The following is a 56,831-nucleotide window of genomic DNA, read 5'->3' as shown; positions in this document are numbered from 1 at the left end:
TCGATGGGCGGCCTTGTCGCGCGTAGTGCCGGGTACTACGGCATGCAGTTGCATCACTGGTGGACCGCCGCGGTGCGCCACGTCGTGTGCCTCGGATCGCCGCATCTGGGCGCCGACCTGGAGAAGGGTGTCAATGTCGCGGCGTGGGCGCTGGCGCGGCTGCCCGAAACCCGCGCTGCCGCGAGCTTTCTGAACGCACGCAGCTCCGGAATCAAGGATATGCGCTTCGGTGCCTGCATCGAGGAGGACTGGCGCGACTGCGATCCGGACGAGTTCCTGCGGGACCGCTGCCACGAGGTGCCGTTTCTGCCCAGCGCCGCTTACCATTTCGTCGCCACCACCGCTGGCCCGCCGGCGCTCGGTCGAGTTCTCGGCGACCGGTTGGTCCGCTCGTACAGCGCGACCGGCGCGGGCAAGTCGCGCAAAATCCCGTTCGAACCGGACGACGGGCTGACGCTGACCGGTCTGCACCATTTCGACCTACTGAATCACCCGCAAATCTATGAGAAGTTGCGGGAGTGGATCAGCACCGCGCCGGCGCAGTTCGCGGCTGGGCGGTAATTCGACTACTCGCGGCCGGCCGACACCCAGGTCAGGTCCCCGTATCTGTTGCCGGACACCGCCGCTCCAGCCTGATCCAGCGCGTCGATCTGCTCAGCAGTCAACGTCACCGACAACGACCCCAGGTTCTCGTCGACGCGCGCAGCGCGCCGGGTGCCCGGGATCGGCACCGACGCCACGCCGAGCGCGTCGGCGCGGTACCGCAACCATGCCAGCGCCACCTGCGCGGCCGTCGCGCCCTGTTGGTCGGCCACAGACTTGACGACGTCGACGACGGCGAGGTTGGCGTCCAATGCGCCCTGGGCGAACCTCGGCATCGTGCGGCGGAAATCAGTCGGCGACGAAAGGTCCGCGGCGGTGCGCACAGTTCCGGTCAAAAAACCCCGGCCCAGCGGCGAATAGGGCACGAAACCCACGCCGAGCTCGGCCGCCGTCGGCACCACCCGGCGTTCCACGTCGCGGCTCCAGATCGACCATTCGCTCTGCACCGCGGCGATCGGATGCACCGCGACCGCGGCCCGCAGCTCGTCGGCCGTCACCTCCGACAGGCCGAGGTGGCGCACCTTGCCGGCGTTCACGAGTTCGGCCATCGCACCAACGGTTTCCTCGATCGGTACGTTGACGTCGCGACGATGCATGTAGTACAGGTCGACGACATCGGTGTTCAGCCGGTGCAGGCTTTCTTCGATGCACTGCCGCACATACGCCGCGTCGCCCCGCGCCGACGGTCTCGCGGCGGCCCGGTCTGCCGGATTGCCTGTGATGCCGAATTTGGTTGCCAGCGTTACCTCATCGCGGCGATCGGCGAGCACTTTCGCGATGAGCCGCTCGTTGCTTCCCGCGCCGTAGATGTTGGCGGTGTCGATGAACGTCACGCCGACGTCCAGGCAATGGTTCAGGGTTGCCAGCGACTCGTTGTCGTCGACGTCGCCGTACACCGGCGTCAGCGCCATCGCGCCGAATCCCATTGCGCTGACAGTCAATCCGTCGCCGAGTTGGACGGTGGGTGCTGCGGTCAAGGTGAGCTCCTTTCGTGGCGCCGAGAACACGGCCAGGATGGTCAGGTTCGGCGACTATCCGCGCGGCGCCGGCCGGCCGCGGCCCGTTCGGCCGCTTCGGCGATGCCGAGTACCGCCAATTCGACAACATCGATCGCCATGAAACCGAGGGTAGGTGCTCCGGCGCGCGCCAATGCAACCCGATCGTGCCTTTCGCGAAGGCGGCTTAAGACTTAGATTGATGTGAACCGGATCACAAGCGGCGGAGGCATCGATGCGGATCTCGGACGTCCTGCGGAACAAGGGCTCGGCGGTGGCGATTATCACCCCCGAGGCGTCGGTGAGCGAGCTACTCGCTGGGCTTGCCGAGCACAACATCGGCGCGATGGTGGTCGTCGGGCCGGACGGCGTTGAGGGCATCGTGTCCGAGCGCGACATCGTGCGCAGACTGCACGAGCGCGGTGCCGACCTGCTCGATAGGCCTGTCTCGGACATCATGACGACGGTCGTCGTGACCTGTGCGCCCGGCGACTCGGTGGACAGCCTCAGCGCGCTGATGACCAAGAACCGGGTCCGGCACGTCCCGGTCATCGAGGGTGGGCAGCTCGCCGGCATCGTCAGCATCGGCGACGTGGTCAAGCGGCGGATGGACGAGCTGGAGTCCGAGCAGGAGCAGTTGCAGGCCTACATCACGCAGGGCCGCTGACCAGCCGCCGGCTGCCGCGCCGCTGGAACCAGCGGCCATCGCAGATGGGCGAAATCGACGTGCGTCCGGTGCACAGGGCCGATGTCCGGGTGTCGTCGCGGGTGCTGGGGCGCGCCTTCTACGACGATCCGGTGATGACCTGGATGATGCCCGACTCCGCGGCGCGGGCCAAGGGCCTGCCGCGGGGGTTTGCCACGATGACCCGACACCACTTCCTGGCCCGCGGCGGCTCGGAGGTGGCAACCCGCGACGGCGCCATCGGCGGCGCCGCGCTGTGGGATCCGCCCGGCAAGCGGAAGTCGTCGCGGCTGGAAGAGCTGGTGATGATGCCGGGACTGCTCTGGGCCTTCCGCTGGCGGGTGTCGGTGATGGAACCGGTTCTCGAGTTGATGGAAGCTAACCATCCCGAGGAACCGCACTGGTATCTAATGATCATCGGCAGCGATCCGACGGTGCGAGGAGCGGGCCTCGGGCAGGCGTTGATGCGCTCGCGCCTGGATCGCTGCGACCAGGAGCACGCGCCGTCGTATCTGGAGGCGACCAAGCCGGAGTTAGTGCCCTATTACCAGCGGTTTGGCTTTGAGGTGACGGGGGAGATCAAGCTTCCCGACGGCGGACCCTCGATGTGGCCGATGTGGCGAACCCCGCGGTGAAAGGCGCGGCCTCCAGCGGCCGAGATTGGGGGTTGGGCGGGCAAGTGGCGGTCTGATTTCGGCGACGGAATTTTGGCGACTGACGAGCCTAACTCCAGGAGTATTCGGCGCGCAGCCGGGCGGCCACCACCTCGAATGTGACGCGATCGAGGATCGCGCCCTCACGGCGAATGCTTTCCTCTGGAACGTCGAGCACCCGGTCCAGCCGCACCCAGCTGGCGCGTCCGTCGTAATCCCAACTGCCCGAACCAATTCCGACCCAGTTCCGGTCGTCGCGGTGATGCTCCTGACTGGACAGCATCAATCCGAGCAGCGTACGACGGTCCCGGCCGACGACCAGGACCGGTCGGTCCTTGCCGCGGGTTGGGTCATCTTCGTAGACCACCCAGGTCCAGACGATCTCGCCGGGGTCGGCGCGACCGTCCAGGTCTGGGGCGTAAACCAGCTTCCTGGCCCGCTGCGCGGTAGGGAAACTATTTTTGGTCACCGGTCGGCCCGCCGCGATCGCCGGCGTGTCCTCGGATGAACCGGTCAGGGCGTCCAGCCCGATCTTGATGCCAGCCTGGATACCTCGTTGCAGGCCCGGCGAGTTCTGCAATTGCCGGATGAACTTGGGCGCCTCGTAGAACACCAGGTTCTCGGCGGCCTTCCCCAACCGCCGTTGCAACGTCTTCCACTGCGACGCCATGCGAACGAGCATAGGCGTTTGACCGTTCACGATTAGTTGCGCGGTCGCGCGCCCCGATACGCTGGGAGTGCTCGAGGCAACGTTCAACCAGGAGATTTCCATCAGCAGTTTCGCCGACCACACCTTCACGGCGCCGGCGCAGATTCGGAATTTCTGCATCATCGCCCACATCGATCACGGCAAGTCGACCCTGGCCGACCGGATGCTGCAGCTGACCGGTGTGGTGGACGAGCGCTCGATGCGCGCGCAGTACCTGGACCGGATGGACATCGAGCGGGAGCGCGGTATCACGATCAAGGCGCAGAACGTGCGTCTGCCGTGGCGGGTAGACGGCACTGATCATGTCTTGCACCTGATCGACACGCCTGGCCACGTCGACTTCACCTACGAAGTGTCACGGGCGTTGGAGGCGTGCGAGGGTGCGGTGCTGCTGGTGGACGCCGCGCAGGGCATCGAGGCGCAGACGCTGGCAAACCTGTACCTGGCGCTGGACCGTGACCTGGTCATCATCCCGGTGCTCAACAAGATCGACCTGCCTGCCGCCGATCCGGATCGCTACGCCGCCGAAATCGCCCACATCATCGGCTGCGAGCCCAGCGAAGTGTTGCGAGTGTCGGGCAAGACCGGCGAGGGCGTGGCGGACCTGCTCGACCACGTGGTGCGCGAGGTGCCGTCGCCGACCGGTGACCCGGACGCCCCGACCCGGGCGATGATCTTCGACTCGGTGTACGACATCTACCGCGGCGTGGTGACCTATGTCCGCGTCGTCGACGGGAAGATCTTGCCCCGTGAGCGGATCAAGATGATGTCCACCGGTGCGACCCACGAATTGCTGGAGGTGGGCATCGTTTCGCCGGAACCGAAACCGGCCGACGGCCTCGGCGTCGGTGAGGTCGGTTATCTGATCACCGGTGTGAAGGACGTCCGGCAATCGAAGGTCGGCGACACGGTCACCGCCGCGCGCCACGGCGCCACCGAGGCGCTGACGGGCTATCGCGAACCCAAGCCGATGGTCTATTCCGGCTTGTATCCGGTCGACGGCTCGGACTATCCGAATCTCCGCGACGCGCTTGACCGGCTGCGGCTCAACGACGCGGCGCTGGCCTACGAGCCGGAGACGTCGGTCGCGCTCGGGTTCGGCTTCCGCTGCGGGTTTCTCGGACTGCTGCACATGGAGATCACCCGCGAGCGACTCGAGCGCGAATTCGACTTGGACCTGATTTCCACGTCGCCGAACGTGGTCTACCGGGTGGTGCTCGACGGTCGCAATGAGGCTGGCAATGAGGCTGGCAGTGAGAAGGTCGTGACGAACCCGTCCGACTGGCCGGCGGGAAAGATCCGAACGGTGTACGAGCCGGTCGTCAAGACCACGATCATCGCGCCGAGCGAATTCATCGGCACGATCATGGAGCTTTGCCAATCGCGTCGCGGCGAGTTGGGCGGCATGGATTACCTCTCGCCGGAGCGTGTCGAACTGCGCTACACGATGCCGCTCGGCGAGATCATCTTCGACTTCTTTGACGCGCTGAAGTCGCGCACCCGCGGCTACGCGAGCCTGGATTACGAGGAGGCCGGCGAGCAGGCGGCCGATCTGGTCAAGGTCGACATCCTGCTGCAGGGCGAGGCCGTCGACGCGTTCAGCGCGATCGTGCACCGCGACGCCGCGGCCGAATACGGCCGCAAGATGACCGCCAAGCTCAAGGAGCTGATTCCGCGTCAGCAATTCGAGGTCCCGGTGCAGGCGGCGATCGGCTCGAAAATTATCGCGCGCGAGAACATTCGGGCGCTCCGCAAGGACGTGCTTTCGAAGTGCTACGGCGGTGACATCACCCGCAAGCGCAAACTGTTGGAGCGACAGAAGGAAGGCAAGAAGCGGATGAAGACCATCGGGCGTGTCGACGTGCCTCAGGAGGCCTTCGTCGCGGCGTTGTCGACCGACGCAGGCGGCGACAAGGCGAAGAAATAACGCCCCTGCAGTGGGCCACAATGGCGGGGTGCGCAATATTGCCGCGCCTGTGCGGGCGTGCGCTGTCGGAGTCGTCGCGGTCGCCGTCGTAGCCAGCGGCTGCGTGCAAACGATAAGCGGCTCGCCGGTTAAGGCGCCGGGGGGCAACAGCATTCCGAACACGGCCAACGTGCCGCCGCTGTCGGAATCACAGCTGGACCATCTGTTGCTGCCGGTGCGCAATATCAACGTGATCGTCGGCGGCACGGACGTGGAGGTGGTTGCCGCGGCCCAGAACCCGGGTGATCACTACGCCGTCATCTCCGACCTGGGCTGTCTGGGCGCGGTGTACGCGGGGGACGAGCGCGTGTACGCCGGCAGCGGCTGGACCGCTGCGCGAGACGCGGAGTTGCGCGAACCAAGCGACACGAACGAGCACTGGGTTGAACAGACAGCCGTGCTGTACCCGTCGGCCGAACAAGCCAAGAAATTCTTCGACACGTCGAGCGATCAATGGCGCAGGTGCACGAACTCGGCGGTGGCCATTGACGAAAGCGGCTACGGCGATGTCATCTTCTGGACGCTGGGCGACGTGCACAAGGCCGGCGAGTCCGTCATCACCCTGGACTCGTTCCAGGAGGAATCCGACGGCTGGACTTGTCAACATGCGATGGGCCTGGTGTCGAACCTCATCGCCGAGAGCTTCGCGTGCGGCCGCAGCATCACCGATGAGGCGGAGCAGATCGTCGACGGGATCATGGACAACGCCGCGGCGCAAAAGTGATCCGGCGCTACATCGGCGCGTTGGCCGGCTGGAACACCCCCGTGCTGTCGGCTTCCTCTTCGGCCCGGATCACGTGCACCACCGCATTGATCAGCGCCAGGTGGGTGAACGCTTGCGGGAAGTTGCCCAGATGGCGGCCGGTGCGCGGCTCGATCTCCTCGGCATAGAGATGCAACGGGCTGGCGAACGACAACAGCCGCTCACACAGGTGCTTGGCCCGGCTCACCTCGCCGATCTCCACCAGCGTCGAAACCAGCCAGAACGAGCAGATCGTGAATGTGCCCTCCTCGCCCGACAGGCCGTCGTCGGTTTCCTCGATCCGGTAGCGCAGCACCAGACCGTCCTCGGTGAGCTCGTCGGCGATCGCGAGCACAGTGGCGCGCACGCGCGGGTCGTCCGCCGGCAGGAACCGGGTCAGCACCGCCAGCAGCAGCGAGGCGTCCAGCGCGTCGGAGCCGTAGCGCTGCACCAGCACGCCGCGCTTGTCCACGCCGTTGGCCAGCACGTCGGCCTTGATCTCCTCGGCGATCGCCCGCCACTGCTGGGCATAGCTGCGCTCGCCCTGCAGCTCGGCGAGTTTGGCCCCGCGATCGAGCGCGACCCAGCACATGATCTTCGACGACGTGAAGTGCTGCGGCTCGCCGCGCACTTCCCAAATGCCACGGTCCGGCTCGCGCCAGTGCTTGATCGCCTCCTCGACCTGGTTCTTGAGCACCGGCCACAGTTGGTCGGACATCTGCTCCCGCGATTTGGCGTGCAGGTACACCGAGTCGAGCATGGTGCCCCAGATATCGTGCTGCTGTTGGTTGTACGCGCCGTTGCCGATGCGCACCGGCCGGGCGCCGTCGTAGCCGGACAGGTGATGCATCTCTTCTTCGACGAGGCTGCGTTCACCGCCGACGGCATACATCACCTGGAGGGGATGGCGTTCGCCGTTGTTGGCTCCGGAGACATCGGCGATGAACGAGAAGAAGTCGTCGGCCTCACGGTCCAAGCCGAGTGTGTAAAGACCCCACAGCGCAAATGTCGAGTCTCGCACCCAGGCATAGCGGTAATCCCAATTGCGTTCGCCCCGTGGGCTTTCCGGCAGCGACGTCGTCGGAGCGGCGAGCAGCGCGCCGGTCGGCGAGTACGTCAGCCCCTTCAGCGTCAGCGCGCTGCGCTGCAGGAACGACCGCCACGGGTGATCGGGGAAGTCGCCGATGTTGATCCACTGCCGCCAGCACTCGCTGGTCGTCCACATCTTGTCGGCTGCCTCGTCGTAGGTCTGCGGCGCCGGGTGCCTGGACCAGCTGAGCGCGACGAAAACGTTGTCACCTTCGGTCAGTCGCGTCCTGGCCCGGGCCTCGCGGCCCTCCAACCCGATGCGAAGGTTCGTGGTGAGCTTGAGTTTCGGGTGCGCATCGGCGTCGTTGCGGGCCCGCGCGATCGCCTCGCCGTAAGCGTTGGCCGAGTACTCCCAGCCCGCGCTGATCCGGTGGTAGTCGAACGACGGCTCGCAGTTCATCATCAGCTCGACGGTGCCGCTGACGCATCGCACGGTGCGCAACAGGATGTGCTCGGCATCCCAGTCCATCGGCGTTCGGCGATGAGTCCGTGACCGGGATTCGATGTCGTGCCACGGGCCCATGACGAGCGCGTCGCGGACGATCAACCAACCGGTATGCGTTTGCCAGGTCGTTTCGAGGATCAGGCTTCCGGGTAGGTACCGGCGGGCGGCCGGCACCGACACGCCGTACGGGCCGAGCCGAAAATGCCCGGCCGCACGGTCGAGGACGGCGCCGAACACGCTAGGGGAGTCCGGCCTGGGCACACACATCCATTCCACCGATCCGCTGGAGGAGATCAGACAGGTGTTTTCACAGTCGGACAAGAACGCGTAATCGGCGATCGGCGGGAAGGGGTTGCGAGTCGACCCCGGCGCGTACGGCACCGGGCTGGTCGACGCGAAGCGTGCCTCATGTGGCTCTTCATGTGCCTGTTCGGCGGCGCTCAGAACCATGAGGCAATCATCGGCTGCCGAGGCGCTTCACGTCCACTTGTGCCGCCACACGGCGCGCCGCAGCTACCCTGGGGCCGTGGCCGGGATCCTGAGCTGGTGGGATGGCGTCGAACTGTGGCTGTCCGGGCTTGGCTTCGTGGTCCAGACCATCGTGGTGATGCCGGTGGTACTGGCGCTGGCCTACGGCATCGCGGTCGCGCTCGACGCAGCGTTTGGCCAGGGCATTCGGGTGTTGCAGCGGGCACGCCGCGGGGATCAATCCCCGGTCGCTTCGCTCCTGCCCTCCGGCGACCAATCCCCGGTCGCTTCGCTCCTGCCCTCCGGCGACCAATCCCCGGTCGCTTCGCTTCTGGACTCGGGCGACGAGAAGGGACGATGAACGCACTGCCCAAGTCACGGGTGACGTTGGTGCTGGTCATCCTGGTGCTGGTGGTGATCGTGGCGTGGTTGCTGACCCGATAGGCGCAGCTCTGGCGACCAGGGAGAACTCTGTTAGGCTTCGCGCCATGCGTGCAGCCTCCGGCAGGTTGAGCTCCCGGTCGCTTCGCTTCGGCCCGTCGGCCCGCGAGTGCTACGTGTTGGCGCTCATCGCAGTGGGCGATTGCGCTGTCGCTGATATTCACTGTTGTCGCTGACTCCATGCCTACCTGCGGTTTGGTGTCGGTGTTGGCTGTTTATCGGTTCGCATACTGATCCGTCGCCTTTCCGCGGAACGGGCATTCCCCGCCAGCCCCGCCCCGCAGTGAAAGGTCAACAATGCACAACGTCTACAAATCCGTTTTCGGGTCCGTCGTCAAATCCTGGCGTACAAGTGCCGCTCTTGGTCTTACCGCGACCGTTGTCGTCGCCTGCGGCGGCGGCGCCAGCGATGTCGCGGGTGGCGGCGGCGGCCAGGCAAACGCCACCACCAAACTCACGCTGGTGGCCTACTCGGTCCCCGAACCGGGATGGAGCAAGATCGTTCCCGCGTTCAGCGCGACCGAGCAGGGCAAAGGCGTTCAGATCACCACCTCCTACGGGGCATCCGGTGATCAGTCCCGTGGTGTCGTCGACGGTAAGCCCGCCGACGTCGTCAACTTCTCGCTCGAGCCCGACGTGACCCGGCTGGTCAAGGCGGGCAAGGTAGCGGCCGATTGGAATAAGGACGCGACCAAGGGCATTCCGTTCGATTCGGTCGTCACGTTCGTGGTCCGCCAGGGCAACCCGAAGAACATCAAAGACTGGGACGATCTGCTGCGGCCCGGTATCGAGGTCGTGACCCCGAGCCCGTTGAGTTCCGGTTCGGCCAAATGGAACCTGCTTGCTCCGTACGCCGCCAAGAGCAATGGCGGACAGGACCAGCAGGCGGGCCTCGACTTCGTCCAGAAACTGGTCAGCGAGCACATCAAGGTGCGCCCAGGTTCCGGGCGCGAAGCCACCGATGTCTTCGTGCAGGGCACCGGCGACGTGCTGCTGAGTTACGAGAATGAGGCGATCAACGTCGAGCGGCAGGGCAAGCGCGTGCAACACCTCGCTCCGCCGCAGACCTTCAAGATCGAAAACCCGTTGGCGGTGGTCAGCACCAGCGCACACCTGGAAAAGGCCACCCAGTTCAAGAACTACCAGTACACGCCCGAGGCGCAGCGGCTGTGGGCACAGGCGGGTTTCCGGCCGGTCGACCCGGCGGTGGCAGCCGAATTCGCAGGCGAGTTCCCGCTGCCGCAGAAACTGTGGACGATTGCCGACCTCGGCGGATGGAGTGCGGTCGATCCGGCGTTATTCGACAAGGACAACGGCAGCATCACCAAGATCTACAAGCAGGCAACCGGATGACAGCTGCGGTCGAGCCGAATCCCGAGGCGAGCCGGCCGGAACTCGGCGAGGACTACGGCCGGCGGGCCGGCTTGCCCAGCCGTGGCGATGGTGCCTCGCTGCGGGTCGGTGTCGCGGTGCTGTGGCTGAGCGTGATCGTCCTGCTGCCCCTCGCGGCGATCCTGTGGCAGTCCGCCAAGGGCGGTTGGTCGGCGTTTTCCGCCGCGGTGAGCTCGCCGTCGGCGATCGAGTCGTTCCGGGTCACGCTGACGATCTCGGCGGCGGTCACCGTGATCAACGTGGTGTTCGGGCTGCTGGTGGCGTGGGTACTTGTTCGGGATGAGTTTCCGGGCAAGCGGGTCGTCGACGCCGTGATCGACTTGCCCTTCGCGCTGCCCACCATCGTGGCCAGCGTCGTGCTGTTGGCCCTTTACGGTCCCAACAGCCCGGTCGGCATCCACCTGCAGCACACGGCATGGGGCGTGGGAGTTGCGCTGTTGTTCGTTACATTGCCGTTGGTGGTGCGCGCAGTGCAGCCGGTGGTGCGGGAGGTCGACCGCGAGGCCGAGCAGGCGGCCGCGTCGCTGGGCGCCAACAACTGGACGATCTTCACCAGGATCGTCCTGCCGGCGCTGACGCCGGCGTTGTTGTCCGGCGCGGGGCTCGCATTCTCTCGTGCGATCGGCGAATTCGGTTCGGTGGTGCTGATCGGCGGCGCGGTCCCGGGCAAGTCCGAGGTGTCCTCGCAGTGGATCCGGACACTGATCGAGAACGACGACCGCACCGGCGCCGCCGCGATTTCGATTGTGCTATTGGCTATTTCGTTTGTCGTGTTGTTCATCCTGCGAGCGCTGGGTTCGCGCGCAGCCAAGCGACAGGAGCTGGCCGCTTGATCCTGTCGCCGCTGGCCCGTCATCTACTCCGGTACATCGCGTTGGGCTACGTTGCGGTCTTGGTGATCGTGCCGGTGGGGCTGATTCTGTGGCGATCCCTCGCGCCCGGGTTCGGTGAGTTCTTCGCGTCGATCACGACCCCGGCGGCACAGTCCGCGCTTCAGTTGTCGCTGCTCGTCGTCGCGATCGTGGTGCCGCTCAATGTGATATTCGGCGTGCCGACCGCGCTCGCCTTGGCGCGCAACCGCTTCCGGGGTAGGGGTGCGCTGCAGGCGGTCATCGACCTGCCGTTCGCGGTGTCGCCGGTGATCGTCGGTGTGGCGCTGATCCTGCTGTGGGGCTCGGCGGGCCTGTTTGGATTCGTCGAGAGGGACTTGGGATTCAAGATCATCTTCGGCCTGCCCGGCATTGTGCTGGCAAGCATCTTCGTCACGCTGCCGTTCGTCATCCGCGAGGTGGAACCGGTGTTGTACGAGATCGGCACCGATCAGGAAGAGGCGGCGGCGACACTGGGCTCTAGTTGGTGGCAGACGTTCTGGCGTATCACATTGCCGTCCATCCGGTGGGGGCTGACGTATGGCGTCGTCCTGACGGTAGCGCGGACGCTTGGCGAGTTCGGCGCTGTGATCATGGTCTCGTCGAACTTGCCGGGGTCCTCGCAGACGCTCACCCTGCTGGTCAACGACCGGCACAACCGAGGCGCCGAATACGGGTCGTACACGGTCTCAACGCTGCTGATGACTGTCGCAGTGCTGGTGCTTGTGGTGCAGGTGATTTTGGACGCGCGGCGCGCAGGCACCAAGACGTAGGCTTACCAAGGAGACTCGACATGATCGAAGCGATCACGCTGCGCGGAGTGAACAAACGCTACGGCGACTTCGCGGCGTTGGAGGACATCAACTTCACGGTGCCCTCCGGGTCGCTGACTGCTCTGCTCGGGCCCAGTGGTTCCGGGAAGTCGACGTTGCTGCGCACGATCGCCGGCCTCGATGTGCCCGACACCGGCGTGATCACCATCGAGGGTCGCGACGTGACCCACATTGCGCCCCAGAAGCGCGGAATCGGTTTCGTGTTCCAGCATTACGCGGCGTTCAAACATCTGAGTGTGCGCGACAACGTTGCATTTGGGTTGAAGATCCGCAAGCGGCCGAAGTCAGAGGTCACCGAGAAGGTCGACAATCTGCTGGAAATCGTCGGGCTGAGCGGGTTTCAGAACCGCTATCCGTCGCAGCTGTCCGGGGGTCAGCGCCAGCGCATGGCGCTGGCGCGCGCCCTCGCGGTGGACCCCCAGGTGTTGCTGCTCGACGAGCCGTTCGGTGCGCTGGACGCCAAGGTCCGCGAGGATCTGCGGGCGTGGTTGCGCCGGCTGCACGACGAGGTCCATGTCACCACCGTTCTGGTAACCCACGACCAGTCCGAGGCGCTCGACGTCGCCGATCGCATCGCGGTGCTCAACAAGGGCCGCATCGAGCAGATCGGCTCTCCCACAGACGTTTACGACCACCCGGCGAACGCGTTTGTGATGTCGTTCCTTGGCGCCGTGGCGTCGCTGAACGGCGCATTGGTGCGTCCGCACGACATCCGCGTCGGCCGCAATCCGGAACTGCCTCTCGCCGCTGATGTTTCGGTCAAGGCAACCGGCGTCGTGCGGGCGACCATCGACCGTGTCGTGATGCTCGGCTTCGAGGTGCGCGTTGAGCTGACCAACGCCGCCACCGGCGCGCCGTTCACCGCCCAGATCACCCGCGGCGACGCCGAAGCGCTCGGCCTGCGCGAGGGCGATACGGTCTACGTGCGGGCCACCCGAGTTCCGCGGATCGCCGGTGCGGCGCAATTGCCGGGCGCGGACGCCGAAAACCTGACGACAACGTCGTAGTGGGCTGGCATTCCAGGAGCATTCCAGGAGCGCCCGCTGCACTCGGTCGTGTGTCGTCGCTTAACCGGATCTTGCGATCGGGCTCAGGCGGCGGCCTCGTCCGCCAGCGCTTGATCGAACCGGTCCAACAGCGTTGCGGCCACCAAGCGGTGCGAGCCGAGCGGCTGGGCCATCGGGATGCCATGCTCGACGGCGTAGTCGGCGACGCGGTCGGTCAACAGCCCGTGCGCGAGGAACCACGGCACGATCACCAGCCGGTTGGCCCCGCGGTTGCGCAGCCGCAGCGCCGCTTCGTGCAGCGTCGGGTGTGGTCCGGTCGCGAAGGCCAGCTGCGCTCCGGCCCAACACGTGCCGGTGGCCAGTACCGGCGCCACCGCCGCGGTGCGCCGGTTGACATCATCACGCGACGAACCGACGGCGGCCACCAGCACGCCGAGCTCGTCGTCAGTCCGCGACACGCCTACAGCCGCCAGCCGATCGCGCATCACCTGCACCAACCGGTCGTCTTCGCCGAGCACATCGGCCTGAACCGCCGTACGTGCACCGGCCTCGGCGATCAGCGCTGGGACGTCAACGCGTGCGTGGTAGGCGGCGGCCAGCAGCAACGGCGCCACCACGGCCTCACCCCGCAATGCGCGCAGCACGTCCCGCAGATTTGGGGTCGACCGCTCCAGGAACGCGACTTGTACATCGAGGCCGGGCCGCATGCGGCGGACCCGTTCGGCGACCGCATGCGTGTTCGCGGGCGAGCGCGGGTCGGCGCTGCCGTGCGCGGCGACGACAAGTGTGGTCAAGAGTGCAGTCCGCATTCCGTCTTGGACCGGCCTTGCCAACGGCCGCTGCGAGGATCGGCGCCGTCAACTGGCTTGGCGGTGCAGGGAGCGCAGCCGATGGAGGGATAGCCTTCGTAGACAAGCGGATTCACCAGCACACCATGTTGGTCGATGTAGTGCTGCACGTCCTCATCGGTCCACGCCGCCAGCGGATTGATCTTCACCAAACCGAACGCCTCGTCGAAGCTGATCAGCGCTGCGTTGGCTCGCGTGGGCGCCTCGACGCGGCGCAGCCCCGTCACCCACGCCGAATACCCGCGCAGCGCCTTGCCCAATGGCTCCACCTTGCGGAGCCGGCAGCATCGGTTGGGGTCGCGGGCGAACAGGTCCTTGCCCAACAGTGCGTCCTGCTCGGCGACCGTGTGCTCGGGAGTGATGTTGAGCACGTTGACGTCATAGACGGACTCGACCGCATCTCGGGCGCCGATCGTTTCGACGAAGTGATAGCCGGTGTCGAGGAACACCACATCCACGCCCGGGCGGATCTTCGCGGCCATGTCGATCAGCACGGCGTCTTGCATGTTGGACGCGACCACATAGTCGCCGGGAAAGTTCTCGTCGGTCCAGCGCAGCAGTTCGGATGCGTCGGCGCCGTCGAGCTCGGCCGCCGCCCGCGCCGCCAGTCGCCGCAGCTCGTTCGTGTCCAATTGTTCGATCGTCACCGCAAATCCGCCTCGTCTGCTCGTAGGGCCCACGTAGCGAAACGCTCTCCCTCGTTGCGTTGTTTCACGAAGTTGCGCACCACCCGATCGATGTAGTCGCCCAGCTCGCTGCTGAGCACCTTGTGCTGGCGCAGTTTCCGGCCGAAACCGCTGTCCTGGCCGAGGCTGCCGCCAAGGTGTACCTGGAAACCTTCGGTGTGCCCGCCGTCACCGTCCTCGACGATCTGGCCCTTGAACCCGATGTCGGCCACCTGGATGCGGGCGCACGAGTTGGGGCAGCCGTTGAGGTTGATGGTGATCGGGACGTCAAGCCGGGCGTTGATGTCCTCGAGGCGACGCTCCAACTCCGGTACCAGATCCTGCGAACGACTCTTGGTCTCGGCGAACGACAACTTGCAGAACTCGATGCCGGTGCAGGCCATCAGATTGCGCCGCCAATGCGTCGGCGCGGACGGCAGCCCGAGCGCATCAAGGCCGGCAACGAGTTCGTCGACGCGGTCGTCGGGCACGTCGAGCACGATCAGCTTCTGGTATGGGGTGAACCGGATCCTGTCGGAGCCGACCCGCTGGGCCAGGTCGGCCACCGCCAACAGCGTGGCGCCCGACACCCGCCCGGCGATCGGCGCGACGCCGACCGCGTTGTGCCCGTTCTTGAGCCGCTGCACGCCGACGTGGTCGATCGGGTGCACCGGCGGCGCGGGAGCGGGTCCGTCGATCAGCCGCCGGTTGAGGTACTGCGTTTCGAGCACCTCACGGAACTTCTCGATGCCCCAGTCCTTGATCAGGAACTTCAGCCGGGCCTTCGAGCGCAGCCGGCGGTAGCCGTAGTCGCGGAACACCGACGTCACGGCCTCCCACACGTCGGGCACCTCGTCCAGCGGCACCCACGCCCCGACGCGCTGGCCCAGCATCGGGTTTGTCGAGAGCCCGCCGCCGACCCACAGGTCGAAGCCGGGGCCGTGCTCGGGATGGTCGACGCCGATGAAGGCGACGTCGTTGACCTCGTGGCAGACGTCCTGCAGACCCGAGATCGCCGTCTTGTACTTGCGCGGCAGGTTCGCGTACTCGGGTTTGCCGATGTAGCGCCGGACGATTTCCTGGATAGCCGGTGTGCCGTCGATCACCTCGTCGAGCGATTCACCCGCCAGCGGCGAGCCGAGCACGACCCGAGGGGTGTCGCCGCACGCCTCGGTTGTCTGCAGTCCGACGGCCTCGAGGCGTCGCCAGATCTCCGGAACCTTTTCCACCTCGATCCAGTGCATCTGCAGGTTTTCGCGGTCGGAGATATCGGCGGTGTCGCGGGCGAACTGTTTGGAGATCTGGCCCATCGTACGGATCTGTTCGACCGACAGGGCCCCGCCGTCGCAGCGCACCCGCATCATGAAGTAGCTGTCTTCGATGGCGTCGATGTGCTCGTCGCCGGTCCAGGTGCCGTCGTAGCCCTGCTTGCGCTGCGTGTACAGGCCCCACCAGCGGAACCGGCCGCGCAGGTCGGTCTTGTCGATGCTGTCAAAGCCATTCTTCGCGTAGATGTTTTCGATGCGGTCGCGCACGTGGAGCGGGAGATCGTCGCGTTTGGTGCGTTCGTTGGCGTTGAGGGGCTCGCGATAGCCGAGCGCCCACTGGCCTTCACCGCGGCGTTTGGCGGGCTTTGGCCGTGTCATCGGGTTGGCTCCTTCTGAAGAGCCAGCGTTCGAACCGCGCAATACACCGGTGGCTGGCCGGCGGCGCAGATCCGGCGGCCAGCTGAAAGTACTGGTGGGCAGGGTCTACGACGTCAAGGCAGACAGCAACAGCTACAGACGCGCTTGAAGTCGACATGCCGCCGCGCTACCAGCGAGACGCGGGCAGAGATGCTTCGGGCGGCGGACACGCGGCCCATTCTGCCACGAACGGCGGCCAGCGCCCTAACCGGGTGAAACTTGCGCTCATGCTGAGCAAAACTTCCCCGCGGTGTCGGGGACACTTGTAGTGACATGACGGTCTCCGCTGCACCCGTTGTTCTGCCCGCCCTGGCGACGACCCGGGGCCGGGCGTTCGGCGTTTACGTGCACGTGCCGTTCTGCGCCACCCGGTGCGGATACTGTGACTTCAACACCTACACCCCCACCGAACTGGGCGGCGCCAACCCGGACGGCTGGCTCGCGGCACTACGCACGGAGCTGGCGCTGGCCGCCGCGAGTCTTGGCTCGCCGCCGCGAGTCGACACCGTGTTCATCGGCGGCGGTACCCCGTCGGTGCTCGGCGCGCGGCGGCTGGCCGCCGTGCTGGACGCGGTCCGGGACAACTTCGGGTTGGCGCCAAGCGCCGAAGTCACCACCGAGGCAAACCCGGAGTCGACCTCACCGGAGCTGTTCGAGGGGCTGCGGGCCGCGGGATACACGCGGGTGTCGTTGGGCATGCAGTCGGCGGCGCCACACGTGCTGGCGATGCTCGACCGCGTGCACTCGCCGGGGCGGGCGCCAGCCGCTGCCGCCGAAGCGCGAGACGCCGGGTTCGAGCACGTCAATCTCGACCTGATCTACGGCACGCCGAGCGAGTCCGACGCCGACCTGCTGCGCTCGGTCGACGCGGCGCTGCAGGCGGGTGTCGACCACGTGTCGGCCTACGCCCTTGTCGTGGAGGACGGCACGGCGCTGGCCCGCCGGGTCCGCCGCGGCGAAATCGCCGCCCCCGACGACGACGTGCTGGCGCACCGCTATGAATTGCTCGACGCGCGGCTGTCGGCGGCGGGCTTCGGCTGGTACGAGGTCTCCAACTGGTGTCGTCCGGGCGGAGAATGCCGGCACAACTTCGGCTACTGGGACGGCGGCGAATGGTGGGGGGCCGGGCCCGGTGCGCACGGACACGTCGCCGGCACGCGATGGTGGAATGTCAAGCACCCCAATGCTTATGCGCAAAGGTTGGGTGACGGCCACCTGCCGGTGGCGGGTTTCGAGCGGCTAGACGTGGTTGCCCGGCACACGGAGGACGTGATGCTGTCGGTGCGGTTGCGCCCCGGACTGGCCGTCGCCGGCCTGACCGACGGTGAGCGACGCCGCGCCGACACCGCCATCGCCGACGGTTTGCTGGTCACAGACGGGGACCGCCTGGTGCTCACGGACCGGGGACGGCTGCTCGCCGACGCGGTTGTGCGCACCCTGCTGGACGACTAAACCGAACGGTACCGTTGCCCAACTTTTGAGCCCCCGTGTTGTTGCGCTTCATTGTGAGCGCAGGTCTCGGCGATCGACGGGCAGCGTTGCTGCGCGAGGTCCACGACGCACACGGTCCAGCGCTTCGGCGGTACGTGCGCTTCCTTTCCGGCGGCGACCTGCAGTTCGCCGAGGACGTGGTGCAGGAAGCGCTGCTGCGGCTCTGGCGTCACCCCGAGGTCTTGGAAGGGCCGGTGGAGTCGGCGCGGGCTTGGTTGTTCACCGTGGTGAGGAACCTGGTGATCGACGACCGGCGCAGCGCGCGCTTCGCCCGCGAGCTGAGCCTCGACGTGGTCCCCGATAGACCGTCGGGTGATGACATCTCCCGTGCGTGTGACAACGCGGTAATAACGGAGGCGTTGATGTCGCTGAGCATCGAGCACCGCAGCGCGATCGTGCGGGCCCATTACCTTCGGCAGACCGTCGCGGAGATCGCCAGGCACGAGCAGGTCGCGGAAGGCACGGTCAAGTCGCGCCTGCACTACGGCCTTCGCGCGCTACGCCAGGCGCTGCTCGAGGTGGGCTGGTGCTAGCTTTCAGCTGACGGCGCTGAGGTCCAGGCGTGCGATGCGCGGCGGATCGGCGAGCGCGTCGATCTCGGTGACCTTGCCGTCGGCCACGATGAACGCCATCACCGCGACGGGGCGGCCGCGCACGAAGATGACGGCGCCGGGGACGCCGTTGACCGTGGCGGAGCGGGCCTCGCGGTCCGGGCCGCCGTAAAGCTTGGCCTGCTTGGCCACCGCGGACGATCCGACGATCACGCGCATTTCACGCCCGCCAAAGTCGCCGCGCAGCACCACATCTGGATGCAAGAGCGCGACCAGGCGCTCGAAGTCGCCGGCGCGACCCGCCGCGAAGAATGCGTCGACGATCTCGCGCTGGGCGGCCAGGTCGCCGTCGGGTTGCGGGCGCGCCTGCTGAATGCGGCGGCGGGCGCGGCTGGCCAGCTTGCGGGCGGCCTCCGGTGACCGGTCGACAATCGGGGCGATCTGGGCGAACGGCACCGCGAAGACGTCATGCAGCACGAGCGCCAGCCGCTCGTCGGGCGGCAGCGTGTCGAGAACGACGAACAGCGCCAAGCCGACGGAGTCGGCCAGCAGCGCCTGATGTTCGGGGTCCATCTCGCCGGGCGGGTCGATGAGCGGGTCCGGCAGCCGGTCGACGAGTTCTTCCTCCCGACGCACCCGCCGCGAGCGCAACACATTCAGACAGATCCGGGCGACCACCGTCGTCAGCCACGCGTCGAGGTTGTCGACGTCGCTGTCGTCGCCGCTCAGCCGCAGCCACGCCTCCTGAACGGCGTCTTCGGCGTCGTCGACCGAACCCAGCATGCGGTAGGCAACCGCACGCAGGCGCGGTCGCGCATCCTCGAACCGCTCGGTTAGCCCGGTATCGCGCATACCATTCCTTCGCTGAATCCCGCTGACCCGATGCCCAGCGCCAGGTTGAACCGGGCGCGCAGGTTCTCGAGCGCGACGATGTGGGTCAGCTCGACCAATTGCGGCACGTCGAAATGTTCGCGCAGCGCGTCGAACAACTCGTCGCTGACCTCGACCGGCGTGCGGCTCATCGCCGTGGCGTAGTCGAGCACCAGCTTGTCGACGTCCGAAAAGCACGGGGCAGTGCGGTAATTCGGCAGCGCCAGCAATTCCTCATCGGAAAGGCCCCAGTCACGGGATATCCGCGAGCCCAAGTCGATGCAGTACTCGCAGCGGGTTGTCGTGGCCGCCTTCAACTCGGCAAGCGCGCGGTGCCGCAGATCCAGCAGGTGCACCTTGTTCACCGCCTGTTCCAACTTTCCATAGCCGGACAACAGCTTGGGGATGTGGGCATACGCCCGGATCGGGTCGAGCATGGCCTCGGCCTCGCGGCCCGTCAGCTTTTTGAAATGGCGCTTCATGAAGTAGTAGGTGATCTTGGCGCTCAGACCGGCATCGCGATCGGACACCAAAGGAAGTCGTGCCATCGCAATTCCTCCTTGTCTTTGGTCCTACAACGTCGACACCTGGGACCGACGAAACGTGACCAGAGCGTGGCCCGTGTAGTTGGCGAGTTGGTGAGTTATCGACACAATTCTCGCGGAAACCGCCTCGCGTTTTCGCGTTCACGACCCCACACTCGGCGGGTGGCGCTGATATCCGCGCAACGAGAGTTCTCGTCGTACGGCCCGTCACACTGGGCGGTGCTCGCGGTCTTCGCGATCGGGTCCGCGCTCCTGGTCTACACCGGGCGTCGGCAGACCGAATCACAAGCCCGGTGCCTCGGTCGTGTCCTCGGCGCGTTGACCGCCGCGGTATGCGGCGCTGCGGCGGTCGACACGCTCCGCCACCCGAGCATCGACGTGTCGGTTCCGCTGCACCTGACCGATCTCGCGACGATCGTGGCGGCTTATGCGTTGTGGTCGCGGCGGCACTGGGCCTACGCGCTGACCTACTACTGGGGCCTGGTCCTGAGCACGCAGGCGTTGATCTCGCCCATCCGCTTCGGGCGCGACTTCCCCAGCTTCGATTTCGTTGCCTTCTGGGGTATTCACCTGTTGGTCGTCTGGGCCGCGATTTATCTGACCTGGGGCCGCGGGATGCGGCCGTCGTGGCGCAGCTACAGAATCGCGGTCGCGGCGACCGTGGTGTGGGCGGCAGCCACCCTGACGTTTAACAGCATTGCCGGAACGGACTACGGGTTTCTCAACCGCAAACCGGCGACGCCGTCGCTACTCGACGTACTCGGCCCATGGCCCATCTACCTGCTGGCCGCGACCGTGCTGCTGCTCATCGTCTGGGCACTCATGACGTGGCCGTGGGAGCGGAGCCGCGCCCAGGAGGCGCGCGGCTAGGCCGGCTCGGTGCGAACGGCGTCCATGTCAAACATCCGCGCGTGCAGCACGATCCTGTTGCGAAGCGCGGCGCGCACCGCGCGGTGCAGGCCGTCCTCGAGGTAGAGCACGCCCCGCCACTTCACCGCGTGCGGGAACAAGTCGCCGTAGAACGTAGAGTCCTCCGACAGCAGCCGGTCGAGCGCGAGCACGGTGGTGGTGGTGACCAGCTCGTCGAGCCGGATCTGACGCGGCGGGATCTGCGCCCAGTCGCGATACGACAATCCGTGGTCGGGGTATGGCTTGCCGTCGCGAACGCCCCTGAAGATCATCGCGCCGCGATCCGCGGGCTCGGCAGCACCATGGTCGGAAAGGCTAGTCGCCCCAGCCGAGATTGCCACCCTCAGCCCGATGCTCTTCGCCCGAACGTGGACCCGCGGTGCGCTCGCGAAGTATCGGCGCTGCTGATGACCGTAAAATGGTCAGACTGGGAGGTGAATTAGATGGGAAATGCCGAGGACCGTCGGTTCGAGGTGTTGCGTGCCATCGTCTCCGACTTCGTCGCGACCAAGGAGCCGATCGGATCCAAGTCCCTAGTCGACCGGCACAATCTGGGCGTGTCCAGCGCCACCGTCCGCAACGACATGGCCGTCCTCGAGGCCGAGGGTTACATCACCCAGCCGCACACCAGCTCCGGCCGGGTGCCCACGGAGAAGGGCTACCGCGAGTTCGTCGACCGCCTCGACGACATCAAGCCGCTGTCGTCCGCCGAGCGCCGGGCCATACAGAACTTCCTGGCATCCGCCGTCGACCTCGACGATGTGCTGCGGCGCGCCGTGCGGCTGCTCGCACAGCTGACCCGCCAGGTCGCCGTCGTGCAGTACCCCACGCTGTCGGGGTCCACCGTCCGCCACCTGGAAATCGTGCAGCTGACGCCGGCGCGGCTGCTGATGGTCGTGATCACCGACTCGGGCCGTGTCGACCAGCGCATCGTCGAGCTCGGCGACACCATCGACGAGCATCAGCTATCTCAACTGCGCGAAACGCTCGGCCAGGCGCTCGAAGGCAAGAGGCTGTCCGCCGCGTCGGCCGCGGTCGCCGACCTGGCGTCACAGATGGCGCGCGCAGGGACCTTCGGCGACGCGGTCGGCCGGTCGGCCACGGTACTGCTGGAGTCGCTGGTCGACCACGACGAGGAACGGTTGCTGATGGGCGGCACCGCAAACCTCACCCGCAACGTCGCGGACTTCGGCGGCTCGCTGCGCTCGATCCTGGAGGCGCTCGAGGAGCAGGTGGTCGTGCTGCGGTTGCTGGCGCACCAGCAGGATGCGGGCAAGGTCACCGTGCGGATCGGCCACGAAACCGAGGCCGAGCAGATGGCGGGCACATCGGTGGTGACCACCACCTACGGCACCACGGAGACGGTGTTCGGCGGCATGGGGGTTTTGGGCCCCACCCGAATGGACTATCCGGGAACTATCGCTAGTGTCGCTGCGGTTGCCATGTATATAGGGGAAGTTCTGGGCAGCCGCTGACGAGCGGCGAAAAGAGCGCGAAAGGTCAGGCGTGGCACGCGACTACTACGGCCTGCTCGGGGTGAGCAGGGGCGCGAGCGATCAGGAGATCAAGCGCGCCTATCGGCGGTTGGCTCGCGAGTTGCATCCCGACGTCAATCCGGACGAGACGGCGCAGGCTCGCTTCAAGGAGATCAGCGTCGCATACGAGGTTCTCACCGACCCGGAGAAGCGGCGCATCGTCGACCTGGGCGGCGATCCTTTGGAGAACGCCGCGACGGCCAACGGCTTCGGCAGCGGGTTCGGCGGTCTCGGCGATGTGTTTGAGGCCTTCTTCGGCGGCGGCTTCGGCGGCGCGACGTCGCGCGGGCCGACGGGCCGGGTACGGCCGGGCTCCGATTCGCTGCTGCGCATGCGTCTCGATCTTGGCGAGTGCGCGACCGGCGTCACCAAACAGGTCACCGTCGACACCGCGGTGCTCTGCGACAGATGTCAGGGCAGGGGCACCAACGGCAACTCGACGCCAATTCGATGCGACACCTGCGGTGGCCGTGGCGAAGTGCAGAGCGTGCAGCGGTCGCTGCTCGGCCAGGTGCTGACGGCGCGGCCGTGCCCGACGTGCCGCGGGGTCGGTGAGGTGATTCCCGACCCGTGCTACCGCTGCGGCGGAGACGGCCGGGTGCGGGCCCGCCGCGAGATCAGCGTGAAGATTCCGGCCGGCGTGGGCGATGGCATGCGGGTGCGGCTCGCCGCGCAAGGAGAGGTGGGTCCCGGCGGCGGTCCGGCCGGCGACCTCTACGTCGAGGTCCACGAGCAGCCGCACGAGATCTTCGTCCGCGACGGCGACGACCTGCATTGCACGATCGCGGTGCCGATGGTTGACGCCGCGCTGGGCACCACGGTCACCGTCGACGACATCCTCGACGGGCCGACCGACATCACCGTCGCCGCCGGCACCCAACCGGGTTCGATCACCACGCTGCACGGTCACGGCATGCCGCATCTGCGCACCGGCGTGCGCGGCGACCTGCACGCCCACATCGAGGTCGTGGTGCCGGCGCGGCTCGATCACCACGACACCGAACTGCTGCGGCAGCTCAAAAACCGCCGCAAGGCCGACACCGCCGAGGTCAAGTCGGCCCACGCCGACGCCGCGGGCGGCTTTTTCAGTCGGCTGCGTGAAACCTTCACCGGCCGCTGAGTGACGGCCGCGCTGTTCTACGTCGACGCCCTGCCGGATGTCGGCACCGTCGCCACCGTGGCGGGCGACGAGGGTTTTCACGCCGCAACCGTGCGCCGGATCCGGCGCGGGGAGCGTGTGCTGCTCGGCGACGGCGCCGGCCAGCTGGCGTGGTGCGAGGTCGGCGACGCCGCGCGCGGCGGGCTGTCGGCGCGGGTGCTGGACCGCTGGACGGTTGCCCCGCCCACGCCGCAGGTCACCGTCGTGCAGGCGGTGCCGAAGTCGGAGCGCTCCGAGCTGGCGATCGAACTGGCCACCGAGGCCGGCGCCGACGCGTTTGTCGCGTGGCAGGCCGACCGCTGCGTGGCGCGCTGGGACGGCGCGCGGGCCGACAAGGGGTTGCGGCGGTGGCGGGCCGTGGCCCGCTCCGCCGCCCGGCAATCGCGGCGCGCGCACATCCCGGGCGTCGCCGGCCCGGTGTCGACGGCCGAGCTGGCGAGGCGCGTCACCGACGATGTGGCCGCGGGCGCATCGGTGGTCGTGCTGCACGAGCCGGCGACCGAGCCGCTCGCGAAATACGTTGGCGACGAAGTTGATTCGGTTGTGTTGGTGGTGGGTCCCGAGGGCGGCATCACGGACGACGAACTCGCGTCGCTGACCGCGGCCGGCGCTGCGGCGGTGCGGCTGGGCCCGACCGTCTTACGGACTTCGACCGCGGCGGCCGTGGCGATCGGGGCGCTGGGCGTGCTGACCAGACGGTGGGACTGACTATGACGATTTGGCCTGCCCGGCGCTCGTGATGGCCTCGTCAGATGAGCCAAACTTCACACGATCTCGGCGCGGTCCAGGCCGAAAGGGTGCTCGATCAGGACGTTCCCGCCAATCATCTACTGCGGCGCTGACCGGTGATCCCTTGGGCTGCGTCGGTCCCCGGCGGTAGACTGTGAACATCAGACAATCCCGTCCACCGGCGGAAATAGCAGAAAGCAGGCACTGGTAACCACGTGACGCCCCGCGAGACAAACGCTGCCTCCCCGTCGACACCTACCGTTCGGAGCAGCATCGATGTTCCGCCCGACCTCATTGTGGGCCTGCTTGGCTCCGCCGACGAGAATCTGCGGGCGCTCGAGCGCGCTTTGGCCGCCGATTTGCATGCGCGCGGCAACACCGTGACGATCGCCGGTTCGCCGGCCGATGTGGCGCTGGCCGAACGCGTGATCACCGAGCTGATCGCATTGGTGGCCGGCGGCCAGACACTGACGCCGGAAGTGGTGCGGCACAGCATCGCGATGCTGACCGGCAGCAGCAATGAATCGCCCGCGGAAGTGCTGTCGCTCGATATCCTGTCGCGGCGGGGCAAGACGATTCGGCCAAAGACGCTGAACCAGAAGCGCTACGTCGACGCGATCGACGACAACACCATCGTGTTCGCGATCGGTCCTGCCGGCACCGGTAAGACATATCTTGCAATGGCCAAGGCGGTGAACGCACTTCAGACCAAACAGGTGACCAGGATCATCCTGACCCGTCCGGCGGTGGAAGCCGGTGAGCGCCTTGGATTCTTGCCCGGCTCGCTCTCCGAGAAGATTGACCCGTACCTGCGTCCGTTGTATGACGCGTTGCACGACATGATGGATCCGGAAGCGATTCCGAAGCTGATCAGCGCCGGGGTGATCGAAGTGGCTCCGTTGGCGTACATGCGGGGCAGGAGCCTCAACGACGCCTTCATCATCCTCGACGAGGCGCAGAACACCACCGGCGAGCAGATGAAGATGTTTTTGACCCGCCTGGGTTTTGGCTCCAAGATGGTGGTAACCGGCGATGTGACGCAGGTCGACTTGCCCGGCGGCGCGCCATCGGGCTTGCGTACCGCAACCGACATTCTCGACGGCATCGAGGCTATCCACGTCGCCGAACTGACAAGCGCCGACGTGGTACGCCACCAACTGGTGTCGGACATCGTCGACGCCTACGCCCGGGCCGAAGCTGCGCCGCTGGCGATGAACCGCGCGCAGCGGCGTGCCACAGGCAACCGCGCCTCCCGCAGGTGATTCGGTGAGCATCGAGGTATCCAATGAATCGGGCCTCGACGTTTCAGAGGAAGAGCTGATCAGCGTCGCCCGGTTCGTCATCGCGAAAATGGAGGTCAATCCGGCGGCCGAATTGTCCATGGTGCTGCTGGATTCCGCGGCGATGGCCGACCTGCACATGCGCTGGATGGACCTGCCGGGACCCACCGACGTCATGAGCTTCCCGATCGACGAGCTCGAGCCCGGCGGGCGGCCGGACGCGCCGGAACCGGGGCCGTCCATGCTCGGCGACATCGTGTTGTGCCCGGAGTTCGCCGCCGAGCAGGCGACCGCCGCCGGTCACAGCCTGGGACACGAATTGGCGCTGTTGACGATTCACGGCGTGCTGCACCTGCTCGGCTACGACCACGCCGAGCCGGACGAGGAAAAAGAGATGTTCGCTCTGCAGCGTGAACTGCTGGCGGAATGGGTCGCCGATCAGGTCGAGGCGTATCACAATCAACGCCAGACCGAGAAGGATCGCCGCTTGCTCGACAAGTCAAGGTATTTCGACGAGCCGTGATCGACATCGCTCCGCTGCTTGGCGCGATCGCACTGATCGGCCTCGGCGGATTGTTCGCGGCTCTGGACGCCGCCATCAGCACGGTGTCGCTGGCCCGGGTCGAGGAGATGGTGCGCGACGAGCGGCCGGGCGCCGCGCGGCTGGCACGCATCGTGACCGAGCGTCCGCGATACATCAATCTCATCGTGCTGTTGCGGATTACCTGCGAAGCGGCCGCGACCGTGATGCTCGTTGCGTTCCTCTGGGAGGACATCGGGCTGAAATGGGGCCTGGTCGTCGCGGCCGCGATCATGGTGGTGATCAGCTTCGTGGTGATCGGCGTCGGGCCGCGCACCGTCGGACGCCAGCACGCCTACACGATCGCGTTGGCGGCAGCCGTTCCGCTGCACGCGTTTTCGGTATTGCTGACCCCAATCAGCCGTCTGTTGGTGCTGATCGGCAACGCGCTGACGCCGGGCCGCGGCTTCCGCAACGGTCCGTTCGCGTCCGAGATCGAACTGCGCGAGGTCGTCGATCTGGCGCAGCAGCGGGGCGTGGTCGCCGCCGATGAAAGACGGATGATTCAGTCCGTCTTCGAGCTCGGTGACACCCCGGCGCGCGAGGTGATGGTGCCACGTACCGAGATGGTCTGGATCGAGGCCGACAAGACCGCCGGGCAGGCGACATCGCTGGCGGTTCGCAGCGGGCATTCCCGTATCCCGGTGATCGGCGAGAACGTCGACGACATCGTCGGCGTCGTGTACCTGAAAGACCTTGTGCAGAAAACGTATTACTCCACCAACGGCGGGCGCGACACCAAGGTGTCCGAGGTGATGCGCCCGGCGGTTTTCGTGCCGGACTCCAAGCCGCTCGACGACCTGCTGCGCGAGATGCAACGCGACCGCGTCCACATGGTTCTGCTGGTCGACGAATACGGCGCGATCGCCGGACTGGTGACGATCGAGGACGTGCTGGAAGAGATCGTCGGTGAGATCGCCGACGAATACGACACCGACGAGGTCGCGCCGGTGGAAGAGCTGGGTGACAACCAGTTCCGGGTGTCGGCGCGGCTACCGATCGAGGACGTCGGAGAGCTTTATGACGTCGAGTTCGAAAACGACCTCGACGTGGACACCGTCGGCGGTCTGCTGGCCCTCGAGTTGGGCCGGGTGCCGTTGCCCGGTGCCGAGGTGGTGTCGCATGGGCTGCGGTTGCGCGCGGAGGGCGGCCACGACCACCGCGGCCGGGTTCGCGTCGGCACCGTGCTGGTCAGCCGCGACGCGACGAACGGTCAAGCGGAGAACCGCGATGAGTGAATCCCTGGATTCGGAGGACGCCAAGCTGGTGGTGCTGGCCCGCGGCGCGATGGGCCGCGCCGAAGCGTCGAGCGGTGCCGCGGTGCGAGACGTCGACGGCCGCACCTACTCCGGGGCACCGGTGAAGTTGTCGACGTTGAGCCTGACCGCGCTGCAGTCGGCGGTCGCGGCGGCGGTGTCCAGCGGTGCGACCGGATTGGAGGCCGTGGTGCTGGTGGGCGGGTCCAGCGACGACGCCGGTGTGGCCGCGGTGCGGGAGCTGTCGCCGGACGCGGCGATCATCGTGACAGACCGCTCGGGGAACGTGTCGAGTGTGCGCTGACGGCGGTGAGTGTGAATTGGCGGCGGCGAGTGTGCGCTCAGGGCGGAAATATCGGGGAAAAGCCGCCCTGTGTTCACACTCGGCGCCTTGTGTGCACGCTCGACGGCGAGTCTGCCCGTTCGGCAAGGTAGTGCGGTGAGCGAATTCCGTTCGGGATTCGTCTGTTTCGTCGGCCGGCCCAACACCGGCAAGTCGACGCTGATGAACGCTTTGGTCGGCGCGAAGGTCGCGATCACGTCGACCCGGCCACAGACCACGCGGCACACGATTCGCGGCATCGTGCACCGCAAAGACTTTCAGATCGTCATCGTCGACACACCGGGGCTACACCGACCGCGCACGCTACTGGGCAAGCGGCTCAACGACCTCGTACGCGACACCTACTCCGAGGTCGACGTGATCGGACTGTGCATCCCGGCCGACGAGGCGATCGGGCCGGGGGACCGGTGGATTCATGAGCAGATACGCGCGATGGCACCGAAGACCACGCTGATCGTAGTCGTGACCAAAAGCGACAAGGTGAGCAAGGATCGCCTGGCCAGACAGCTGGCGGCGGTCGGCGAGCTGGTCGGCGACACCGCCGCCGACATCGTGCCGGTGTCGGCCACCCGGGGCGACCAGATCGACGTGCTGGTCGACGTATTGGCCGCCAAGCTGCCGCCCGGCCCGGCGTTCTACCCGGACGGTGAGCTCACCGACGAGCCGGAAGAGGTGTTGATGGCAGAGCTGATCCGGGAGTCGGCGCTGGAAGGTCTCGGCGACGAGTTGCCGCACTCGCTGGCGGTGGTCATCGACGAGGTCAACCCGCACGAGGATCGCGACGACATGATCGACGTGCACGCGATCCTCTACGTGGAGCGCGACAGCCAGAAGGGCATCATGATAGGCAAGGGCGGCGCCAGGTTGCGCGAGGTTGGCACCGCCGCGCGCATCCAGATCGAAAAGCTGCTCGGCACAAAGGTGTATCTCGACCTGCGTGTCAAAGTCGCCAAGAACTGGCAGCGCGACCCGAAACAGCTTGGCCGCCTGGGGTTTAGGTAACGCCTGCGGGTGGTTCCTTAATCACCGGCGTATTCCACCACACCTCTGGCTGGTAGGTCGCCCAGCCGCTGATCGCCTCCAGCGCCGCGGCCAGCGACACCAGCAACGGCTCGCTGTTGGCCGGACCCATCAGCTGTACACCGATCGGCAACCCGTCGGCGGTGAACCCGGCCGGCACGTTGATCGCCGGCCAGCCCAGCACATTCCACGGCCAAGTCACGGGGCACAGCGCGATCATCGCGCGGTCGGTGGCAAGCGACCCGAGCACGTCGAAGGCGTGCACGAGCGGCGGCGGCTGGGCGGTCGTCGGAGCCAGCACCACGTCGACGGTCTGGAAGATCGAGCCGACCCGTCGCTGTGCTTGTTCCTCCGCCAGCCGGGCGCGCCGCAGCGCGTTGCCCGAAAGCAGCCGTCCGATCCGCATGTTGCCCAGAGTCCGCCGGTCGTAGGTGACGCCGTCACCAAGCCGGTCCGCCCAGTCCAGCAGCCCGGCGGTGGAGCGGGCCAGAAACGCCCACGACATCCCGAAGCCGTAGTTCGGGTCGCCGGCCATGATCGTGTGCCCCAACGACTCCAACCCGTCGGCGACGTTATCCAGTGCGGCATGAATGTCCGGATGCAGCCGGGACCGGAAGCCGGTCAATGGGAAGCGCCTCGACACCGCGATCTTCAGCGGGCCGGGCGCCACGGCGACGTGTTCGGACACTCGCACGGGCGGCGGCTTGTGCAGGTCGCCGTCGACGTTCCCGGACGCGGCGTCGAGCAGGATCGCCGCGTCGGTGACGGTACGGGCCAGCACGCCGAAGACGGTGATCCCGTTGAACACCTCGGGCTGCGGCCAGGTCGAGATCCGGCCGCGCTGCGGCTTGATGCCGACCAGATTCGTCCACGCCGCCGGAATGCGCACGCTGCCCGCACCGTCGGAGCCGATGGCGGCGCTGACCAGCCCTGCGGCCACCGCCGCCGCGCTGCCGCCCGACGATCCGCCGGGGGTGTGCATGCGGCTCCACGGGTTTCGGGTGTGGCCGAAGCCGGGCCCACTGGTGAACGGCCACTGGCCCAGTTCGCAGGTGTTGGTCTTGCCGACGATCACCGCGCCGGCGGCACGCAGCCGCCGCACCACCTCGGAATCTTCGGACGCGACGGGGACGGATCCGGAGGTTCCGTAGGCCGTTGGGGTCCCAGCGACGTCGACATCGTCCTTCACCGCGATCGGCACCCCGAGCAGCGACGCGTCGTCGCCGGCGGCGCGCCTGCGGTCGGCCTCCGCCGCGTCGGCGAGGGCCTGCTCGGTGAGCACCATCCGGAACGCGTTGAGCGTGGACTGGCTCGCGGTGATCGCATACAGCGATCGCCGCACCAGTTCGTCGGATGTCACCGCGCCGCTGGCGAGCTGATAGAGCTGGTCGGCGAGCGTCGGAAATCTTTCCACGTGAAACGACATTAATCGGCCCCGCGTACCGGTCCTGTCTCATCTCGATGCCAAACTGGGTCAATGCGGCTGTACCGGGACCGGGCGGTGGTGCTGCGCCAACACAAGCTCGGCGAGGCCGACCGAATCGTCACGCTGCTCACCCGCGAGCACGGGCTGGTCCGCGCGGTGGCCAAGGGCGTGCGGCGCACCCGCAGCAAGTTCGGGGCTCGGCTGGAACCGTTCGCGCACGTCGATGTGCAGCTGCATCCCGGTCGCAATCTCGACATCATCACACAAGTGCAGGCGATCGACGCGTTCGCCACCGACATCGTGTGCGACTACGGCCGCTACACGTGTGCATGCGCCGTGCTGGAAACCGCTGAGCGGCTGGCCGGTGAGGAGCGGGCGCCCGTGCCGGCGCTGCACCGGCTCACCGTCGGCGCCCTGCGCGCGGTCGCCGACGGCCGCCGCCCCCGCGAGCTGGTGCTCGACGCGTACCTGCTGCGCGCGATGGGCATCGCTGGATGGGCGCCCGCGCTGACCGCGTGTGCTCGCTGCGCCGCGCCGGGGCCGCACCGCGCATTTCATGTCGGCGCGGGCGGAAGCGTGTGCATGCACTGCCGGCCGTCCGGGTCGGTCACCCCGCCGCAGGGGGTGCTGGCTTTGATGGCCGCGCTGTACGACGGCGACTGGGAGCACGCGGAGGCGTCACCGCAGTCGTACCGCAGCCAGGCCAGCGGGCTGGTGGCCGCGCACCTGCAGTGGCATCTCGAACGTCAGCTGCGGACATTGCCGCTGGTGGAGCGTCCCCACCGGATCGATCGCACGGTCGGCGACCACCAGGTGCCGCTGGTCAGGCAGGATGTGCACCGTGGTGATGAACCGGGTGACCAGCTCGTGGCGGGAGGCTGAGCGCAAGCGAGACTCGGAGTTTCCGCAACTGGACCCGGCGCCCGACGACTACCCCACCTTTCCCGACACGTCGACCTGGCCGGTTCTCTTCCCAGAATTGCCGCCGGCCGGCGGCGGCCCCCGACGGCCGCCGCAGCACACCTCCAAGGCCAGTGCGCCCAAGATTCCTGCCAACCAGCTGCCGAACCACGTCGCCATCGTCATGGACGGCAACGGCCGGTGGGCCACCCAGCGTGGGTTGCACCGGACCGAAGGCCACAAGATGGGGGAGGCGGTGCTGATCGACGTCACGTGCGGCGCCATTGAAATCGGAATCAAACACCTCACCGTGTACGCGTTTTCGACGGAGAACTGGAAGCGCAGCACCGAAGAGGTTCGGTTTCTGATGGGGTTCAACCGGGAAGTGGTCCGCCGGCGGCGCGAGAACCTCAACGCGATGGGGGTGCGGATGCGTTGGGTCGGCTCACGACCCCGCATGTGGCGCAGCGTGATCAAGGAATTCCAGATCGCCGAAGACATGACCTTGCACAACGACGTGATCACCATCAACTACTGCGTCAACTATGGCGGTCGCACCGAAATCGCCGAAGCTGCCAGGGACATCGCACGCCAGGCGGCCGCTGGGCGGATCAACCCCGACCGGGTCACCGAATCGACGATCGCCAGCCACCTCCATCGTTCCGACATTCCCGACGTGGATCTGTTCATCCGGACGTCGGGGGAGCAACGGGCAAGCAATTTCATGCTGTGGCAGGCCGCCTACGCCGAGTATGTCTTCCAGGACAAGCTGTGGCCCGATTACGACCGGCGCGACCTGTGGGAGGCTTGTGAGGAGTACGTGCGGCGCAGTCGACGATTCGGCAGGGCGTGAATGACTCTGCAGCAGCGACTGGCGTCGGCGCTCAGGGAAGTATTGCCGGTTCGGGAAGAAGACGACGGTGGGCTGACCGTCCAGCATGACGGCACGCTGGCGTCGCTGCGGGTGGTCCCGGTCACCGATGAACTCGAACTGATCTCGCTGTCGCAGGTCATCGCGTGGGACTTGAAGCCGGACAGGCGGATTCGCGCGCGGGTCGCTAAGCATACCCGCTCGATGATGCTGGGCACCGTCACGCTGGTGGAAAAGAAGGACCATGCCGACGTGATGCTGCGCTACAACTTTCCCGCGACTGGTCTCAGCGATGAGGCGCTGCGCACTCTGATCCTGATGGTGCTGACCGCCGGCGCCGACGTGCACCAGTCGTTATTGGGCTGACGGCTTGCCCGTGCAGTCCGTGCAGGTACCGAAGATCTCGATGGTGTGGTTGACGTCTGAGAAGCCGTGCGCGCCAGCAACTTCGGTGGCCCACGCCTCGGCTTCGCCGCCGTCGACCTCGATGGTCAGGCCGCAACCGCGGCACACCAGGTGATGGTGGTGGTGCGCGGAGCAACGCCGGTAGACCGATTCGCCGGTGTCGGTCCGCAGCGTGTCGACCCCGCCGGCGGCCGACAGCGATTGCAGCGTGCGGTACACCGTGGTCAGCCCGATGCCTTGGCCGCGGCGGCGCAGTTCGTCGTGCAGTTCTTGTGCCGAGCGGAAATCGTCGATGTCTTCCAGCAGCGCGGTGATCGCGGCACGCTGGCGCGTGCTGCGGGTGGCGCCGGTCACTCGATGTCCTCGGCGGCGTGCGTGACGGCGTCGGCGACGATGTGCGCGAGGTGATGGTCGACAAGCCGGTAGAACACCTCTCGGCCCGACCGCTCGCCGGCCACCACGCCGGCGGCCTTCAGGATCCGCAGGTGCTGGCTGACCAACGGCTGCGGCACGCCGAGTGCGTCGACGAGTTCATTCACGCAGCGTGAAGACTCGCGCAGCTGCAGCACGATCGCGATGCGCACCGGCGCTGCCAGCGCCCGCAGGATGTCGCCCGCGGCGTCGAGCACCTCCCTGGGCGGCATCTTCGGCGGCGCCGCACCGTGGCGATGCGTGCCTTCCGCGTCCGCCGGGTTGGGCGATGGGTAACCGGTCGCCAAACTGGAAATCGTTTTCATTATGCTGTCAAGCCTGACATGCACGATCGTGCATGTCAACGCCGTCTCGCTAGTCTGTTGACCCGTGGCGTCCATCATCGACACCGTCGTAAACCTGGCCAAGCGCCGTGGCTTGGTGTACCCGTCGGGCGAAATTTACGGCGGCACAAAGTCGGCATGGGACTACGGGCCACTCGGTGTCGAGCTCAAGGAGAACATCAAGCGGCAGTGGTGGCGCTCGGTCGTCACCGGCCGCGACGACGTGGTCGGCATCGATTCGTCGATCATCCTGCCCCGCGAGGTCTGGGTGGCCAGCGGCCACGTCGAGGTGTTCCACGACCCACTGGTCGAGTCGTTGATCACGCACAAACGCTACCGGGCAGACCATTTGATCGAGGCCTATGAGGCCAAGCACGGCCATCCGCCCGCCAACGGCCTTGCCGACATCCGCGACCCGGACACCGGTGAGCCCGGCCGATGGACCGAGCCGCGCGACTTCAACATGATGCTCAAGACCTACCTCGGTCCGATCGAGACCGAAGAGGGATTGCACTATCTGCGGCCGGAGACCGCGCAAGGCATCTTCGTCAACTTCGCCAACGTGGTCACGACGTCACGCAAGAAGCCGCCGTTCGGCATCGGCCAGATCGGCAAAAGCTTCCGCAATGAGATCACCCCCGGCAACTTCATCTTCCGCACGCGGGAGTTCGAGCAGATGGAGATGGAGTTCTTCGTCGAACCGTCCACCGCGAAGGAGTGGCACCAGTACTGGATCGACACCCGGCTGGAGTGGTACGTCGATCTCGGTATCGACCGGGAAAACCTGCGGCTGTGGGAGCACCCCAAGGACAAGCTGTCGCACTACTCCGACCGCACCGTCGACATCGAGTACAAGTTCGGCTTCCAGGGCAACCCGTGGGGTGAGCTGGAAGGCGTCGCGAACCGAACCGACTTCGACCTGAGCACCCACAGCAAGCACTCCGGCGTCGACCTGTCCTTCTACGACCAGACCACCGACACCCGCTACGTGCCCTACGTGATCGAACCGGCGGCCGGCCTGACGCGCTCGTTCATGGCTTTCCTGGTCGACGCGTATGCCGAGGACGAGGCTCCCAACGCCAAGGGCGGCGTGGACAAGCGCACGGTGTTGCGGTTCGACCCGCGGCTGGCGCCGGTCAAGGCAGCGGTGCTGCCGCTGTCGCGGCATGCCGACCTCAGCCCGAAGGCCCGCGACCTGGCCGCCGAGCTGCGCACGTGCTGGAACGTCGAGTTCGACGACGCGGGCGCGATCGGGCGGCGCTACCGCCGCCAGGACGAGGTCGGCACGCCGTTCTGCGTGACGGTCGACTTCGACACGCTCGACGACCAGGCGGTCACGATCCGCGAACGCGACTCGATGACGCAGGAGCGCATCGCGATCGAGGCAGTCGCCGAGTATCTGGCGCCACGGCTCAAGGGCTGCTAGCAGGCTCCCCGAGGCCGTTTCAAAAATCTTCAGAAAGGGTGCGTCGGACGGGCGCGGACCGCTCCTACCCGGTGAGAGCGAGCCATCGGGGCGAGGGTGTTCTACGGCGCAACGGTGGAATCACGCGCAACGGCCGGACCTTTGATGCCGCTAAGCGCGCGTAGCAGCAGATGCATCGCCACGGTCGTGGAGCGCTCGCGGATGTCGGCGCGGTTGCCCGGCAGTTGAAGGCTTCGGCTGGACTTCGGGCCGTCGGCCAGCGTCACGTTGAAACAGACGGTGCCGACCGGCTTTTCGTCCGTTCCGCCGCCGGGGCCGGCGATGCCGGTGATCGCGATCGCGGTGTCGGCACCGAACCGGGCCAACGCGCCGGCGGCCATCGCCTCGGCAACGGGCTCCGACACCGCCCCGTGTTCGTCGATCAGCGCCGGGTCCACGCCAAGCAGTTTCACCTTCGCTGCGTTGGCGTACACCACAGCCCCGCCGGCGACATAGCCGGATGACCCGGGTCGCTCCGTCAGCCGGGCCGCGAGCAGCCCGCCCGTGCACGACTCCGCGGTCGCGATCCGGCGGCCGACGAGCAACTGTGCCACGAGGTCGTCCACCAGCGAGCCGTCCTCCGAAAAAATGTGGTGCCCGTGACGTTCGCGCAGCAGCTTCACCACCGCCGCGTACACGTCCGTGGCGTCCGGCTCGTAACGCGTGACCATCTCGATCTCGCCGCGCCGCAAGCACGTCGTGATCTCCAGCCGCTCGAAGCCGGGAACGCGTTTCTCGGCGTCGCGCAGAGTGTCGGCCAGGCCCGACTCGGGCAGCCCGAAAATCCGCACGGTTTCCTGCCGGTAGTGGCTTCGGCCGGCGATTGCCTCCTGCACCGCCCGGGTTTCCAGGGCTGTGCGCCACATCGGCTGCAACTCGCGCGGCGGCCCGGGCAGCACGACGACCGTCGGCGTGCCCGGGACGACAACGCCGGGCGCGGTGCCCACCGGCTCGATCACGTCCGCGCCGTCCGGGATCATCGCCTGCTTGCGGTTCCCCGCGCGCACCGCCTCGAAGTCCACGCTGTCGAAGCGCGCCATCAACCGTTTGAGAATCGTGGCGATCCTCTCCTCGAGCTGCGCGTCCAGCACCAGCGCGCGGTCACAGAAGCGGGCCACGACTTCGATGGTCATGTCGTCGGCCGTCGGCCCGAGCCCGCCGCTCGTGACGATGAGGTCCACGCCCTGGTCGGCCAGGAAGCGCAGCTGCGCCTCCATGTCGCGGGGGCGGTCGCCGCAAATCGTGATGTGGGCGAGCTCGACTCCCAGCTCGAGCAGGCGATCGGCGATCCATGGACCGTTGCGGTCCTGCACCCGCCCCGTCAACACCTCGGTACCCGTCACGACAATGCCGGCGCGTGCGCTCACCGGTTCGACACTACGTGTGCGCAAGTCGCCGCCCGATGCTTGCGCGTCTACGCAGCTGCGGCCGGCGGGGCTCGGAGGGCCTCGGTGGACCGGGGTTAGAACCGGCCGCCGCCGCCGAGATAATCGCCACCCGAGGAGCCCGAGCCGCCGAACGATGTCGGATTCCAGCCGCCGCCGTAACCGCCGCGCAGCGCCCCGCTCAGGATGTTGCCGATGATGATGCCGCCGATCACGGCGCCCACGTTCGAGCCGCCACCGCCGCCGTACCGGGAGCTGTAGGTGCGCTGAGCGGCCAGCACGTCGGCGTTGGCCAGTGCCTGCGCCTGGGCCGCCAGGGCCGCGGCGCCGTTGGCGTGCGCGATTGCCTCGGGCAGGTTGGTTGCGTGCGTCGCCTGCGCGGCCTCGAGTTGGCGGACGGCCTCGGCGAGCCGGGTGCGCGCCTCCGGCCCGATGCTGCCGCGTCGCGTGTCGATGTAGTCCGACACCGTCCGCACCCGCGCCTGAGCGGTGAACACTGCCTGGTCGAACGTCCGGCTGAGTCGTTCGGCCGCCTCGCGTTCCTGGGCCAGCTTCGTCAGCAGCCGGTCCAGGTCGGCGTCGGCCTTCGTCAGTTGAATGAACGCGCCGAGCGGATCGGTCGAGCCCGAGGTCTGCGCGGCGGCAAGGGCATCGGTTGCGGCGTCACGCGCGGCAATCAGTTCACTGGCGTGCGGGGTATTGCCCTGGCGCAGTTGGGCTTCCGCTTGGTTGATCCCGGCCTGGATGTCGGCAATCGCCGACGGCAGCGTTGCGGCCGCGTGGCGGATGTCGCTGGATGCGCTGTCGATCGCGTCGAGCAGCGAACGGGCTTGTCCCAGCGCCGATTCCGCAGCCCGAACGCTGTCCACCAACTCGGCCTGCTGCCCGGCTACCGGCCGAGCGGCCAACTCGCGCGCACGGGTGATGTTCTGGTCGGCGAACGACAGCCGCTCCTTCGCGGTGTCAACGTTGCCGGCGACGGAAACCAACGCGGCGTTGTCGAATTCATTGTGCAAAGCGGCGAGCTTCTGTTCGGATGGTTGCATCCGCGCGGTGATGTCGACGAGCTGCCGGGTCAGCGCATCGAGCCGCGACGGCGCGTTGATCACCAGATCGCGCATCTTCTCGAATGCTTCGCGTTGGGCGTCGAGTTCCCGGTCCGCGCCTGCGGCCGCGACGACGACCCGGGTCAGCAGGTCGCGCCGCTGCGCCGGCGTCTCGGGCACCGCGTCATCGAGCTGCTGACGCACGTTAAATGCCTGTCCGAGGGTGACCTTGGCGTTGTTGACCGCACGGGTGAACGGCTCGGTCTGCTGCTGGCCGAATTCCTCCACGGCGATGGCCAACTCGTTGTCACTGGTGCGAACCGCGTTGTCGACGTCGACCACGATCGACTTCGAGAGATCGTCGAGCGCATCGATGGACACCGACGCGAGCGCGTTCGGGTCGGTCGGGTCGACTCGGCGAGCGGCGGCCAGCTCTGCGGCCCGGCGGCGCTTGCGTCGTCGCCGCATGACCACCCACAACACCACGACGGCCAGCGCAACGACGCCGAGCGCGATCAGCGCCGGCACCCACGAGATGCCACCACCGCCACCGGCCGAGGTGGTCAACCCGTTGGCCGCCGCCACGGCCGCACCGCTCCAGTCGCCGTTGCGCAGCGCCGGTTCGATCTTGTTGCGCCGCAGATCAGCTATTTGGGTCGAGCTCAGACCGGTCGCGCCGGACGGCACCTGCAATGCGTATGCCCGGTCGACCGTCGCGACCGCCAGTAGCGCGTCGTAGCTACCGAAATCGCTTGTGCGCATGGTGCTTTGGGCCCAACTGACGGCTTGTTGGCCGGAGAAGTCGTCGACATAGACCACCCACAGCCTGATCTTGCGGTCCGTGTAGAGCTTGTCGACGGCCGACTGGACTTCCGAGCGGCCGGCCGGGCTCAGCGCGTTGGCCTCGTCGGTGACGTATTCCGAGAGTCGGAACGGCGGCACCGCCCCGGCGGCCGGCGCGACGAGTGTGATGACCGCCAGCACGACGCCGAGCAGGCCGAGCAGTCGGGCGGTGCGCATCTGGTCAATGTAATGTGCAGGCCCGCCGTGCTGGCAGACTGTGCGTCGGTGGCCATGAATCACAACGACACCTATGACGCGCACGACCGCGAGCGGAGGATCGTCGAGGCGCCGAAGGCTGCCGCGCTGCCCGGCACCGCCGCCAACGAGCACCGCACCGACTTCGCACGCGACCGGGCCCGCGTGCTGCACAGCGCGGCGCTGCGCCGGCTCGCCGACAAGACCCAGGTCGTCGGGCCGCAGGAAAGCGACACGCCGCGCACCCGGCTCACCCACTCGCTGGAGGTGGCCCAGATCGGACGGGGCATGGCCGTCGGCCTGGGCTGCGACCCCGACCTGGTGGACATGGCCGGGCTGGCCCACGATATCGGTCACCCGCCGTACGGGCACAACGGCGAAAAGGCCCTCGACGACTTCGCCGCCGAGTACGGCGGCTTTGAAGGCAATGCCCAGAACCTGCGCATCCTGACCCGGCTGGAGCCGAAAACCGTTGACGCCGAAGGTCACAGCTTCGGGCTGAACCTGACGCGCGCGGCGCTCGACGCGGTGACGAAGTATCCGTGGCCCCGGGAGAGCGGGCACGCGAAGTTCGGTGTCTACGCCGAGGACGCCGACGTGCTGGCCTGGGTGCGCGACGGCGCGCCGCCGCGGCGGCCCTGTTTGGAGGCACAGGTGATGGACTGGGCAGACGACGTCGCCTATTCCGTGCACGACGTCGAGGACGGCGTCATCTCCGGGCGCATCGACCTGCGGGTGCTGGCCGACGATGACGCCGCCGCGACGCTGGGCCGGCTGGGGGAGCGCGAGTTCGGCTACGTGGCCGACGATGTGGCGGCGGCGGCGTTGCGGCTGTCGCGGCTGCCGGTGGTCGCCGACGTCGGCAAGTACGACGCGACGCTGTCATCGTCGGCCGCATTGAAACGGTTGACCAGCGAGCTGGTGGGCCGGTTCGCCTCGGCGGCGATCGCCAGAACCAGGGCCGCCGCCGGCCCGCGTCCGCTGGCCCGCTTCGACGCCGACCTGCAGGTGCCCGATCTGGTGCGCTCCGAGGTGTCGGCCCTGAAGATCCTGGCGCTGCAGTTCATCATGTCCGACCCGCGGCACCTCAAGTTGCAGGCGCAACAACGCGAGCGCATCCACCAAGTAGCGCAATGGCTGCTGGCCGGAGCGCCGGCGACACTGGACCCGTTGTTCGTGCCCGCGTTCAACGCCGCGACCGACGACGGGCAGCGGCTGCGCGTCGTGGTGGACCAGATCGCGTCGTTCACCGAGGGGCGCTTGGAGCGGCTGGAACAGACTTAAGCGCCATCGCGCCCGACACCGGGCGCTCTAGACTGGGCCGGTGCCAGATCCCTTGGGCAGGAGCGCAGCGACTCGGGGACGAGGCCGCATTCCCGATCGCGACATCGCGGCTATCCGCGAACGCATCCGCATCGAGGAAGTAGTCGGCGACTACGTCCAGCTGCGGCGCGCCGGCGCGGATTCGCTGAAGGGCCTGTGCCCCTTCCATGACGAGAAGTCGCCGTCGTTTCACGTCCGGCCCAATCACGGCCACTTCCACTGCTTCGGCTGCGGCGAGGGCGGCGACGTGTACGCCTTCATCCAGAAGATCGAGCACGTCAGCTTCGTCGAGGCGGTCGAACGGCTGGCCGACCGCATCGGCTACACAGTCAGCTACTCCGGCGGCGGCACCAGCGTGCAGCGCGACCGGGGCACCCGCAGCCGCCTGCTCGCGGCCAACTCCGCCGCTCAGGAGTTCTACGCCGAGACGCTCGGATCGGCCGAGGCGGCGCCGGCGCGCCAATACCTGATCGAGCGCAACTTCGACGCCGAGACCGCCCGCCACTTCGGGTGCGGGTTTGCCCCGTCGGGGTGGGATTCGTTGACAAAGCACTTGATGCGCAAGGGCTTCGAGTTCAAGGAGCTGGAGGCGGCCGGGCTGTCGCGGGAGGGCCGACGCGGCCCGATCGACCGGTTCCACCGCAGGCTGCTGTGGCCGATCCGGGCCAGCAGCGGCGAGGTCATCGGATTCGGTGCCCGGCGGCTGTTCGACGACGACCAGATCGAGGCGAAGTACGTCAACACCCCCGAAACGGTGCTGTACAAGAAGTCGTCGGTACTGTTCGGCCTCGACCTGGCCAAGCGCGACATCGCCAAGGGGCACCAGGCGGTGGTCGTCGAGGGCTACACCGACGTGATGGCGATGCACCTGGCCGGGGTCACCACCGCGGTGGCGTCGTGCGGCACCGCGTTCGGTGACGAGCACCTCGCGATGCTGCGGCGATTGATGATGGACGACAATTTTTTCCGCGGCGAGCTCATCTATGTGTTCGACGGCGACGAGGCCGGCCGCGCCGCCGCGCTCAAGGCGCTCGACGGCGAGCAGCACCTGGCCGGCCAGTCGTTCGTCGCCGTGGCCTGCGACGGGATGGACCCGTGCGATCTTCGGTTGAAGCACGGCGACGGCGCGCTGCGCGACCTAGTCGCTCGACGAACGCCGTTGTTCGAGTTCGCAATTCGCACAGCGCTGGGCGAGATGGACCTGGACACGGCCGAAGGGCGGGTGAGCGCACTGCGGCGCTGCGTGCCGATGGTCGCCGCGATCAAGGACTCGACGCTGCGCGACGAGTATGGGCGCCAGCTCGCGGGCTGGGTCGGCTGGGACGACGTGGCCCAAGTGATCGGTCGGGTCCGCGAAGAGGCCAAACGGCGCGGTGGCACGGCCCGGCGCGACACCCGTCGGAAACCGGTGACGACGTCTCAACCGACAGCAGTGGCGGCCGAGGAACCTCAGCGCCCGGATCCGCGGGACCCGACGCTGTGGCCACAACGCGAAGTGCTCAAGGCGGCATTGCAATATCCGGCGATCGCGGGCCCGGTGTTCGACGCGCTGACCGTGGAAAGCTTCACCCACCCGGGCTACGCCGCAGTGCGTGCGGCAATCGCCGCGGCGGGCGGCGTCGGTACGGGTGTCGCCGGCGCGGAGTGGATCGAAGCGGTGCGCGGGTACACGGGCTCGCCGGCGGCCGCCGGGCTGGTCAACGAGTTGGGCGTGGAGGCGATCCGGGTCGACGACGAGGACCGGCTGCCGCGTTACATCGGCGGTGTCCTCGCCCGACTACAGGAGGTGTGGGTGGGCCGCCAGATCGCCGAGGTCAAGTCCAAGCTGCAGCGCATGTCGCCGATCGAGCAGGGCGACGAGTACCACGCGCTGTTCGGTGACCTGGTCGCCATGGAGGCCTACCGTCGCAGCCTGCTCCAGCAGGCGAGCGGTGACGGCGACGGCCTGATCGCGTAGGGTGCTGCGCGTGGTCGTTAAGAGAGCTGTGATTGTCGGCGCCTTCGCGCTCGCGGCGGTGGCCGCACCGGCGGTGGCCGCCAGCACTGTCGATTCCGGTAGCGCGGTCGCGCATTGCCGGGCCTACCTGGGGTCACGGGGCGACGGCATATGCATCGACGGGCCCTCCGACGGCGCCCCTGCCGGCGTCCCGTCGGCAGGCATCGGTCCCACGCCGAACGGTGGCGGACCGGGAATCAGCACCAGCCCGCTGTTCCCGGGTCAGACCATCAACACGCCGCTGGCCTAGCGCGAGCGTTCCGCTAGCGCGAGCGTTCCGCCTCTTCGGGTTGCAGCACCGCCGTCTGGTCGTCGATCTCGGTCAGCGTGACCATCGGCGGGTCGGGAGAAACCCGGTTGGCGAGCTTGCGCCGTCCGCCGTCGATGATCGACTTGGCCGCCGGGCTCCCCGTCACGGCTTTATAGGTGCCTGCGATCTGTTCGAATCGGCGTCGACCCGCTTTTGCTCCCAAGACATAGCCGACTGCCAACACAACGAGATACCGGATCAAGATGGTCCCTTCAGATAACGGTGCCGCGTCCCATCCTGCCCCACGCGCCTCGGTCGTGCGCCCGTGCTGCTCGTCTTGGCGCATGTCGCGGCACGTACGCTAGAGTCATCACTCGTTCGCGACGGCACCCGCGCGGACTGGGCAGTCCCCTGTAGCTCAATTGGCAGAGCGTTCGGCTGTTAACCGAAGGGTTGCTGGTTCGAGTCCAGCCGGGGGAGCAGTTAGGGGTACCGTAATAAGACCAGCTCAGAGTATTTAGATAGCGTAGCTAAGGTCTAATTCGGCAAATTTCGGGCTATCCAGCGGCTATGCCCGGTCACCGCTCAGTGTTTGCTGAGCGGCGCAGTCATCCTCCGCGGGTAGGCCTTTGAAATCCGGCTGTCAGTCTTCATAACACCTTGGCCGACCCGCTTACTTGGAGGGCCTCGATGCCGAGCTGGCACCGCTTGGTGAACGCGTCGGCGAACCGGACGTCGCTGTACCGTTGGTCGTTGTCGATGCATTCGTCTCGGTGGTGCTGCCGTTTCTGGATGGTCCGCCGCGGTTGGCTGGAACGGACCTGACCACGTTGCCGGTCTCGGAGCCCGTATTTGTGGCCGGCAGGGATGGCTTGGCTTTATTGGGGGCTGTCGGCGAGGTGGGCTGCGCGGCTGACGGCTGGTCAGTCAGGCCGTTGCTCGCAGCCGGTTTTGTGTTGTGCGATGTAGTGCTGGAGCTTGTCAAGACCGGTTCGTTGGCCGCGGCCAACGGGCTGGTTTTCGGAGCCAACGGCGCGGCTGTTGGCTGAGAGAGTTGCACCGTATTGGATTGGTTGGGTTGGACGGCGCCTGCAAGTAGTTGGGCGCTTTGGGCTGCGATGGCCTGCACGCCAGTTGTCGACGTGGGCAGCGGCTCGAAGCGCACCGGCTGTGAGGGGTACGGCTGTCCAGGCGCCGGCCGGTCATAGCCGGCTTCGATGACGGCCCGGAGAGCGGGGTCCATCGCCGCCACCGTTTCTGGAGGCACGCCTGCATCGAGCAGCGGCCGAGTCAACGGAAGCTGACCTACCGGTGTCAAGACTAGGACATCCGCGACGTTGTCTGTGCTGTTGGTGACGACGTACCTATCAGGCATCTGTTGGAGCGCGGCCAGATCAGCCTGATCGACGACGCCGTCTGGGACCCCGTTCGGCCCGGTCACATCTAGTTGCACGTTCTGGTAGTAGTCGCGGTGCAGGTAGTAGAAGCCCATCGCGGCATTGTCGACGGCCACCGCGTTGAGAACGTACTTGGGCGAGTCGGCGATGCCGTCGTACTGCTTGGTGACCTGAATGACCGTGATGTTGTCGGGCCAGGGGTTGGCGGTCCCGTCGCCGAAAGTGACTCCCGCGAGGGGCGCATAGGTGCCGTCGGGGAGGCGCGTCAAGATGCCGCCGTCGTTGCGACGGGGATTCCCGATCAACACGAACTGTTTTATGTCGGTTGGGTCCTTGAGCTGTTTCAGCGCCTCGGCGGCGGCCCCGGCGCCTTGCGAGTAGCCGACCACATAAATCGCATCGTTAGTGTCGGGATCCGCCTTCTCGTTGGCCTGTGCCTGCGCGATCGCCGCCAGGATTCTCTGCGTCGCTATTGCTTCGGACTGGTCGTAGGTCGGGTCGGTGGGCCCGGTCAGTAGGCCGGCGCTCCTCGGGTACACGATAAAGACGTTGTCGCCTGACTGGAAGGTCGTGCACTGACCCGCCGAGCAGTCAAAGAGCACGTTAGCGCCATCTTGTGCGTAGACGCCCTGAAGCGTGTTTCTCATGCGGTAGGGATCGTACGGTTGTGCTGTGGGCAGCACATCTTTGGTGCCGTCGATGAAAATTGTGGTGTCCAAGAGGCTCACGCCGGGTATGCGGGTGTCGGTGGCGTAGGCGAAGCCGAAGAGGCTCACCACCGGAACGGCCAGGACCGTCAACGCAAGAGAAGCTCGCTTCTTGTTGTTCCTATTCTTCTTGACGCGCTGTCGCAGTGTCCGCATGGTCGTCCCTCTCGTGATGCTGCATAAAAACCGAGGGAGCGATTCCCCTTGTAGTAAGGTTCGTCACCATCATTGCGGAATTACAGCAATGAATTTTCTCGCCTCCGGCCGGCGGTGATTCGTTGTGACGCGTTGGTGTATCAAGGGCTACTTCGCGGCGAGCACCCTGGGCGAGGGCACGGGCCTGGACGGCCAGCTACGAAGACGAAATGCGAAGCTTTGTGGCCTGCCAGCGGCGGCCAAACCACAGTCAGGCTGACCGAACGAACGTCGATACGTGGGCTAGATGAATCAGCACCAAAAGTTCGTTTTCGCCGTCGGCGGCGCGGCTTTCGAGTGCTCGCGCGCAGATAGCGGGCCCACGAGCTTGTGCCGCCTCAAGGACCGTAGGCTACATGGAGAAGGCGCGCGGTCGGCCGAGATTGACAGGTGAGAATCCACCCATTCGCGAGGTCATCGTCGTTAAGGGCGTGATTCTGTTCCATATGGGCGGTGCCACGGAGCAGCCTGGCCTTGCATGTTCCGCATGCACCACCACTGCATGAATACGGTGCGTCCACCCCAGCGCGTAAGGCCGCATCAAGCAGCGACTCGTCACCGGCCACGGTCGTTTCGGTTGTCGACCTGTTCATCGTCACCGTGACTGAAGCGGGGACCACCTGAACATTCGGAGCGCGTAGGGCCCGATTCGTCGAAACGAATAGCTCGCGGTGGATCCGATGGGCCGGTGTATGTCGGGCGCTCAGCGCGTGGGTGGCCGTTCTGGCCAAACCTTCTGGCCCACATATGTACCACTCGTCAACCGCGTACTGGCCGCTTAACGAATCGAGCAGCGTTGCCAGCCGGCTCGCGGTGAGCCGTCCTGCCTGGACCCGTTCGTAGGCCACCTCTGAAGCTTTCGACTCAACGGTGAAATCAGTACGAGCACCGCGGGAAAGGTAATGAGTGATTCTCAAGCGGCCCTCAAACCGGCGCGCCAGCTTCGTGAGTTCGGAGCCAAACATCACCGAAGCGCTATCTCGGTTGGCGTAGAGCAGTGTCGCGGACGTTTCGGGTTCGGCGGCGAGAGCGCTGGCCAGGATCGAAATAATCGGTGTGATTCCGCTACCGCCAGCGATGGCGCCGATCGTTCGGCCCCTTGCCGGCGCGGGCGTCAACGTGAATAGCCCCGAGGGCGGCATCACGTCGAGTTCATCGCCCGCGCGCAGCATCGTGTTTGCGTATCGCGAAAATGTCCCGCCCGCAAGCCACTTCACGGCAATACCAAGGAGACCCGAACCGGCGGCCGTGTAGATCGAGTAGTTGCGTCGCACTTCGCGCTCACCGATAAACGCGCGGATGGCGAGACTCTGTCCCGGCTCAAACTGGTACAGGTCGGTCAATTCGGCGGGAACATCGAAGATGATCGACACCGAGTTAGCCGTGAGCCTTCGGGTCTCAGCGACACGCAAGGAGTGAAAACGGTTGCATCGTGGCCAATCCCGTTGTTCGACTGCGTCAGCAGCGCCGTAAGACGATGTGGTCCTGCGCCAAGCACGATACTGCGAGCGCGTCAGTTGGCGCCCCCAGGCCGTGCTAATCGGCACGTTTCGGTCGAGGTAGTCGGCTTCGGTGTTCTTCCACGCTCTGACTAAGAGGTAGAACGGAATTGCCGGATGAATGTGATGCACCAGGTGATAGTTCTGCCAGAACAACAGCGGATTCATGATGCGCTCCCAGCCCACGCGAACCCGCGCGGCGTGGAAACGGTCGGTTGTGGCGGTGCCCTCGAGGTCGTGATGTGGGAGCCAGTCCAACAAGGCGGCGAGGGCGACCAGCGCGATGCGCTGCGGTATCAGGTAGATCAAGATCAACTCGGGCAGGTGGCCCGAAGCCATGACGATGGCCATCAGCGCCATACCCGCAACCGCACTGGCAACGCCGCCCATGACCTCCCCGCGTGGGCGGGAGCGCATACGAGATAGATAAAACAACGCGTAGTGAGCATCAATCACCGACCAGCGGGCCGGAAGCAGCCAGCGCGGAGCTGTCGCAGCCCAAGCATCGGGATCGCTACCCGTGTCCTCGTTGGTGTGGCGGTGGTGTTCGAGGTGGATGTACCTCAGAACCGGAAATGTACCTATCACCGAGACGAATGGAATCGACGCGTGGCCAAAGAATTGGTTGACCCGAGGCACCTGGCTGACCGCGTGATGCGCTGACTCATGGAAGACGTTGAACATCGCGAACATCACGAACGCCTGCGTGGGAATTGTCATGATCAAGAACCAGCGGCTTGCATCACTGAGTACAACCGTTGTCGCCGCGCCCCATGCCGTCGCCGAGCCAAGAAAGACGACGACGGTCGGAACTGCGAAAATCGGCAGAGTAATGCAGGGATCGGGAACGCCACGGCGGGTCGTGGCCACATCACCCAGGTACGCCGCCCGTGGTTCGGTGAGCAAACTAGTCAGCTGTGCCTTCGGCATGAAACCCCCCGAGGCGAGTCGTCCAATATCCCCGCGGAAAATCCTGCCAGATGTACTGAACGCCCGCGGCAATTTCGCCGATTCAGCGAACCAGCCCACACGCCTCCGTCGGAGCCGCGGTCCGGAGCGGATTGTCAGCACGAAGAACGCCCATAGCGTGCAAGGACACGTACTCGGGCTCGGCTTAGTATCACGACGCCGCAGCTGGGCTGGGGCGGGCGGCGAGATCATCCGCGCTGCGCGGGAGGAACGGTTCTCCGGTGAGAAACATCACCGCGCGTTCAACGCTAGGCGATCAATGATTGCCTCGGCAAAATATTTCTGCAGCCATCGAACTCTCCGCGGTCGTTATTGGGACAATCCGCTACAGTCATTCGATCAAAGCTGCAGCATTCGAGGCGACAACCGCTGCAGCCGTTCCACGGCAACATCGCAGCCGCCATCTGGGACGTCAGCGGCGTCTCAGTCTTACTTAACTATGGATGAGACGGTATGGAAGGGCCGGTTGGGAGGGTTGGACGGTTTTCATCACCGTTGTCGCGGGACTCTCCCTGCTCCATCGTTTGACCGTCATGCGACATCTCGGCCTCCTGGTGCGAATCGCCGCGACCCTCATGTCCCTGGTGGTCACCGAGTTCGCCACCTAACATGAGACCGGTCCAGAAGATCACTGCGCCGATGAAGACGATGCCGGCCGTGGCAACGACTAGGGCGGCAACCCGGAAGATCCCGTCGCGCCGATGCCAACGGCTCGGCGGCTCGGCGGCACGCGGCTCGACCGCTGAAGTTGTTGGCTCAGTCCCAGGCTCAGTTGGTTCAGTCATGCCCCGAGCATGAACCGGACGACCCAAGAATCCGCTGAGAGAGCCTGAACACCTTCTCAGCTTCGTCCCGACGGATGCTGGTCGGCGCTGCGCATCCGGCGCTAGCGGGTGCCGTCTTTCTGCTGGGATTCTCGAGTTGAATGGATGGCGTGAATTCCCGCCGACTGGTCGCGGTTTTGCTGTTGCTCGGGCTCGTCGCGGCGGGATGCGGATGGAAACCGCCGGGCGCGCCGCCGCCCGAACCCGACATCTGCAAGCCGACCGACGGCCCGGCCGTCGACACCGTTGCAGCCGCGATCCACGGCCTACCGCCGCCACAGAACGGCGCAAGCTGGCATGAGATCGCCAACGGCCACACCAAAGACTGCCGGCTGTACTGGGTCCAGGTCAGCGCGGGCGGCGACGACGCGGCGCCGCAGCAGCTGCTGCTCTTCAACAAGAACACCACGTTGGGCACCGCCACTCCGAACCCGCGGCCCTACACCACCGTCATCGCCGCCGGCCATGACACCGTGACGGTGCAGTACCAGTGGCAGCAGGGTGGCGACCAACCGGGACGGCCCACCGGCATCGCACAGGTCCGCTTCCAGCTCGACGCCGACGGCAAGCTCAAGGCGCTGGACGCGATCCCAAACCGGTAGCGCCGTCAGACGCTGCGTGAGCTGCCGCCGTCGATCACGTACTCGGCCCCGGTGATATATGCAGCGCGGTCAGACACCAGGAATGCGACCAGCTCGCCGACGTCTTCCGGGCGTCCCGGGGTGCCGATCGGAATCCCGCCGATCGACTCCATGATGCGGGTCCGCGCAGCATCACGGTCGACGCCCTCGATCTCGGCGATCCGGCGCACCATCTCGGCGGCCGCCTCGGTTTCGATGAACCCGGGCGCGACTGCATTGACTCGGATTCCCTTCGGCGCCAGCTCATTAGCCAGTGCCTTGCTGTAGTTCGTGAGCGCCGCCTTGGCCGCGGCGTACGGAATCGTCGTCGGCAGGGGAGCGCGCCGTTGTATCGAGGTGATGTGAATAATCACGCCCGAGCCGCGTTCTGCCATTCCGGGAATGAGCCGGCGATCCAGCCGGACGGCCGCCAACAGGTTCTGGTCAATCGCGGATTGCCAGTCGTCATCGGTGAGCGTCGCGGCTCCGCCCTCTGTCTGCGGCGAGCCACCGACGTTGTGAACGACGATATCGACGCCGCCTAGCCGACGCAGTGCCTCGGCCGCCAGTCCGTCGATCCCGTCGGCCATCGTGACATCGGCCACTATGACGTCATCACGCGAACCCGTCGGCGGCGCCGAACGCGCCGCCACCAATACCGTCGCTCCGCCGGCGCGAAGGCGGTCGGCGATACCCTTGCCGATACCACGAGTGCCGCCGGTGATCAGGGCACTGCGCCCGTTGAACTCCATGCCGTCGCTGGTCATGCAGTTAGTCTGCCGTCGACCACCGACAGAAACTGCCTTAGCCGTTGAGCAGTTCCTCGGGGTCGAGCATCGCGGCGTAGCGCAGCTGCTCGGGGATCCCGAACGCGTCGACGAGCGTCTCGGCGTACGGCCTCAGCGTGCGGCAGCGTTCGTTGACCCCACGCGTGATGGCCTTGGCGCGCTCGGTCGAGATATAGCGGTGTTCGATGTACCAGGCCTTGTCGCTTTCAATGACGGAGAGCGCGTACATGTCGCAGACCATGTCGAGCACCTTGCAGGCCTCTTCGCCCTCGCACGAGTCGATGCCGGCGATGAACGCCTCCAGGATCACGCGGTCGATATGCGCGGCGGCGGCGTGCATCACGTGATCCTGTACCTCGTTGAACGCGTCGAACGCGTCCATCTCCCTGGTCCGTCGCTGCAGCCGGCGCGCGACCGTCGAAAGCAGGTAGTTCTCGCGGTCCTCAAACATCTTGAGCTGCGTGCCGCGGTTGAAGAGGCTGCCTTCCTCCTCGTTGTCCTCGCGTGCGTCGATCAGCATCTGGATAATGGGCTGTGCCGCAGTCCGTTTCATGACGCGGTCGCTGACCGTCTCGGCCGCGAACCGCACCCACTCGACGGGGCTCATCCCGCGAATATCGTCGGCATAAGCGGTGAGTAGCTCCTTGGCGACCAGCTGCGTCAGCACGTGGTTGTCGCCCTCGAACGTGGTGAACACGTCGGTGTCGCCGCGCAGGCCGATAATCCGGTTCTCGGCGAGATAGCCTGCGCCGCCGCATGCTTCACGCGCCTCCTGGATGGCACGGGTGGCATGCCAGGTATTGGCAGCCTTCAGCCCTGCCGCGCGCGACTCCAGCTCTCGCTGTTCCTCGGGGTCAGGCTCCTCCATGGTCTGCAGCTCGTGCAATTTGGAGACGAGCTCGTTCTGCGCGAATTGCAGCGCGTACGACTGCGCGATCAGCGGGAAGAGCCGCCGTTGGTGCAGGAGGTAGTCCATGAGTAGCACTTCTTCCTCCGAATCCGGTGCCTTGAACTGCCTGCGCTGCAATGCATATCGAGTCGCAATGTCCAGTGCGACCCGGGCGGCGTTTGCCGCGCTACCGCCGACGGCGACCCGGCCGCGGATCAGCGTGCCGAGCATCGTGAAAAAGCGGCGGTTCGGGTTTTCGATCGGCGACGAGTAGCTGCCATCCCGTGCGACGTCGCCGTACTTGTTCAGCAGATTGTCGCGCGGCACCCGTACGTGGTCGAACACGATGCGCCCGTTGTCCACGCCGGGCAGGCCACCCTTGTACTGACAGTCCGATGTCGTGACGCCCGGCAGGTCGTTCCCCTCGTCGTCGCGGATCGGCACCAGGATGCAGTGCACGCCATGGCTCTTCGGTTCTTCACCCGGCCCGGCGGTAATCAGCTGCGCGAATACCGCTGCGATCGTGGCGGTTTCGGCCGCGCCGCCGATGTAGTCCTTGCGTGCCGTAGGCGTGGGGGAGTGGATGACGAATTCGTCGGTGTCGTGGTCGTAGGTGGCCGTCGTCTCCAATGACTGCACGTCGCTGCCGTGTCCGGTCTCGGTCATCGCGAAGCAGCCGACCAGATCGAGGTCGATGGTCGGGCGCACATACGCCTCGTGGTGCCGCTCGGTACCGAGATTGTCGATCGCGCCGCCGAACAGGCCCCACTGCACGCCCGCCTTCACCATCAGAGACAGGTCGGACATCGCCAGCATTTCGATCGTCGTCACCGCCGCGCCGACGTCGCCGGTGCCGCCATGCTCCTTGCGGAACCCGTCCTCGGCACCCCCGTGCGCGGCGATGATCCGCAGCTGCTCCATCACCTTCGTCCGGGCGATGACGGTGTTCGGCGTGTAATGCGGACGGAACACCTCGTTCGTCATCTGCTCGCGGCATCGGATCTTCACGTCCCGCCAGCGGCCGTCCAACGCATTACGGAGGTGCTCCGAAGTGGTGGTCATACTCGACGGTAACCCGCCCGACGCCTGGGCAAACGTGACTTCGGCAACGCAGGCCAGCGTTAGTCGAAATCCCGCGCATCGGTGGCGTTAGATAGCGCCATGACACAGCGTCTGCCACATCAATTTGATCACAAACACGGTGATGTCACGGGCGGCTGGCTGCGGGCGGCCTCGTTCGGCGCGATGGATGGATTGGTCAGCAACACCGCGCTGATCGCAGGCGTGGCGGCGGGCGCCGACACCCACGCGGTGGTGGTGAGCGGCATCGCCGGATTACTCGCCGGGGCATTCTCGATGGCGCTTGGCGAGTACACGTCGGTTACCACCGCCAACGAACAGATCGATTCTGAGGTCCATGTCGAGCGCCGCGCCCTGCGTGCCTACCCCGAAGAGGAGGAGGAAGAGCTTGTCAGCATGCTGGTGAATCTGGGCATGAGCGAGAAGACCGCGAGGACCGCCACCGAGGAGATCCACCGCGACGAGGACAGGGCCCTCAACGTGCACATCGTGCAGGAGCTGGGGATTGACCCGGAGGAGAAGCCATCGCCGTGGGTGGCGGCCGGCTCGTCGTTCGCCATGTTCGCGGTGGGCGCGATCATCCCGCTGATTCCTTATCTGCTCGGCTTCGATTCCCTGGCGGCCGGCATGGTGTGCGGCGCAGCCGGGTTGGTCATCGCGGGCGCAGTCGGCGCGCGGTTCACCCGCAGACCGATCTGGTGGGCGTCGGGACGTCAGTTGCTGTTCGGGGCGGTCGCTATCGCCGCCACCTACATCGTCGGGCACCTGATCGGATCGACCGTCTGAGCGCAACGGTGCGCCGCGCTGTGCTCGCGGCCTGCTTGACACTCGCGGCATGCATGCCCGCTCATGGGCAGCCGAACCTGACCCTTCTCGGCAAAACCCAGCTTCCACACGGCTTCAGCTTCGAAGGCACCACGGTCGGCGGCTTGTCGGGGCTCAGCTACGACTCCGGCCAGCAGCTGTATTACGTGATCAGCGATGACCGCTCGGAGCGCAGTCCGGCGCGGTTCTATACCGTGCGGATTCCGTTGGCCGACAATCAGCTTCACGACGTCCAGTTCGTCGGCACGCAGCCCTTGCTCGACCCGCGAGGTCATGTCTATCCGTTCGGGTCACTCGATCCCGAAGGGATTGCATTCGACGGTCGCCGCCACCAGCTGTACTGGTCCAGCGAGGGGGAGCGTGCGCCGGATGAGTCGGTGCTGATCAACCCATGGGTGCGCATCTGCGCGCTGGACGGGACGTACCGCGGCGAATTCACAATGCCGCCGATGCTGGCGATGTCGGCGCAGCAGACCGGCCCTCGGCGAAACCGCACTCTCGAGGGCTTGACGCTGACGCCAAGCGGACGGTTCGTGTGGGCGGCGATGGAGTGGCCCCGTTATGACGACGGCGAGCCACCGACCGCCGACAAAGGCGCGCTCACCCGCATCACGAAATTCGACGTGGCGACCGGGGCCGCGACGGCGCAGTACGCCTATCCACTCGACCCGATCACCGCACCGGCCGGCGAAGACAACGGGCTGTCGGACCTGGTGGCCCTCGACGACGACACGTTCCTCGTGATCGAGCGGTCGCACGGCACCCGCAACGTCGCCCGCATCTACCGCGCCAGCGTTGCCGGCACCGACGACGTCCTCGACCGGCCGTCGCTGCAAGGCGCACCGTTGACCCCGATGAGCAAGACCTTGGTGGCTGACCTGTCGACGATTCCCGAAGTGCAACCTTTGGACAACGTCGAGGGCATCACGCTGGGCCCGAAGCTATCCGATGGGCGCCAGTCGGTGGTGCTCGTTACAGACGACAACTTCTCACCGGATCAGGAGACACAGTTCTACGCGTTCGCGCTGTAGCGGCCCGCCGCGGCGGGCTGTGGCGGCAGCTCTCGGCCCGCGCTGCCGACAGTGACCGGGCTGGCCGGGGTGACGGGGTGGCCGGGGTGGCCGGCTCGGTGATATTTCAGCGCGCTCGCGACTTGGGCGGCGGGTACACAACTCTGGCGATGGTGGCTGACAACCACCCGATGACCCAACCGAAGAAGACCAAGACGAATGTGTGCACGGTGTGGTTCCTGCCAACGGCCGCGACAACTGCCAAAACTACCGCCCAGACAACAGCGCAACCGATGCTGTAGGCGGTGTAGGTGTTCAGCGAGCGCTTCATTCCCGTACCTGCTTCCCGGTGCATGAGTCGTCCAGTGAAATTCTGCCCGTGGCGTGTGTCATCCGAGCTGTTGCGAAGGCGACTCGTCCTACATCGTCTAGCTCTCTTTGATTTGCTTGCGCGGGGTGCCGGCGTCTTCGAGCAATCGGCGCAGCACCCGCACGGCCTCCGCGAGCGTTTCCCGGTCCTGGGGTTCAAGCCGTCCCAGATGCGGATCGATGACCTTGGCGCGGTCGGCGCGGACTTGGCTCAGCATGCGAACGCCCTCAGGCGTGATGCGGATCAATACCGCTCGTGCATCGTCGGGATCGGTGGTGCGGGTGACCAACCCGGCGTCCTCCAACCGCCTCACCTGCATCGTCATCGTCGGCTGCGAGCTGTGGTCGAGCGCGGCGAGGTCCGAGATCCGGGCAGAGCCCTGGTCCTCGATCGTCGACAACAACCGTGCCTGTGCCCAGGGCAGCGGCAGGCTGGTGCGCTGGGTGGCCAGTCGATTCAGTCGGGCGACGACGCCGAGCAGATCGACGCCCAGCGATGGTTGCTCGGCGGGAGTCGACGGAGCCATGCAGCTAAGTTACATAGCTTTGCTATGCAGATCAACGTGTCGCTGCGGGGAGGCCTACAGCCGAGGCTGGCAGAATCGTGAAATGACTTTGGCCGGTTCGGGGAGGCGCGGAGCGCTGCGACCCGGCGAACTGGCCCAAGCGTCCGTAATGGCCGCATTGTCGGCGGCGACCGCCATCATCGCCGTTGTCGTCCCGTTTGCGGCCGGGATATCGCTGCTCGGCCCCGTGCCGATGGGCCTGCTGGCGTATCGATACCGCATCCGTGTGCTGATCGCCGCGACAGTCGCCGGCGGCATGATCGCGTTTCTCGTGGCGGGCATGGGCGGGTTGACGACAGTCGTCCATTGTGCCTACATCGGTGGACTGACCGGCATCGTCAGGCGTCGCGGGCGCGGAACCTTCACGGTCATCATCGCGTCCCTATGCGCCGGCGCGGTGGTGGGCGGCGTATCGGTGGGCGCCCTGCTGCTGCTGTCTCGGCTGCGGCACCTGATCTTCGACTCGCTGACTGCCAACGTCAACGGCGCCGCCGCGGTCATCGCCCACATCCCGCATCTCGACGGACTCGCCGAGCGGCTCAAGACAGCCTTCGCGACCGCCCTGCATCACTGGCAGTGGCTGATCGGTGGCTCGTCGATGCTCAGCGTCGTAGTGGTCAGCCTGATCGGCTGGTGGGCGTTGTCGCGCGTCCTCGAGCGGCTTTACGGCATCCCCGACGTCCACAAGCTGGAGACGCCGGTCGACCGTGGGCCGATCGGGCCGGTTCCGGTGCGATTGCGTGATGTTGGCTTCCGGTACCCGGCGGCCACGCACGAAGCGCTCGGGCCAGTGTCGGTGAGCGTTGAGCCGGGTGAACACGTCGCTATAACGGGCGCAAACGGATCCGGCAAGACGACGCTGATGCTGATCTTCGCCGGGCGGCAGCCAACGTCGGGCCGCGTCGGGAGGCCGGGGGCGGTCGGCCTCGGCAAGGTCGGCGGCACCGCGGTGATCATGCAGCACCCGGAAAGCCAGGTGCTTGGCACGCGTGTCGCTGACGACGTGGTGTGGGGGTTGCCGCCAGGGACGACGATCAATGTGGACAAGCTTTTGGCCGAGGTTGGCCTGGATGGGCTGGCGGAGCGCGATACCGGCGGCCTGTCCGGTGGGGAATTGCAGCGGCTCGCGGTGGCCGCGGCGCTGGCGCGCGAGCCGTCACTGCTGATCGCCGACGAGGTGACCAGCATGGTTGACCAGCAGGGCCGCGACGCGCTGCTTGGCGTGCTGGCCGGGCTACGCCAGCACCACCGCATGGCGCTGGTGCACATCACGCACTACAACAACGAAGCCGCCTTGGCGGACAGGACCATCACGCTGACCGGCAACGGTTCGGCCGACGAGAACGACATGGTGGAGACCGCCACTGCGCCGGTTGCGACGGCTGCGGTACACCGGTCCGACGCGCCGGTGCTCGAGCTCATCGGAGTCGGGCACGAGTATGCCAGCGGAACGCCCTGGGCCACCACGGCTTTACGAAACGTCAGCTTCGTCGTCCACGAGGGCGACGGGGTACTGATCCACGGCGGGAACGGCTCGGGCAAGTCGACGTTGGCGTGGATCATGGCCGGCCTGACGGTCCCGACGACCGGTATGTGTCTGCTGGGCGGCCGGCCGGTGTCCGAGCAGGTGGGCGCCGTCGCGCTGTCGTTCCAGGCGGCGCGGCTGCAATTGATGCGCAACCGGGTGGACTACGAAGTGGCTTCGGCGGCGGGGTTTTCGCCGCGCGACACGGCGCGGGTCGTGTCGGCGCTGGCGACCGTCGGCTTGGACTCGGGGTTGGCGACACGGCGCATCGACCAGCTCAGCGGCGGCGAGATGCGGCGCGTGGTGCTGGCGGGACTGCTGGCACGGTCGCCGCGCGCGTTGATCCTCGACGAGCCGCTCGCCGGTCTGGACGCGGCGAGCGCCCGCGGACTGTTGCGGCTGCTCCAGGATCTGCAGCGTCGCACCGGTTTGACCGTCATCGTGATCTCGCATGACTTCGCCGGTCTCGAGGACCTGTGCCCACGGATCCTGCACCTGCGGGACGGGTCGCTGGAGCCGGTGCCAGCCACGGCAGGGGGGCAGTCATGACCGCGCCGACGCAGCGCCGACCGGTCGTACTGTTGCGGCCTGTGCCGGGTCGCTCGCCGATCCACGAATTGTGGGCGGGCACCAAACTCCTTGTGGTCTTTGGTATTTCGGTGCTGTTGACGTTCTATCCGGGCTGGGTGCCGATCGGGGCGGTCGCGGGGGTGCTGATATTGGCGGCGTGGATCGCGCATATTCCGCGGGGCGCGTTGCCGTCGGTGCCGCGCTGGCTGTGGGTTCTGTTGCTGATCGGTGGCGCCACTGCGACGTGCAGCGGTGGACCACCGGTGATCGACTTTGGGTCGATCGACGTCGGGCTCGGCGGGCTGCTGAACTTCTTGCGGATCACCGCGTTGTCGATCGTGCTGTTGGGGTTGGGTGGGATGGTGTCCTGGACTACCAACGTCGCCGAGATCGCGCCGGCAATAGCAACTTTGGGCCGCCCGCTGCGGTGGCTGCGGATACCGGTCGACGAGTGGGCCGTCGCGCTGGCCCTAGCGCTGCGTGCGTTCCCGATGTTGATCGACGAGTTCCGAGTTCTCTACGCGGCTCGACGGATGCGGCCCAAGCAGGTGCCGCGGAGTCGACGGGCACGGCGTCGTCGGTGGGCGATCGAGGTCATCGACATGGTGACCGCGGCGATCACCGTCGCGCTGCGTCGTGCGGACGAGATGGGTGACGCGATCACCGCCCGCGGCGGCGCCGGCCAGATTTCCGCGGTGCCGTCGCGGCCGAAATTGCGGGACTTCGTAACGCTTTTCATCGTCATCGCGGTGGGCGGCGCGGCCATCGCCAGCGAGACGCTGCTGATGTCGTCAACGCTGCGTTGAGCCCTATCGGGCTGCCGCCGCGTTCGCCGCCGCCTGTGCCTTCGCCAGCGCTCGGGACACGTCAAGGCGCCCGAGGAACATCTCGTCGAAGTATGGCTTGAACGCCTCATATCCCGCCGCGAAACCGGCACCGCCTGGCGCCGGAATGCGGGGCCCGTTGAGGACCGTGAAGAACGGCGTCACGTCGACGCCTTTGGCCCGCCAGTACTGGAAGTATGTGTGCTGCCCGGCGAGCACCGCCGGGATCGCGGCCCCTTCGGCGCCGACGTAGCCGTTGCCCTGCGGGCTGCCCAGCCACATCAGCACTTCTCGCACCGCGTCGGGATTTTTGGTGGACGAATTACCCGCAGCGGCAATTCCGTTCGTCACACTGATGCGACCGGCCGGCCCGGCCGGCAGCATCGCCACGCCCCAGCGGAACTGCGCGCGCGCCGCGATCTGGGCGAGGTTATACGTGCCGGATTGGAACAGTGCCATCCTGCCCTCCAGAAACTGATTGCGGGAAAAGTCGCCGTTGTCGTTGGTGTCCGAGGCGGGCGGTGCCACCCGGTCATCGTTGATGAGCCGCACCAGATAGCGAAAAGCCTCGACGGCTTGCGGATTGTCGAACGAGAACCTGTCACCGTCCTGGAATCGACCACCCGCCGATCCGATGTAGTTGAGGTAGATGCCCTGTAGATCGTTGGCCGCGTTGTAGCCCCACTGGCGGTCATGCGTGAGTCGCTTGAGCAACGGCCGCAGGGTGTCACGGGAGTCGTCCGGACTCCAGCGCAGCTGGTTCAACAACGCGAGGTCGACGCCTGCCGCGGCCGTCAGGTCGGCGTTGTAGTACAGCGCGATACCCGCGTCGGTAAGCTGCGGGACGCCCCAGAGCACCCCGTTTCGGGTGAATTGCGCGACCACCGACGGTTCCCAGCCGGTTGCAGCGTTGCGCCCCAATGTCTTACCGATGTCGAGCAGCCTGCCGTT

54 protein-coding genes, 1 tRNA gene and 2 pseudogenes (1 of these 57 running past the window's edge) are annotated in these 56,831 nt (G+C 66.6%); 35 read left to right on the top strand and 22 right to left on the bottom strand.

The features are described 5' to 3' along the window. A protein-coding gene (locus VE759_RS12800) for an esterase/lipase family protein (protein WP_324932686.1) crosses the window boundary here: on the top strand, positions 1–561 show its 3' portion. The gene continues 681 nt to the left of window position 1, outside the view; only the last 561 of its 1,242 coding nucleotides appear in the window; the start codon falls outside the window, past its left edge; its stop codon occupies positions 559–561. A 5-nt stretch (positions 562–566) separates the two neighbouring features. Here VE759_RS12800 and VE759_RS12795 read toward each other — a convergent pair whose 3' ends face one another. Next, on the bottom strand, positions 567–1,580 hold the full coding sequence (locus VE759_RS12795; RefSeq protein WP_414687901.1) for an aldo/keto reductase: 1,014 nt from the start codon (positions 1,578–1,580) through the stop codon (positions 567–569). Positions 1,581–1,833: 253 nt separating this feature from the next. Between VE759_RS12795 and VE759_RS12790 the strand changes: the two genes are divergently transcribed. Next, positions 1,834–2,265 carry a CBS domain-containing protein gene (locus VE759_RS12790; RefSeq protein WP_324932683.1) on the top strand — a complete coding sequence of 144 codons (432 nt, stop codon included), beginning with the start codon at positions 1,834–1,836 and terminating at the stop codon, positions 2,263–2,265. 44 nt (positions 2,266–2,309) lie between these two features. Then, complete coding sequence (locus tag VE759_RS12785; RefSeq protein ID WP_324932680.1) at positions 2,310–2,918, top strand: GNAT family N-acetyltransferase; 609 nt, start codon at positions 2,310–2,312, stop codon at positions 2,916–2,918. Positions 2,919–3,006: 88 nt separating this feature from the next. On the opposite strand, the gene VE759_RS12780 is transcribed toward VE759_RS12785, so the two are convergent. Beyond that, positions 3,007–3,606 (bottom strand): type II toxin-antitoxin system PemK/MazF family toxin, encoded by a 600-nt coding sequence (locus tag VE759_RS12780; RefSeq protein ID WP_324932677.1) that lies wholly within the window; start codon positions 3,604–3,606, stop codon positions 3,007–3,009. Here VE759_RS12780 and lepA point away from each other — a divergent pair. Both lepA and VE759_RS12770 read left to right on the top strand, forming a co-directional pair. Beyond that, positions 3,595–5,572: pseudogene (gene lepA, locus VE759_RS12775) on the top strand (translation elongation factor 4). The gene VE759_RS12780 and the pseudogene lepA overlap by 12 nt on opposite strands. A gap of 28 nt (positions 5,573–5,600) precedes the next feature. Then, positions 5,601–6,335, top strand: a complete 735-nt coding sequence (locus VE759_RS12770) for a sensor domain-containing protein (RefSeq protein WP_324932671.1) — start codon at positions 5,601–5,603, stop codon at positions 6,333–6,335. Positions 6,336–6,342: 7 nt separating this feature from the next. Here the strand turns inward: VE759_RS12770 and VE759_RS12765 are convergent, their stop codons facing one another. After that, positions 6,343–8,337 carry a glycoside hydrolase family 15 protein gene (locus tag VE759_RS12765; RefSeq protein ID WP_324932668.1) on the bottom strand — a complete coding sequence of 665 codons (1,995 nt, stop codon included), beginning with the start codon at positions 8,335–8,337 and terminating at the stop codon, positions 6,343–6,345. A 76-nt stretch (positions 8,338–8,413) separates the two neighbouring features. Between VE759_RS12765 and VE759_RS22910 the strand changes: the two are divergent. The 6 genes and pseudogenes from VE759_RS22910 to VE759_RS12740 form a co-directional block, all read left to right on the top strand. After that, a pseudogene (locus VE759_RS22910) lies at positions 8,414–8,602 on the top strand (hypothetical protein); the annotation flags it as partial. A gap of 241 nt (positions 8,603–8,843) precedes the next feature. Then, positions 8,844–8,972, top strand: a complete 129-nt coding sequence (locus VE759_RS22905) for an Ms4533A family Cys-rich leader peptide (RefSeq protein ID WP_414687900.1) — start codon at positions 8,844–8,846, stop codon at positions 8,970–8,972. A 121-nt stretch (positions 8,973–9,093) separates the two neighbouring features. Continuing rightward, the gene (locus tag VE759_RS12755) at positions 9,094–10,149 is read left to right on the top strand and encodes a sulfate ABC transporter substrate-binding protein (protein WP_324932665.1); all 1,056 of its coding nucleotides are present in this window, start codon (positions 9,094–9,096) and stop codon (positions 10,147–10,149) included. Then, positions 10,146–11,021, top strand: a complete 876-nt coding sequence (gene cysT / locus VE759_RS12750) for a sulfate ABC transporter permease subunit CysT (RefSeq protein ID WP_324932662.1) — start codon at positions 10,146–10,148, stop codon at positions 11,019–11,021. The genes VE759_RS12755 and cysT overlap by 4 nt, the downstream gene beginning before the upstream one ends. Beyond that, positions 11,018–11,830: a sulfate ABC transporter permease subunit CysW gene (cysW, locus tag VE759_RS12745; protein ID WP_324932659.1), complete on the top strand. Its 813-nt coding sequence runs from the start codon at positions 11,018–11,020 to the stop codon at positions 11,828–11,830. The genes cysT and cysW overlap by 4 nt, the downstream gene beginning before the upstream one ends. Positions 11,831–11,850: 20 nt before the next feature. Then, entirely contained in the window at positions 11,851–12,897 is a 1,047-nt protein-coding gene (locus VE759_RS12740; RefSeq protein ID WP_324932656.1) for a sulfate/molybdate ABC transporter ATP-binding protein, read from the top strand. Between the two features lie 83 nt (positions 12,898–12,980). On the opposite strand, the gene VE759_RS12735 is transcribed toward VE759_RS12740, so the two are convergent. The 4 genes from VE759_RS12735 to VE759_RS22900 form a co-directional block, all read right to left on the bottom strand. Continuing rightward, complete coding sequence (locus tag VE759_RS12735; protein WP_324932654.1) at positions 12,981–13,691, bottom strand: sirohydrochlorin chelatase; 711 nt, start codon at positions 13,689–13,691, stop codon at positions 12,981–12,983. Next, a complete protein-coding gene (locus VE759_RS12730) occupies positions 13,688–14,392 on the bottom strand; it encodes a phosphoadenylyl-sulfate reductase (protein WP_324932651.1) in 705 nt (234 codons plus the stop codon). The genes VE759_RS12735 and VE759_RS12730 overlap by 4 nt, the downstream gene beginning before the upstream one ends. Further along, positions 14,389–16,056: a nitrite/sulfite reductase gene (locus tag VE759_RS12725; protein WP_324932648.1), complete on the bottom strand. Its 1,668-nt coding sequence runs from the start codon at positions 16,054–16,056 to the stop codon at positions 14,389–14,391. The genes VE759_RS12730 and VE759_RS12725 overlap by 4 nt, the downstream gene beginning before the upstream one ends. 113 nt (positions 16,057–16,169) lie before the next feature. Continuing rightward, a complete protein-coding gene (locus tag VE759_RS22900) occupies positions 16,170–16,274 on the bottom strand; it encodes an Ms4527A family Cys-rich leader peptide (RefSeq protein WP_414687905.1) in 105 nt (34 codons plus the stop codon). Between the two features lie 94 nt (positions 16,275–16,368). Here VE759_RS22900 and hemW point away from each other — a divergent pair, with 94 nt between their 5' ends. Together hemW and VE759_RS12715 are read left to right on the top strand one after the other, a co-directional pair. After that, positions 16,369–17,547 (top strand): radical SAM family heme chaperone HemW, encoded by a 1,179-nt coding sequence (gene hemW / locus VE759_RS12720; RefSeq protein ID WP_324932645.1) that lies wholly within the window; start codon positions 16,369–16,371, stop codon positions 17,545–17,547. A 53-nt stretch (positions 17,548–17,600) separates the two neighbouring features. Further along, positions 17,601–18,119, top strand: a complete 519-nt coding sequence (locus VE759_RS12715; RefSeq protein WP_324932642.1) for a sigma-70 family RNA polymerase sigma factor — start codon at positions 17,601–17,603, stop codon at positions 18,117–18,119. A 3-nt stretch (positions 18,120–18,122) separates the two neighbouring features. On the opposite strand, the gene VE759_RS12710 is transcribed toward VE759_RS12715, so the two are convergent. Together VE759_RS12710 and VE759_RS12705 are read right to left on the bottom strand one after the other, a co-directional pair. Further along, entirely contained in the window at positions 18,123–18,989 is an 867-nt protein-coding gene (locus VE759_RS12710; RefSeq protein ID WP_324932639.1) for a sigma-70 family RNA polymerase sigma factor, read from the bottom strand. Beyond that, positions 18,971–19,555 (bottom strand): carboxymuconolactone decarboxylase family protein, encoded by a 585-nt coding sequence (locus tag VE759_RS12705; protein ID WP_324932636.1) that lies wholly within the window; start codon positions 19,553–19,555, stop codon positions 18,971–18,973. The genes VE759_RS12710 and VE759_RS12705 overlap by 19 nt, the downstream gene beginning before the upstream one ends. A gap of 165 nt (positions 19,556–19,720) precedes the next feature. Here VE759_RS12705 and VE759_RS12700 point away from each other — a divergent pair, with 165 nt between their 5' ends. Next, on the top strand, positions 19,721–20,422 hold the full coding sequence (locus VE759_RS12700) for a TIGR02206 family membrane protein (protein ID WP_324932856.1): 702 nt from the start codon (positions 19,721–19,723) through the stop codon (positions 20,420–20,422). On the opposite strand, the gene VE759_RS12695 is transcribed toward VE759_RS12700, so the two are convergent. Next, on the bottom strand, positions 20,419–20,733 hold the full coding sequence (locus tag VE759_RS12695) for a type II toxin-antitoxin system VapB family antitoxin (RefSeq protein ID WP_324932633.1): 315 nt from the start codon (positions 20,731–20,733) through the stop codon (positions 20,419–20,421). The two genes, VE759_RS12700 and VE759_RS12695, sit on opposite strands and share 4 nt — an antisense overlap. Before the next feature lie 171 nt (positions 20,734–20,904). Here VE759_RS12695 and hrcA point away from each other — a divergent pair, with 171 nt between their 5' ends. The 8 genes from hrcA to era all read left to right on the top strand — a co-directional run bounded on the left by hrcA (position 20,905) and on the right by era (position 28,345). Continuing rightward, positions 20,905–21,936, top strand: a complete 1,032-nt coding sequence (gene hrcA / locus VE759_RS12690; RefSeq protein WP_324932630.1) for a heat-inducible transcriptional repressor HrcA — start codon at positions 20,905–20,907, stop codon at positions 21,934–21,936. Positions 21,937–21,967: 31 nt separating this feature from the next. Beyond that, positions 21,968–23,116, top strand: coding sequence for a molecular chaperone DnaJ (gene dnaJ, locus VE759_RS12685; protein ID WP_324932627.1), 1,149 nt, complete (start codon positions 21,968–21,970; stop codon positions 23,114–23,116). Then, on the top strand, positions 23,117–23,863 hold the full coding sequence (locus VE759_RS12680) for a 16S rRNA (uracil(1498)-N(3))-methyltransferase (RefSeq protein ID WP_324932624.1): 747 nt from the start codon (positions 23,117–23,119) through the stop codon (positions 23,861–23,863). A 236-nt stretch (positions 23,864–24,099) separates the two neighbouring features. Then, positions 24,100–25,146: a PhoH family protein gene (locus VE759_RS12675; RefSeq protein ID WP_324932621.1), complete on the top strand. Its 1,047-nt coding sequence runs from the start codon at positions 24,100–24,102 to the stop codon at positions 25,144–25,146. 4 nt (positions 25,147–25,150) lie between these two features. Continuing rightward, entirely contained in the window at positions 25,151–25,687 is a 537-nt protein-coding gene (gene ybeY, locus VE759_RS12670) for an rRNA maturation RNase YbeY (protein ID WP_324932619.1), read from the top strand. After that, positions 25,684–26,982 carry a hemolysin family protein gene (locus VE759_RS12665; RefSeq protein ID WP_324932616.1) on the top strand — a complete coding sequence of 433 codons (1,299 nt, stop codon included), beginning with the start codon at positions 25,684–25,686 and terminating at the stop codon, positions 26,980–26,982. Before ybeY ends, VE759_RS12665 begins: the two co-directional genes overlap by 4 nt. After that, entirely contained in the window at positions 26,975–27,304 is a 330-nt protein-coding gene (locus tag VE759_RS12660) for a cytidine deaminase (protein ID WP_324932613.1), read from the top strand. The genes VE759_RS12665 and VE759_RS12660 overlap by 8 nt, the downstream gene beginning before the upstream one ends. A gap of 135 nt (positions 27,305–27,439) precedes the next feature. Next, entirely contained in the window at positions 27,440–28,345 is a 906-nt protein-coding gene (gene era / locus VE759_RS12655; RefSeq protein WP_324932610.1) for a GTPase Era, read from the top strand. On the opposite strand, the gene VE759_RS12650 is transcribed toward era, so the two are convergent. Next, positions 28,338–29,777, bottom strand: coding sequence for an amidase (locus VE759_RS12650; protein WP_324932607.1), 1,440 nt, complete (start codon positions 29,775–29,777; stop codon positions 28,338–28,340). The two genes, era and VE759_RS12650, sit on opposite strands and share 8 nt — an antisense overlap. A gap of 63 nt (positions 29,778–29,840) precedes the next feature. On the opposite strand from VE759_RS12650, the gene recO reads away from it, so the two are divergent. From recO to VE759_RS12635, 3 genes are read left to right on the top strand one after another with little or no spacing between them, the layout of a single operon-like run. Beyond that, positions 29,841–30,671 (top strand): DNA repair protein RecO, encoded by an 831-nt coding sequence (recO, locus tag VE759_RS12645; protein WP_324932604.1) that lies wholly within the window; start codon positions 29,841–29,843, stop codon positions 30,669–30,671. Beyond that, complete coding sequence (locus tag VE759_RS12640; RefSeq protein WP_324932854.1) at positions 30,637–31,542, top strand: decaprenyl diphosphate synthase; 906 nt, start codon at positions 30,637–30,639, stop codon at positions 31,540–31,542. The genes recO and VE759_RS12640 overlap by 35 nt, the downstream gene beginning before the upstream one ends. Further along, positions 31,543–31,926: a hypothetical protein gene (locus tag VE759_RS12635; RefSeq protein WP_324932602.1), complete on the top strand. Its 384-nt coding sequence runs from the start codon at positions 31,543–31,545 to the stop codon at positions 31,924–31,926. Here the strand turns inward: VE759_RS12635 and VE759_RS12630 are convergent. Next, on the bottom strand, positions 31,915–32,319 hold the full coding sequence (locus VE759_RS12630; RefSeq protein ID WP_324932597.1) for a Fur family transcriptional regulator: 405 nt from the start codon (positions 32,317–32,319) through the stop codon (positions 31,915–31,917). The genes VE759_RS12635 and VE759_RS12630 overlap by 12 nt on opposite strands. Then, the gene (locus tag VE759_RS12625) at positions 32,316–32,702 is read right to left on the bottom strand and encodes a metalloregulator ArsR/SmtB family transcription factor (RefSeq protein ID WP_324932593.1); all 387 of its coding nucleotides are present in this window, start codon (positions 32,700–32,702) and stop codon (positions 32,316–32,318) included. Before VE759_RS12625 ends, VE759_RS12630 begins: the two co-directional genes overlap by 4 nt. Positions 32,703–32,766: 64 nt before the next feature. Between VE759_RS12625 and VE759_RS12620 the strand changes: the two genes are divergently transcribed. Then, positions 32,767–34,146, top strand: coding sequence for a glycine--tRNA ligase (locus VE759_RS12620; RefSeq protein WP_324932590.1), 1,380 nt, complete (start codon positions 32,767–32,769; stop codon positions 34,144–34,146). 101 nt (positions 34,147–34,247) lie between these two features. On the opposite strand, the gene VE759_RS12615 is transcribed toward VE759_RS12620, so the two are convergent. Then, positions 34,248–35,552: a competence/damage-inducible protein A gene (locus VE759_RS12615; protein ID WP_324932587.1), complete on the bottom strand. Its 1,305-nt coding sequence runs from the start codon at positions 35,550–35,552 to the stop codon at positions 34,248–34,250. 95 nt (positions 35,553–35,647) lie between these two features. Then, complete coding sequence (locus VE759_RS12610; protein ID WP_324932584.1) at positions 35,648–37,636, bottom strand: TPM domain-containing protein; 1,989 nt, start codon at positions 37,634–37,636, stop codon at positions 35,648–35,650. 54 nt (positions 37,637–37,690) lie between these two features. On the opposite strand from VE759_RS12610, the gene VE759_RS12605 reads away from it, so the two are divergent. Genes VE759_RS12605 through VE759_RS12595 form a run of 3 tightly spaced genes read left to right on the top strand, consistent with a single transcriptional unit; the run spans position 37,691 to position 41,223 of the window. Continuing rightward, positions 37,691–38,938 (top strand): deoxyguanosinetriphosphate triphosphohydrolase, encoded by a 1,248-nt coding sequence (locus tag VE759_RS12605; protein ID WP_414687904.1) that lies wholly within the window; start codon positions 37,691–37,693, stop codon positions 38,936–38,938. A 52-nt stretch (positions 38,939–38,990) separates the two neighbouring features. Beyond that, on the top strand, positions 38,991–40,934 hold the full coding sequence (gene dnaG, locus VE759_RS12600) for a DNA primase (RefSeq protein WP_324932851.1): 1,944 nt from the start codon (positions 38,991–38,993) through the stop codon (positions 40,932–40,934). A 10-nt stretch (positions 40,935–40,944) separates the two neighbouring features. After that, positions 40,945–41,223 (top strand): DUF7155 family protein, encoded by a 279-nt coding sequence (locus VE759_RS12595; protein WP_324932579.1) that lies wholly within the window; start codon positions 40,945–40,947, stop codon positions 41,221–41,223. A gap of 13 nt (positions 41,224–41,236) precedes the next feature. Here the strand turns inward: VE759_RS12595 and VE759_RS12590 are convergent, their stop codons facing one another. After that, complete coding sequence (locus tag VE759_RS12590; RefSeq protein WP_324932849.1) at positions 41,237–41,485, bottom strand: hypothetical protein; 249 nt, start codon at positions 41,483–41,485, stop codon at positions 41,237–41,239. A gap of 145 nt (positions 41,486–41,630) precedes the next feature. Here VE759_RS12590 and VE759_RS12585 point away from each other — a divergent pair. Continuing rightward, positions 41,631–41,703, top strand: a tRNA-Asn gene (locus VE759_RS12585). 193 nt (positions 41,704–41,896) lie between these two features. Here VE759_RS12585 and VE759_RS12580 read toward each other — a convergent pair. Together VE759_RS12580 and VE759_RS12575 are read right to left on the bottom strand one after the other, a co-directional pair. Next, positions 41,897–43,483 carry a PE-PPE domain-containing protein gene (locus VE759_RS12580; RefSeq protein ID WP_324932576.1) on the bottom strand — a complete coding sequence of 529 codons (1,587 nt, stop codon included), beginning with the start codon at positions 43,481–43,483 and terminating at the stop codon, positions 41,897–41,899. A gap of 377 nt (positions 43,484–43,860) precedes the next feature. Then, positions 43,861–45,951: a fatty acid desaturase gene (locus VE759_RS12575; protein ID WP_324932572.1), complete on the bottom strand. Its 2,091-nt coding sequence runs from the start codon at positions 45,949–45,951 to the stop codon at positions 43,861–43,863. A 1,000-nt stretch (positions 45,952–46,951) separates the two neighbouring features. Here VE759_RS12575 and VE759_RS12570 point away from each other — a divergent pair. Further along, positions 46,952–47,416, top strand: a complete 465-nt coding sequence (locus tag VE759_RS12570) for an LppP/LprE family lipoprotein (protein ID WP_324932846.1) — start codon at positions 46,952–46,954, stop codon at positions 47,414–47,416. A gap of 5 nt (positions 47,417–47,421) precedes the next feature. On the opposite strand, the gene VE759_RS12565 is transcribed toward VE759_RS12570, so the two are convergent. Both VE759_RS12565 and VE759_RS12560 read right to left on the bottom strand, forming a co-directional pair. After that, positions 47,422–48,201, bottom strand: a complete 780-nt coding sequence (locus VE759_RS12565; protein ID WP_324932569.1) for an SDR family oxidoreductase — start codon at positions 48,199–48,201, stop codon at positions 47,422–47,424. Positions 48,202–48,238: 37 nt separating this feature from the next. Then, positions 48,239–50,173 carry an acyl-CoA dehydrogenase gene (locus tag VE759_RS12560; protein WP_324932566.1) on the bottom strand — a complete coding sequence of 645 codons (1,935 nt, stop codon included), beginning with the start codon at positions 50,171–50,173 and terminating at the stop codon, positions 48,239–48,241. Between the two features lie 99 nt (positions 50,174–50,272). Between VE759_RS12560 and VE759_RS12555 the strand changes: the two genes are divergently transcribed. Further along, entirely contained in the window at positions 50,273–50,977 is a 705-nt protein-coding gene (locus tag VE759_RS12555; RefSeq protein WP_324932563.1) for a VIT1/CCC1 transporter family protein, read from the top strand. Positions 50,978–51,030: 53 nt separating this feature from the next. Then, on the top strand, positions 51,031–52,047 hold the full coding sequence (locus VE759_RS12550) for an esterase-like activity of phytase family protein (RefSeq protein ID WP_324932560.1): 1,017 nt from the start codon (positions 51,031–51,033) through the stop codon (positions 52,045–52,047). Between the two features lie 407 nt (positions 52,048–52,454). Here VE759_RS12550 and VE759_RS12545 read toward each other — a convergent pair whose 3' ends face one another. After that, on the bottom strand, positions 52,455–52,922 hold the full coding sequence (locus tag VE759_RS12545) for a MarR family winged helix-turn-helix transcriptional regulator (RefSeq protein WP_324932556.1): 468 nt from the start codon (positions 52,920–52,922) through the stop codon (positions 52,455–52,457). Positions 52,923–53,004: 82 nt separating this feature from the next. Between VE759_RS12545 and VE759_RS12540 the strand changes: the two genes are divergently transcribed. Both VE759_RS12540 and VE759_RS12535 read left to right on the top strand, forming a co-directional pair. Then, positions 53,005–55,035, top strand: coding sequence for a DUF2232 domain-containing protein (locus VE759_RS12540; RefSeq protein ID WP_324932553.1), 2,031 nt, complete (start codon positions 53,005–53,007; stop codon positions 55,033–55,035). Continuing rightward, positions 55,032–55,862, top strand: a complete 831-nt coding sequence (locus VE759_RS12535) for an energy-coupling factor transporter transmembrane protein EcfT (RefSeq protein WP_324932549.1) — start codon at positions 55,032–55,034, stop codon at positions 55,860–55,862. The genes VE759_RS12540 and VE759_RS12535 overlap by 4 nt, the downstream gene beginning before the upstream one ends. Before the next feature lie 3 nt (positions 55,863–55,865). On the opposite strand, the gene VE759_RS12530 is transcribed toward VE759_RS12535, so the two are convergent. Next, the coding region (locus VE759_RS12530; protein ID WP_324932546.1) for an extracellular solute-binding protein at positions 55,866–56,831 on the bottom strand (966 nt) is incomplete at its 5' end.

The organism is Mycobacterium sp., assembly GCF_035640695.1.
Taxonomy (GTDB): domain Bacteria; phylum Actinomycetota; class Actinomycetes; order Mycobacteriales; family Mycobacteriaceae; genus Mycobacterium.
Note: the sequence above shows the minus strand (reverse complement) of the source record. Positions and strands in the feature narration are given on the sequence as shown.

Excerpts from the sequence above, each read along its gene's own strand:
- VE759_RS12790 (WP_324932683.1), top strand. The coding sequence starts at position 1,834 with ATGCGGATCTCGGACGTCCTGCGGAACAAGGGCTCGGCGGTGGCGATT.
- VE759_RS12785 (WP_324932680.1), top strand. The coding sequence starts at position 2,310 with ATGGGCGAAATCGACGTGCGTCCGGTGCACAGGGCCGATGTCCGGGTG.
- VE759_RS12780 (WP_324932677.1), bottom strand. The coding sequence starts at position 3,606 with ATGGCGTCGCAGTGGAAGACGTTGCAACGGCGGTTGGGGAAGGCCGCC.
- VE759_RS12765 (WP_324932668.1), bottom strand. The coding sequence starts at position 8,337 with ATGGTTCTGAGCGCCGCCGAACAGGCACATGAAGAGCCACATGAGGCA.
- VE759_RS22905 (WP_414687900.1), top strand. The coding sequence starts at position 8,844 with ATGCGTGCAGCCTCCGGCAGGTTGAGCTCCCGGTCGCTTCGCTTCGGC.
- VE759_RS12755 (WP_324932665.1), top strand. The coding sequence starts at position 9,094 with ATGCACAACGTCTACAAATCCGTTTTCGGGTCCGTCGTCAAATCCTGG.
- cysT (WP_324932662.1), top strand. The coding sequence starts at position 10,146 with ATGACAGCTGCGGTCGAGCCGAATCCCGAGGCGAGCCGGCCGGAACTC.
- VE759_RS12740 (WP_324932656.1), top strand. The coding sequence starts at position 11,851 with ATGATCGAAGCGATCACGCTGCGCGGAGTGAACAAACGCTACGGCGAC.
- VE759_RS12725 (WP_324932648.1), bottom strand. The coding sequence starts at position 16,056 with ATGACACGGCCAAAGCCCGCCAAACGCCGCGGTGAAGGCCAGTGGGCG.
- VE759_RS22900 (WP_414687905.1), bottom strand. The coding sequence starts at position 16,274 with ATGGGCCGCGTGTCCGCCGCCCGAAGCATCTCTGCCCGCGTCTCGCTG.
- hemW (WP_324932645.1), top strand. The coding sequence starts at position 16,369 with ATGACGGTCTCCGCTGCACCCGTTGTTCTGCCCGCCCTGGCGACGACC.
- VE759_RS12710 (WP_324932639.1), bottom strand. The coding sequence starts at position 18,989 with ATGCGCGATACCGGGCTAACCGAGCGGTTCGAGGATGCGCGACCGCGC.
- VE759_RS12705 (WP_324932636.1), bottom strand. The coding sequence starts at position 19,555 with ATGGCACGACTTCCTTTGGTGTCCGATCGCGATGCCGGTCTGAGCGCC.
- VE759_RS12695 (WP_324932633.1), bottom strand. The coding sequence starts at position 20,733 with ATGATCTTCAGGGGCGTTCGCGACGGCAAGCCATACCCCGACCACGGA.
- hrcA (WP_324932630.1), top strand. The coding sequence starts at position 20,905 with ATGGGAAATGCCGAGGACCGTCGGTTCGAGGTGTTGCGTGCCATCGTC.
- VE759_RS12660 (WP_324932613.1), top strand. The coding sequence starts at position 26,975 with ATGAGTGAATCCCTGGATTCGGAGGACGCCAAGCTGGTGGTGCTGGCC.
- recO (WP_324932604.1), top strand. The coding sequence starts at position 29,841 with ATGCGGCTGTACCGGGACCGGGCGGTGGTGCTGCGCCAACACAAGCTC.
- VE759_RS12640 (WP_324932854.1), top strand. The coding sequence starts at position 30,637 with ATGAACCGGGTGACCAGCTCGTGGCGGGAGGCTGAGCGCAAGCGAGAC.
- VE759_RS12635 (WP_324932602.1), top strand. The coding sequence starts at position 31,543 with ATGACTCTGCAGCAGCGACTGGCGTCGGCGCTCAGGGAAGTATTGCCG.
- VE759_RS12625 (WP_324932593.1), bottom strand. The coding sequence starts at position 32,702 with ATGAAAACGATTTCCAGTTTGGCGACCGGTTACCCATCGCCCAACCCG.
- VE759_RS12610 (WP_324932584.1), bottom strand. The coding sequence starts at position 37,636 with ATGCGCACCGCCCGACTGCTCGGCCTGCTCGGCGTCGTGCTGGCGGTC.
- VE759_RS12605 (WP_414687904.1), top strand. The coding sequence starts at position 37,691 with ATGAATCACAACGACACCTATGACGCGCACGACCGCGAGCGGAGGATC.
- VE759_RS12580 (WP_324932576.1), bottom strand. The coding sequence starts at position 43,483 with ATGCGGACACTGCGACAGCGCGTCAAGAAGAATAGGAACAACAAGAAG.
- VE759_RS12575 (WP_324932572.1), bottom strand. The coding sequence starts at position 45,951 with ATGCCGAAGGCACAGCTGACTAGTTTGCTCACCGAACCACGGGCGGCG.
- VE759_RS12565 (WP_324932569.1), bottom strand. The coding sequence starts at position 48,201 with ATGACCAGCGACGGCATGGAGTTCAACGGGCGCAGTGCCCTGATCACC.
- VE759_RS12560 (WP_324932566.1), bottom strand. The coding sequence starts at position 50,173 with ATGACCACCACTTCGGAGCACCTCCGTAATGCGTTGGACGGCCGCTGG.
- VE759_RS12555 (WP_324932563.1), top strand. The coding sequence starts at position 50,273 with ATGACACAGCGTCTGCCACATCAATTTGATCACAAACACGGTGATGTC.
- VE759_RS12550 (WP_324932560.1), top strand. The coding sequence starts at position 51,031 with ATGCCCGCTCATGGGCAGCCGAACCTGACCCTTCTCGGCAAAACCCAG.
- VE759_RS12545 (WP_324932556.1), bottom strand. The coding sequence starts at position 52,922 with ATGGCTCCGTCGACTCCCGCCGAGCAACCATCGCTGGGCGTCGATCTG.
- VE759_RS12540 (WP_324932553.1), top strand. The coding sequence starts at position 53,005 with ATGACTTTGGCCGGTTCGGGGAGGCGCGGAGCGCTGCGACCCGGCGAA.
- VE759_RS12535 (WP_324932549.1), top strand. The coding sequence starts at position 55,032 with ATGACCGCGCCGACGCAGCGCCGACCGGTCGTACTGTTGCGGCCTGTG.